The 45,248-nt window shown below is 59.2% G+C and carries 33 protein-coding genes and 1 riboswitch; of the genes, 22 read left to right on the top strand and 11 right to left on the bottom strand.

Annotated elements, in window-relative coordinates:
• Positions 1–136 precede the first annotated feature (136 nt).
• The 3 genes from KB449_RS36030 to KB449_RS36040 all read left to right on the top strand — a co-directional run bounded on the left by KB449_RS36030 (position 137) and on the right by KB449_RS36040 (position 2,615).
• Positions 137–1,651, top strand: a complete 1,515-nt coding sequence (locus KB449_RS36030) for a PDZ domain-containing protein (RefSeq protein ID WP_282913244.1) — start codon at positions 137–139, stop codon at positions 1,649–1,651.
• Positions 1,652–1,728: 77 nt separating this feature from the next.
• A riboswitch (guanidine-I (ykkC/yxkD leader) is annotated at positions 1,729–1,838 on the top strand.
• Positions 1,839–1,944: 106 nt separating this feature from the next.
• Positions 1,945–2,298 (top strand): DMT family transporter, encoded by a 354-nt coding sequence (locus KB449_RS36035; protein ID WP_282913245.1) that lies wholly within the window; start codon positions 1,945–1,947, stop codon positions 2,296–2,298.
• Positions 2,298–2,615 carry a DMT family transporter gene (locus KB449_RS36040; RefSeq protein ID WP_282913246.1) on the top strand — a complete coding sequence of 106 codons (318 nt, stop codon included), beginning with the start codon at positions 2,298–2,300 and terminating at the stop codon, positions 2,613–2,615. The genes KB449_RS36035 and KB449_RS36040 overlap by 1 nt, the downstream gene beginning before the upstream one ends.
• A gap of 67 nt (positions 2,616–2,682) precedes the next feature.
• On the opposite strand, the gene KB449_RS36045 is transcribed toward KB449_RS36040, so the two are convergent.
• On the bottom strand, positions 2,683–3,804 hold the full coding sequence (locus KB449_RS36045; protein ID WP_282913247.1) for a TFIIB-type zinc ribbon-containing protein: 1,122 nt from the start codon (positions 3,802–3,804) through the stop codon (positions 2,683–2,685).
• Positions 3,805–3,810: 6 nt separating this feature from the next.
• On the bottom strand, positions 3,811–4,905 hold the full coding sequence (locus KB449_RS36050) for an SPFH domain-containing protein (protein ID WP_282913248.1): 1,095 nt from the start codon (positions 4,903–4,905) through the stop codon (positions 3,811–3,813).
• A 167-nt stretch (positions 4,906–5,072) separates the two neighbouring features.
• Between KB449_RS36050 and KB449_RS36055 the strand changes: the two genes are divergently transcribed.
• A complete protein-coding gene (locus KB449_RS36055) occupies positions 5,073–5,669 on the top strand; it encodes a YcxB family protein (protein ID WP_282913249.1) in 597 nt (198 codons plus the stop codon).
• A gap of 27 nt (positions 5,670–5,696) precedes the next feature.
• On the opposite strand, the gene KB449_RS36060 is transcribed toward KB449_RS36055, so the two are convergent.
• Together KB449_RS36060 and KB449_RS36065 are read right to left on the bottom strand one after the other, a co-directional pair.
• A complete protein-coding gene (locus KB449_RS36060; RefSeq protein ID WP_282913250.1) occupies positions 5,697–6,497 on the bottom strand; it encodes an OmpA/MotB family protein in 801 nt (266 codons plus the stop codon).
• Positions 6,457–7,278, bottom strand: a complete 822-nt coding sequence (locus KB449_RS36065; RefSeq protein ID WP_282913285.1) for a flagellar motor protein — start codon at positions 7,276–7,278, stop codon at positions 6,457–6,459. The genes KB449_RS36060 and KB449_RS36065 overlap by 41 nt, the downstream gene beginning before the upstream one ends.
• A 166-nt stretch (positions 7,279–7,444) precedes the next feature.
• Here KB449_RS36065 and uvrB point away from each other — a divergent pair, with 166 nt between their 5' ends.
• The 4 genes from uvrB (at position 7,445) to rpiA (ending at position 14,991) form a co-directional block, all read left to right on the top strand.
• Entirely contained in the window at positions 7,445–9,433 is a 1,989-nt protein-coding gene (gene uvrB / locus KB449_RS36070) for an excinuclease ABC subunit UvrB (RefSeq protein ID WP_282913251.1), read from the top strand.
• A 409-nt stretch (positions 9,434–9,842) separates the two neighbouring features.
• A complete protein-coding gene (locus tag KB449_RS36075; RefSeq protein ID WP_282913252.1) occupies positions 9,843–10,781 on the top strand; it encodes an IS1595 family transposase in 939 nt (312 codons plus the stop codon).
• 465 nt (positions 10,782–11,246) lie between these two features.
• Entirely contained in the window at positions 11,247–14,111 is a 2,865-nt protein-coding gene (gene uvrA, locus KB449_RS36080) for an excinuclease ABC subunit UvrA (RefSeq protein ID WP_282913253.1), read from the top strand.
• Between the two features lie 190 nt (positions 14,112–14,301).
• Positions 14,302–14,991, top strand: coding sequence for a ribose-5-phosphate isomerase RpiA (gene rpiA / locus KB449_RS36085; RefSeq protein WP_282913286.1), 690 nt, complete (start codon positions 14,302–14,304; stop codon positions 14,989–14,991).
• Between the two features lie 75 nt (positions 14,992–15,066).
• Here rpiA and KB449_RS36090 read toward each other — a convergent pair whose 3' ends face one another.
• From KB449_RS36090 to KB449_RS36110, 5 genes are all read right to left on the bottom strand, one after another.
• Positions 15,067–18,606, bottom strand: coding sequence for a GH36 C-terminal domain-containing protein (locus KB449_RS36090; protein WP_282913254.1), 3,540 nt, complete (start codon positions 18,604–18,606; stop codon positions 15,067–15,069).
• A 127-nt stretch (positions 18,607–18,733) separates the two neighbouring features.
• On the bottom strand, positions 18,734–20,359 hold the full coding sequence (locus tag KB449_RS36095) for an extracellular solute-binding protein (protein ID WP_282913255.1): 1,626 nt from the start codon (positions 20,357–20,359) through the stop codon (positions 18,734–18,736).
• Positions 20,360–20,430: 71 nt separating this feature from the next.
• The gene (locus KB449_RS36100; RefSeq protein WP_282913256.1) at positions 20,431–21,303 is read right to left on the bottom strand and encodes a carbohydrate ABC transporter permease; all 873 of its coding nucleotides are present in this window, start codon (positions 21,301–21,303) and stop codon (positions 20,431–20,433) included.
• Between the two features lie 30 nt (positions 21,304–21,333).
• Positions 21,334–22,251 (bottom strand): ABC transporter permease, encoded by a 918-nt coding sequence (locus KB449_RS36105; RefSeq protein WP_282913257.1) that lies wholly within the window; start codon positions 22,249–22,251, stop codon positions 21,334–21,336.
• Positions 22,252–22,295: 44 nt separating this feature from the next.
• Entirely contained in the window at positions 22,296–23,297 is a 1,002-nt protein-coding gene (locus tag KB449_RS36110; RefSeq protein ID WP_282913258.1) for a glycoside hydrolase family 130 protein, read from the bottom strand.
• 128 nt (positions 23,298–23,425) lie between these two features.
• Between KB449_RS36110 and KB449_RS36115 the strand changes: the two genes are divergently transcribed.
• The 5 genes from KB449_RS36115 to KB449_RS36135 all read left to right on the top strand — a co-directional run bounded on the left by KB449_RS36115 (position 23,426) and on the right by KB449_RS36135 (position 28,870).
• The gene (locus tag KB449_RS36115) at positions 23,426–24,301 is read left to right on the top strand and encodes an AraC family transcriptional regulator (protein WP_282913259.1); all 876 of its coding nucleotides are present in this window, start codon (positions 23,426–23,428) and stop codon (positions 24,299–24,301) included.
• Between the two features lie 31 nt (positions 24,302–24,332).
• Entirely contained in the window at positions 24,333–25,760 is a 1,428-nt protein-coding gene (locus tag KB449_RS36120; RefSeq protein WP_282913260.1) for a sensor histidine kinase, read from the top strand.
• Positions 25,747–26,472 (top strand): response regulator transcription factor, encoded by a 726-nt coding sequence (locus KB449_RS36125; RefSeq protein WP_282913261.1) that lies wholly within the window; start codon positions 25,747–25,749, stop codon positions 26,470–26,472. Before KB449_RS36120 ends, KB449_RS36125 begins: the two co-directional genes overlap by 14 nt.
• 98 nt (positions 26,473–26,570) lie before the next feature.
• Entirely contained in the window at positions 26,571–27,281 is a 711-nt protein-coding gene (locus tag KB449_RS36130) for a YwaF family protein (protein ID WP_282913262.1), read from the top strand.
• Positions 27,278–28,870, top strand: coding sequence for a DUF2339 domain-containing protein (locus KB449_RS36135; RefSeq protein WP_282913263.1), 1,593 nt, complete (start codon positions 27,278–27,280; stop codon positions 28,868–28,870). Before KB449_RS36130 ends, KB449_RS36135 begins: the two co-directional genes overlap by 4 nt.
• Positions 28,871–28,932: 62 nt before the next feature.
• On the opposite strand, the gene KB449_RS36140 is transcribed toward KB449_RS36135, so the two are convergent.
• On the bottom strand, positions 28,933–29,448 hold the full coding sequence (locus KB449_RS36140; protein ID WP_282913264.1) for a DinB family protein: 516 nt from the start codon (positions 29,446–29,448) through the stop codon (positions 28,933–28,935).
• 289 nt (positions 29,449–29,737) lie between these two features.
• Here KB449_RS36140 and KB449_RS36145 point away from each other — a divergent pair, with 289 nt between their 5' ends.
• The 8 genes from KB449_RS36145 (at position 29,738) to pcrA (ending at position 42,064) form a co-directional block, all read left to right on the top strand.
• Entirely contained in the window at positions 29,738–29,944 is a 207-nt protein-coding gene (locus KB449_RS36145) for a hypothetical protein (RefSeq protein WP_282913265.1), read from the top strand.
• Positions 29,945–30,119: 175 nt separating this feature from the next.
• Positions 30,120–31,241 carry a S1C family serine protease gene (locus KB449_RS36150; protein ID WP_282913266.1) on the top strand — a complete coding sequence of 374 codons (1,122 nt, stop codon included), beginning with the start codon at positions 30,120–30,122 and terminating at the stop codon, positions 31,239–31,241.
• Between the two features lie 20 nt (positions 31,242–31,261).
• The gene (locus tag KB449_RS36155) at positions 31,262–33,175 is read left to right on the top strand and encodes a stalk domain-containing protein (RefSeq protein ID WP_282913267.1); all 1,914 of its coding nucleotides are present in this window, start codon (positions 31,262–31,264) and stop codon (positions 33,173–33,175) included.
• Positions 33,176–33,324: 149 nt separating this feature from the next.
• Positions 33,325–35,844 carry a U32 family peptidase gene (locus KB449_RS36160; protein ID WP_282913268.1) on the top strand — a complete coding sequence of 840 codons (2,520 nt, stop codon included), beginning with the start codon at positions 33,325–33,327 and terminating at the stop codon, positions 35,842–35,844.
• Positions 35,845–36,083: 239 nt separating this feature from the next.
• A complete protein-coding gene (locus tag KB449_RS36165) occupies positions 36,084–37,433 on the top strand; it encodes a UDP-glucose dehydrogenase family protein (RefSeq protein ID WP_282913269.1) in 1,350 nt (449 codons plus the stop codon).
• 21 nt (positions 37,434–37,454) lie between these two features.
• The gene (gene galU / locus KB449_RS36170) at positions 37,455–38,330 is read left to right on the top strand and encodes a UTP--glucose-1-phosphate uridylyltransferase GalU (protein WP_282913270.1); all 876 of its coding nucleotides are present in this window, start codon (positions 37,455–37,457) and stop codon (positions 38,328–38,330) included.
• Positions 38,331–38,792: 462 nt separating this feature from the next.
• The gene (gene pcrB, locus KB449_RS36175; protein ID WP_282913271.1) at positions 38,793–39,554 is read left to right on the top strand and encodes a heptaprenylglyceryl phosphate synthase; all 762 of its coding nucleotides are present in this window, start codon (positions 38,793–38,795) and stop codon (positions 39,552–39,554) included.
• 26 nt (positions 39,555–39,580) lie between these two features.
• On the top strand, positions 39,581–42,064 hold the full coding sequence (pcrA, locus tag KB449_RS36180; RefSeq protein ID WP_282913272.1) for a DNA helicase PcrA: 2,484 nt from the start codon (positions 39,581–39,583) through the stop codon (positions 42,062–42,064).
• Between the two features lie 69 nt (positions 42,065–42,133).
• Here pcrA and KB449_RS36185 read toward each other — a convergent pair whose 3' ends face one another.
• Positions 42,134–42,529: a hypothetical protein gene (locus KB449_RS36185; RefSeq protein ID WP_282913273.1), complete on the bottom strand. Its 396-nt coding sequence runs from the start codon at positions 42,527–42,529 to the stop codon at positions 42,134–42,136.
• 120 nt (positions 42,530–42,649) lie between these two features.
• On the opposite strand from KB449_RS36185, the gene ligA reads away from it, so the two are divergent.
• Positions 42,650–44,686, top strand: a complete 2,037-nt coding sequence (gene ligA, locus KB449_RS36190; protein WP_282913274.1) for an NAD-dependent DNA ligase LigA — start codon at positions 42,650–42,652, stop codon at positions 44,684–44,686.
• The last annotated feature ends 562 nt before the right edge of the window (positions 44,687–45,248 follow it).

Below are 45,248 nucleotides of genomic sequence, written 5' to 3' on the forward strand. Positions count from 1 at the left end.
ACGGAGTATTTCAGCAACCGAATTCCACTATTTGTAAGTTGAGGACGGATCATCCGGCAGGATTTAAACTTCCGTCTGTCGAATACCTATGGTCGGCGTACATATCGGATTACGGAAATGAAAGGCGGGATTCGTCTTGGATCTGACGATCGATTGGTTGCGGTTGGCGGGCGAGAGTATCGGCGTCCTGTTCCTGTCGCCTTTTTTATATATCGCGCTCGCTATGGTCTGGTGGCATTCCCGCCAGAGCAATGTGCTGCAGCGCAGACTGTTCCACATCAGGCTGCGGGGTACGCTGCCGATGACGGCTGCTCGCATCGTCGCGGGTTTTGTTGCGGGCATCGCGTTGTCGGCGCTCGGGTTTGCCGCAGGGGCGCAGCTGACTGCCTCTACGCTCGTATGCGTCTGGATCGCGACGTTCATGCTCGCGTTGTTCAAGCTGCGATATGTTTGTCTCGCTTACGCGGCGGGCGTACTTACTGTCATACAGACGATCCTTTCATGGACGGGCGTGCCTGATGGAGACGAGACGGTAAACCGGATTTGGCAGGCGTTAAAAGATATCGATGGTCCGTCCTTGCTGTTCTTGGCCGGCCTGCTGCATATTGCGGAAGCGCTTCTCGTCCGGCTGCAGGGCTCGCGATATGCGACGCCGTTGTTTCTGGAGGGGAAGCGAGGCAAGCCGATCGGCGCCTATTCGCTGTCCGGCCTTTGGCCGGTGCCGCTGCTCTGGCTTGTGCCCGCGGCAAGCAATAATGGGCTAGCGCTGCCATGGACGCCGCTGTTCGGCATGGATGGAGGACCGGCGGTTACGGTCGCCGGATGGACGCTGGCAGCTTTTCCGGTGCTGATCGGATTTACGGATCGCACGGCGACACGGTGGCCTGAAGTTAAGGCGAAGGAAATGGCAACCGGCCTGCTTGTTTACGGGCTGGCGATTGCGGCGCTTGCAGCCGGCGCCGCGTTCTGGGGACCGCTTACGATCTTGGCCGGGCTCGCGGCCTTCATTTTGCACGAGGGTCTGCTGTTCTGGGGAAGGATGCGCGAGCGGGGGCATCATCCTGTTTATGTGCAGGATGGCAGAGGCGTCGTCATTCTCGCCGTGCTTCCCGGAACGCCGGCGTATGAGATGGGCTTGACCGCCGGCGAGACCGTGAGCAAGGCGAATGGCGTCAGCGTGCGCAGCAAGGAGGAGCTTCATGCGGCGTTGCAGCTTCAGCCGGCGTTTACGAAGCTCGAGGTGCTGAACCGCGACGGCAACGTAAAATTTGCGCAACGGGCCCGGTATGCCGGAGAGCATCATCAGCTTGGGCTGATCCTTGCGCCGGACGAGGATGCCGAATACGTGGCGGCGCCGGGATCGTCCTCGTTGCGCCAAGGAATGCGTTTGGCAGGTGCGAGGCTGCGCGGAAGAGGCGCCCGGAGGCGATTCGGCGGTTCGGAGGAGGCCGCGGCGCAAGAGAGCGGGCCGCCACCGGAGAAGTCCGGCAAGTCCGGGAACGATGTGCTTGCTTTGACAGCGGGGACGCATGCGGAGGCGACAGGTCAAGTAGACGCGACCACCGCAGAGCGGACTTTCGGCGTTACTCCAACGGCTGTTCAAGAGCGTGTGCCTGAAGGTCTTCCTCCGCGCAGCGGAAGGCATAAGTAGAAAGCCGGCCAGTCGATCGTTCGGCATCTTTTTTGCAATCGCATTGACAGTTCATCTGTTGTTCGTTACTATGGATTGGATTCGTCCTCTAGGGTTCCGAGGCGGCTTCGGCCGGCTGTCTGGTCCAAGGGAGGGCGCGCGCTGCCGATAGCGGCAGGCGTCACGGAGGGACAAAAGCCCGGGAGTATCAGAATGCATGGTAGTGCGCCACGATCGCGCCGCTCACCGTGCATGCCGATGCTTTCGGGCTTTTTTGCATCCGATTATCCGATTATAGGGAAAGGGGTATCGTTATGACAAAGTACTGGACACTGCTGATCGCGGCCGGCGTGACGGAAGTGGGGTGGGTATCGGGCCTGAAGCATGCTTCAACCTGGTGGGAGTGGCTGCTGACGGTCGTCGCATTAGCGTTTTCCTTTTGGAGCCTGATGGAAGTGACGCGCGTGCTGCCGATCGGAACGGCCTATGCCGCGTTCACGGGCATCGGCGCGGCAGGGACGGTAATCGGGGAAGCCGTTTTTTACGAGGGAGAACTGAATGCGGCTAAGTTAGCGCTGGTCGCCCTCATGATCGTCGGCATCGTAGGCCTAAAAGCGACATCAGGGCCAAAATCAAGCACGGGCGTTGAGAAAGGCGGGAACGGCTGATGGCATGGATTTACCTGGTTTGTGCGGGCCTGTTTGAAGTCGTGGGGACAGTCGGCTTGAACCGTTGGAGCAGCCGCAGGGATGCTTGGGGATTGATTATTATATGCGTCAGCTTCTTGTTCAGCTTCAGCCTGCTGACAGCTGCGATGCAAGACATCTCGATGGGGACGGCTTATGCGGTCTGGACGGGCATCGGCTCGGTTGGCGCTACCGTTCTCGGCATGATTTTTTACGGTGAGTCGCGCCAGGCCGCAAGACTCTTTTTCCTCGCGCTTGTTATCGCCGCCGCGGTAGGCTTGAAGTTAATCGGGGAATAAAGATCGCCCTGCTCGTGAGCAGGGCGATTGTTTTTTGATTGTTTTTCTGATTGCTTTTTCTATTGTTCTATTGAGGCGGTGTTTGTTGGCTGCTCGCATACCACAGTACGATGACACCGACGACTGCCAGACAAGCCAGCACGAAAAAGGTAATCTTCCAGGCGCTGCGAGGTGCAGTGCCTGAGACGAGGCCGGTCTGTCCGTTGACCATGAAGCGGTAGGACTTGGATTTATAGTTGTAGTTAGCATTCCAGACGGGCAGTAAAAGATGCTTGAACGTGCGATCGTAGTAATCGGTATTGATGTTAAGCGAGCGTACCTCGTCGCCGCCGATCTTGGAACGGATGTCGCCGCGGAGCTCGCCGTCGATCCGCTCCCGTGCTTCCTCCCAGCCTCGCGTTCGGTTGACTGAATAGCGTTCGGCGATGTAGCCGCTCAAATAATCAGGCTTGTAGCCGATCAGTCCGCCCAGCTCGAAGTTGCCCAGGCGATCCAGCAGCTTGGCATCGTATTGGCCGGAGGCCGGGATCAAAACGTCGTTGAAGAAGCGTTCGTAATCGCCGCTAACCCAATGCCAGACCGTATAGCGTTCCTGCTCGGTGTATGTCTCGGTTTTTCCGTTGACGACGCGCGTCCTGGTCACGGTCCGATAGTGATAATCGCCGCGTTCGGCGGTGTAGTCGGATGCGGTATTCGCATCGTACGTCCAATAGGGGATATAGATGCCGGCTAATCGCGCGCTCGTGTTTTCCCGCTTGAACGCGCCGGGAAGAAACCAGCGTTTCTTTTTCCACGCCCGGAAGGCGTTCTTTGCGTCGTCGCTGTCGACTTGAAACGGGATCAGCGATTCGGGCTTTATCGTTGCCGCCGCGGGCTGAGGCAGCACCTTCGGCGAGCCGCAAAACGGACATAGCGTAGCCGTCTGCAAGGCCGGAATCAGGCTCTCGCCGCCGCAGGACTCGCATTTGATCGTCTGCTGCGCCACGCCCCAGTCCGTGTCCGCTTCTTCTCGCATACCGTCGTCGAGCGCATGCTCCTGCGGAAGCGCGGTGTCGGACTCGATCGCTTGCAGTCTGCCGCAATATTGGCACTTCAGCTGCTGACTGTCCGCGTCGAACAGCATCGCGCCGCCGCAGCTCGCGCAGGGAAATTGAATGGTTTCCATTGCAGCATTCGCGTCTTTCGCCATGCAGTCCTACACCTTCGTCCCGCAATTGGAGCAAAACTTCGCGGTCGGCGCTAGCGGCTGCCCGCACTCCGAACAGAACTTTTTCGCAGGCGCCGCGCTGCCGCCATCGGGGGAGACCCCGCCGACTTGCGCGGCACGTTCACTTGCGGCTGCACCGCTGCCGGGAGCTGCAGCGCCCGCGACGGAAGCAGCGCCGGGACCTGCGCTATAGCTTCCCCCGGCGTTCGCCGAATTCTGCTGCTCGTTTTGCCGCATCATTTGGCTCATGGCCTGGCCCATCGCCATGCCTGCGCCCAGCCCGATGCCCGTTCCCGCCGAGCCGTCCGCCGGGTTGTTCGCCGCCTCGCGCAACGCCTCTGCCGTCTGATACTTCATGTATTGATCGAGATTGCCCGCGATATTCATGGACGATCTGCGGTCGATCGTCTTCTCGACTTCCTCGGGCAACGAGATATTCTCGATCGTGAGGGCCGTCAGCCAAAGCCCCATCGGCATGAAGTGCGCCTGGAGCTTGTCGGTCGCGGCACGGCTCAGCTCGTCGTACGAAGCCGCCAGGTCGATGACCGGAATTTTTGACTCGCCCAGCAGATCGCTTACGCCGGAGACGATGACCGACTTCAGGTAGCCGGCCACGTTTTCCGCCGAAAAGTCCTGCTGTGTCCCAAAAATCTCCTTCAGGAACAGTGCAGGATCGTTCACCTTAAGCGCATAGTTGCCAAAGCCCCGCAAGCGGACCATCCCAAATTCCGCGTCGCGCATGATGACCGGATTTGTCGTGCCCCACTTCAACTGTGTAAAATTGCGCGTACTCACAAAATAAACATCGGCTTTAAAAGGAGAGTTGAAGCCGTATTTCCAGGACTTAAGCGCGGTAAGCACCGGCATGTTCTGCGTGCTTAACGTGTAGGTTCCCGGACCGAAAACGTCGGCGATCTGGCCTTCGTTGACGAATATAGCAGCTTGAGACTCGCGCACGACGAGCTTCGCGCCCATCTTAATCGCGTTGTCGTAGACAGGAAAACGGTAAACCATCGAACCGGTGTCGTCCAGCCATTCGATAACCTCGATGAACTGGCCCTTGATGAAGTCGAACAATCCCATATACAGCCTCCGTTCGATCTTGTTTGCATCCATTATAAGCTTTAACCCGCGCATGTTCGATAAAATGTTGCTAAAACGCAAGATTAGCGGCATCGCCGACACCGAATAATGTCTTATAATGAAGAGCAACAAGAGACGTTATGCGAAAAGCGTCACAGGGGGTTATCATGGCAGCAACCGTAAAGGCAGAGTTCGAAACGACGGAAAAAGAGATCGTCGCTCTGAACATGAGACATTTCTATGCGAGTCCGGGGTTTGTGTTCTTCATGCTCGTCTGCGGTTCTAATTTGCTGTATATGCTGTTGGCGGCGTTAAAGGAGGGCGGTGAGGCTGCGGATCACTTCCACTTCATACAATGGCTGCTGCTGGCGTTCGGACTGTTCATTCCCGGATCGAGCTATTTGCGAGCGGTACAGGCCGTGAAGAGACGTTTTTCGGCTGAAAAACGGGCGTATGTATTCGACGAAAAAGGCTTTAGCTTTGTCACGCCTTCCGCGAAGGGACAGGTCGACTGGCCGGATGTACGGCGGTTCGCGATCACACGCCGTATGATCATCCTGTACGTCGGCCAGAAAGGTGTCAGCCTGATTCCCTTGCGGAGCTTGTCAGGCCCCGATGATCTGGCACAGCTTAAACAATGGATTTGGCAAAAGGTCGATCCTCAAGCTGTACGGCGCGCCGCGAGAAACCGCATGCTGCTGTATACTGGCATCGCGGCCGCCGCGATCGTCGCCGTTGTTCTCGTATGGAAGGGACCTTCATAAACGACGGACGCTAGGGATGAACCCGCTTCAGCTTCGATGGGCGGATTCTGCCTGCCGCACGACCAGTATTTCCACGCGGCGGTTTTTCTGACGATTGGCTTCCGTGTCGTTGGCCGCAACGGGACGCGTGTCCGCGTAGCCCGTGATTTCAAATATTTTTTCCGGCAGCTTGCGCGTATCGACGAAATACCGGAGCACGGACAAGGCGCGTCCGGAAGACAAGCCCCAGTTGTCCCGGAACGCAGAGCCCGGCTGTATGGGCAGGTTGTCGGTGTGACCCTGGATCGAGATGGTCGTGTCCAGCTTCGCAAACAAACTGGATAACTTGTCCAGCGCCGGTCTTGCATCCGGTTTAAGATCCGCCTTGCCGAGGTCGAACAAGAATCTGTCAGACAGCCGGATAGCGATTCCCTGAGGCATGTCTCCGACGAAAACGTCTTGCTGCAATTTGTTTTCTTTGACATACGACTCGATGACCTTCAACAGATCCTGGAGCGCCTGCTCGCGACGTCTGGCAATCTCCGCATCCAAGTCGACCGAGGCGCTGGCGCTGGGAGACGGATTGGCGGAAGGGGGCGGGCTCGCATATTTAGCGACGTCCGTGCCGCCCTCAAGCCCGCTTCCCATCTCGATGATGCTGTCCGCCCGATGGAACTCCAATTGGAGCGACTTGGCCAGCGTGTCGTATTTTTTGATATCGATCTGACTCATCGCATACATAATAATGAAGAATATGAGCAGAAGGGTAATCAGGTCCGCGTATGTAATCAGCCACCGGTCATGGTTCTCATGCGCGCTTCGGCTGCGCCGGCTGCGTCTCCGCGCCATCTTCGCTCTCCTCCTTTTTACGGACGAACGACAGTTTCTCCGTTTGCATGAAGGCGGTCAGCTTTTTGCGAATAAGCGCCGGATTTTCGCCGGCTTGGATCGCGAGAATGCCTTCCAGCATCATCTCCGTAAACTGTACGGTCTCGGCCGCGCGAATCCGGATCTTGGACGCGATGGGCAGATAAAGGATGTTTGCGGAGGCAACTCCGTAAAGGGTGGCGGTAAACGCCACTGCGATCGCGGACCCTAGCGAGCCGGGATCCGCAAGATTGCTTAGCACGTGGATCAGTCCCATGACAGTGCCGATGATGCCCATCGTAGGCGCATACCCGCCTGCAGACTCGAAGACTTTCGCTTGGTTTTCCATTCGTTGCTCGATCGCATCAATCTCGAATTCGAGGATTTGCCTGCTGAGCTCGTGATCGGTACCGTCAACGACGATTTGCAGACCGCTTTGGATAAAAGGGTCCGGGTGGTCTACAAGTTTATCTTCCAGGGAGAGCACGCCTTCGCGCCGGGCGATCGTAGCCAGTTCGACGAGCTCGTCAATTCGGGTCGTCGTCTCCAAAGCGGCGGGTCGGAAGGCAGTCTTCAACGATTCGGGAATCTGGCGCAGCCGCGATGCCGGGAAGCTGATCGCGACGGCCGCGAACGTTCCTCCGAATACGATCAGCAGCGCCGTTTTCTCCACCAGCCCTTCCCAATGCCCTCCTTCCCACAAAAATCCGCCTATTAACGCGGCAAGAGCCGCCAGAATGCCCCACGAAGTGGTCTGGTCCATGCGCTGCTTCATGCAGCTTCACTCCTTTGACTGGTTTCCGGGAACCCGATATAATGAATGAGAACACATATTCGGACTCGCTGGAAGGGATATCCTGTTTATCGGTCGGATGAAGCAGGGTACGATATAGGACTTTGGTCTACAAGACACGGAGGTGGGCTTAAACATGGCAGTGCCGTCCGGATTCAAGCTGCAATCGGAATACGAACCGCAGGGGGACCAGCCGAGAGCGATCCGGGAGTTGGTCGCCGGCATTCATGAGGGCAAGCGGCATCAGACGCTCCTCGGCGCGACGGGGACGGGCAAGACGTTTACGATCGCCCAGACGATCGCCAAGGTGAACAAGCCCACGCTCGTCATCGCGCACAACAAGACGCTGGCTGCGCAGCTGTGCAGCGAGTTCAAGGAATTTTTCCCGGAGAACGCCGTCGAGTATTTCGTCAGCTACTACGACTACTATCAGCCGGAGGCGTATATCCCGTCCTCGGATACTTATATCGAGAAGGACTCCAGCATCAACGACGAGATCGACAAGCTGCGACACTCCGCTACCTCGGCGCTGTTCGAACGCAAGGACGTCATCATCGTCGCCAGCGTTTCTTGCATTTACGGTCTCGGCTCTCCGGAGGAGTACCGAGACCTTCGCTTGAGCCTGCGCGTGGGAATGGAAAAATCGCGCAACGCGATTCTGCACAAGCTGGTCGACATCCAATATCAGCGCAACGATATGAATTTCACGCGGGGGACGTTTCGCGTGCGCGGCGACGTCGTCGAGATCTTTCCGGTATCGGTCGGCGACCGCGCGATCCGGGTGGAGATGTTCGGCGACGAGATCGAGCGGATCACCGAGATCGACGTCCTGACGGGCGAGATCATCGGCTCGCGCGATCATGTCGCGATCTTCCCGGCGTCTCACTTCGTTACCGCCGAGGAGAAAATGAAGGTCGCGCTGGTTAACATCGAGCGCGAGCTCGAGGAGCGCCTTGCCGAGCTGCGCGAGCAAGGCAAGCTGCTTGAGGCGCAGCGGCTGGAGCAGCGCACGCGCTACGACCTCGAGATGATGGCGGAGATGGGCTTTTGCTCCGGCATTGAGAACTACTCAGGCCCGCTGACGTTCCGCGAGCGCGGTGCGACGCCTTATACGCTCATGGACTTTTTTCCTGACGATTACCTCATCGTCATCGACGAGTCCCACGTCACGCTACCGCAAGTGCGGGCGATGTACAACGGCGACCAGGCGCGCAAGACGGTGCTTGTCGACCACGGCTTCCGTCTCCCTTCGGCCAAGGACAACCGACCGCTGCGCTTCGAGGAGTTCGAGGGCAAGGCTAAGCAGCTCGTGTATGTGTCGGCAACGCCCGGCCCTTATGAGCTCGAGAATTGCCCGACGATGGTACAGCAGATCATCCGTCCCACGGGACTCGTCGATCCGATCATCGAGGTGCGCCCGACCAAGGGTCAGATCGACGACCTGCTCGGCGAGATCCGTGCCCGCATCGACCGCGACGAGCGCGTGCTCGTGACCACGCTCACCAAGAAGATGTCGGAGGATCTGACCGACTACATGAAGGAAGTCGGCATCAAGGTGCGTTATTTGCACTCGGACATCAAGACGCTGGAGCGGATGGCGATCCTGCGCGATCTGCGGATCGGCACGTTCGACGTGCTGGTCGGCATCAACCTCTTGCGGGAGGGGTTGGATTTGCCGGAAGTCACGTTGGTGGCGATCCTCGACGCCGACAAGGAAGGCTTCCTGCGCGCAGAGCGTTCGCTCATCCAGACGATCGGCCGCGCGGCGCGGAATGCCGAGGGCCGCGTCATCATGTATGGCGACAAGATCACCGACTCCATGGCGAAGGCGATCGGCGAGACAGAACGCCGCCGCGCGATCCAGACCGCCTACAACGAAGAGCACGGCATCACGCCGCAGACCATCCGCAAAAAAGTCCGCGACGTCATCGAGGCGACAAAAGTTGCCGAGCAGAAGAGTTCTTATCTGACAGGCCTCGAGGACGTCGACAAGCTGTCCAAGAAGGACCGTCAGTCCGTCATCAACCGTCTAGAGGCCGAGATGAAGGACGCCGCCAAGAACCTCCAGTTCGAACGGGCCGCCGAGCTTCGCGACGCACTGCTTGAACTGAAGGCAAGTCTTTAGGAATGCTTCGCACGCCTTGCCGGGATTGCATGTCCTGGCAAGGCTTTTTGTTGCAAGGTTGGGTACAAAATTTAACGCGTTTAGGGCAGTGCTGCAATGCTCCTTTTACCCGTTTCAACGCTATCCCCTTCAGGCAGGAGAGGAGTTGGCTAGCATACGTTTTAACGTTATCCCCTTCAGGCAGGAGAGGAGCTGGCTAGCATACGTTTTAACGTTATCCCCTTCAGGCAGGAGAGGAGCTGGCTAGCACACGTTTTAACGTTATCCCGTTCACTCAGGACGCTATCCCTAACAATCCATTTTTAATCTAAATCTCCCCATCATCAAGGATACAAAATGGCGCTTTAGCTCGGTGGAACATTGTGTTATAATGAGAACAAATGTTCCTGTTTGTTATCGGATGGGGAGGATGATTGGTTTGCATTCGCTTCGCGAGAAGATGCCGGTATTCCAGGAGGAAGCCTGCGAGTTTGCTTTGTTCAAGGCCAAGTGGCCGAACGGGTACCGCTGTCCTCGCTGCGACGGAGCTGCATTTTACCTAGTCGCTTCCCGACGCAAAAGTCTGTATGAATGCCGTGTCTGCCATCACCAAACCTCTCTGACTGCGGGAACCATAATGGAGGGGACGCGCACACCGCTCGTAAAGTGGTTCAGCGCCTTATATTTGATGCAAACGGGGATCTCCGCCACGCTGCTGGCAGAGGTTATTCAAGTGACCTACAAGACGGCTTGGCTGATCAACCATAAGCTTCGGCATGCCATCCAAGTATGCGACGAATCTAGGCCTCTAAAAGGAGACCTGCAATTATACGGCGATTTTTACGCGCGGCCAGTCATGAGCGGGGTTTTCGATCCGCCCGATCAGCGAGATCAGCCGGCAGTCGTAGGGGCCTCAATCGATCCGGAATCGGGCGAAGTGGCCGAAGTTAAAATTAAGCGAGTGCCGCCAAATGAATTTAGACGGCGTTTATTTGGCGTTGATTCTTTTGGCACTTTCCTGTGGCGCCATGTGACAGATGCAAAATCCGAGATTCAAAGCATTGAGATTGTCAAGCAAAGCGATAGCGAAGGTGTGACGGAGCTCGGATTAATCTGGCGGGGAGTCATCGGCTGGCTTGCCAGAACGTTCGGAGGAATTGGTCCGAAGCATCTGCAGGCTTACCTGGACGAATATTGTTTCCGAATCAACGCACGTCCGAATTCTTTTGAAATGCTTTTATCTCTATGCGGTCTTACTCAGACTGTGACGCTTGGCGATCTGGTCAACAAAAAGAAAGCTGTTCGTTCCGTAAGGTGGTCGGGATTGGCTAACTACAGACAGCATAAGAATGCATTTCAGGTTTCTTAACAATTGTTTGTTTGCAACAATTTCTTGACGAAATTCTTTTTTGAGAAACGCGCTAAGGAAGCTTGGTTAATCATTTCGTTGTACAGACTTTGTAAAATTCCGCCATTAGCCTGTTCGAAAGGGATACTCTTTAAAGGACGGAATAGGGCTGAATTACATATTACATAGGCGCGAAGGCTGTTAAATTGCGGATGTATTCATTTAGAACGGTGCCCACCTGATCGAAGGGGATAACGTTGAAACTGCGCGAAAAGCAGGCAGTATGGGTCGGGGGCGGCCGAATCGTGTAAGGACCAAATGAGCGGAGCTCTCCAAAGAACGCCGCGCCTTGGTGGGATTTCCATTTGCGAACCAGTTCATCGGCAAGTATAATGAGATGAGAACACATATTCTTATGTGATGGGAACGTGAACGGAGGCGGCGCGGAGAGCGAGCCCAAGCCGTTAACGACAGGAGGCTGTACTTTTGGGAAGCGATCAGATCGTCATAAAGGGCGCTCGCGCCCACAATTTGAAAAATATCGACGTGACCATTCCGCGCGACAAGTTTGTCGTGCTGACCGGTCTTAGCGGTTCGGGCAAGTCCTCGCTCGCGTTCGATACGATATATGCCGAGGGGCAGCGCCGGTACGTGGAGTCGCTCTCCGCGTACGCTCGCCAGTTCCTCGGGCAAATGGACAAGCCGGACGTGGACTCGATCGAAGGGCTGTCCCCGGCCATCTCGATCGACCAGAAGACGACCAGCCGCAATCCGCGGTCGACCGTTGGCACCGTGACGGAGATTTACGATTATCTGCGTCTTTTGTATGCGCGCATCGGGAAGCCGCACTGCCCGGAGCACGGAATCGAGATTACATCGCAGACGGTGGAGCAGATGGTCGACAGGATCATGGAGTATCCGGAACGCACCCGTTTGCAGATTCTGGCGCCGGTCGTGTCCGGACGCAAGGGCGAGCATACGAAGCTGCTGGCCGATATTCAGAAGCAAGGCTTTGTGCGCGTACGCGTGAACGGGGAGATCATGGATCTGTCCGAGCCGATCGAGCTGGAGAAGAACAAGAAGCATTCGATCGAGGTGGTCATCGACCGGATCGTCGTGAAGGAAGACGTCGCGACGCGTTTGGCCGATTCTCTCGAGACGGGGCTCAAGCTATCGGGCGGACAAATTATCGTAGACATCATCGACAAGGAAGAGTTGATGTTTAATTCTCATCTGGCCTGCCCCGTGTGCGGGTTTTCAATGGGCGAGCTTGAACCGCGGCTGTTCTCCTTCAACTCGCCGTTCGGCGCTTGTCCGGATTGCGACGGGCTTGGCGTGAAGATGGTGGTCGACCCCGACCTGCTGCTGCACGACAAGAGCAAGAGCATCGATCAGGGGGCTTTTTCCGCTTGGGCGGGCAGCACCTCGACTTATTATCCGCAGTTCCTCGCGGCCGTGTGCAGCCACTACAAGATCCCGACCAAGGTACCGGTATCCGAGCTCACGGACAAGCAGATGAAGCTGCTGATGTACGGTACCGGCCCGGAAAAGATTCGATTTAAATATCAAAATGAGTTCGGTTATACGCGCGACGCCATGGTCCAGTTTGAAGGCGTCGTACCTAACCTGGAGCGGCGCTACCGGGAGACGGCATCGGATGGCATCCGCGAGTTTATCGAGGAATATATGGGTGCCAAGCCGTGCGAGGGCTGTAAAGGAAAGCGGCTGAAAAAGGAAGCGCTGGCCGTTACGGTCGGCAGCCAGAACGTGGCCCATGTCACGGCGTTGTCGATCGGAGATGCGATGAATTTCTTTGACGCGCTCGAGCTGAACGCCAAGGACACGCAGATTTCCAACCTGATCCTGAAGGAGATCAGCAGCCGTTTGGGCTTCTTGGTCAATGTCGGGCTGGATTACCTGACGCTCTCCCGGGCGGCAGGTACGCTGTCAGGCGGCGAGGCCCAGCGCATTCGGCTGGCTACGCAGATCGGCTCCAGCTTGATGGGCGTCCTGTATATCCTGGACGAGCCGAGCATAGGCTTGCACCAGCGGGACAACGACCGGCTGATCAAGACGCTGGAGCATATGCGCGATCTCGGCAATACGCTGATCGTCGTCGAGCATGACGAGGACACGATGATGGCGGCCGATTACCTGATCGATATCGGGCCGGGCGCAGGCATTCACGGCGGCACGGTCGTCGCGCAAGGCACGCCTGAAGAGGTCATGCGCGACGATAATTCGCTGACGGGGGCTTATCTGAGCGGCCGCCAGTTCATCCCTGTACCGCTCAAAAGGCGAAAACCCGACGGCCGCTGGATCGAAGTGAAGGGCGCAACGGAAAACAACCTGAAGAATCTGAGCGCCAAGTTTCCGCTCGGCGTTTTCACGGCTGTAACTGGTGTGTCGGGCTCAGGCAAGTCGACGCTGGTCAACGAGATCCTCTACAAGACGCTGGCCCGCGATCTGAACAAGGCGAAGGTGCGTCCAGGCCAGTACAAGGAGTTTCTCGGACTGGAGCATCTGGAGAAGGTCATCGACATCGACCAATCGCCGATCGGACGTACGCCGCGCTCCAACCCGGCGACGTATACCGGGGTGTTCGACGACATTCGCGACGTATTCGCGATCACGAACGAAGCCAAGGTGCGGGGCTACAAGAAGGGACGCTTCAGCTTTAACGTCAAGGGCGGCCGCTGCGAGGCGTGCAAAGGCGACGGCATCATCAAGATCGAGATGCACTTCCTTCCGGACGTATACGTGCCCTGCGAAATATGCAAGGGCAAGCGCTATAACCGCGAGACGCTAGAGGTCAAGTACAAAGGCAAGAACATCGCGGAAGTGCTGGAGATGACGATCGAGCATGCGACGGAATTCTTCCAGAACATTCCGCGCATTCATCGCAAGCTTCAGACGCTGCTCGACGTCGGACTCGGGTACATGACGATCGGTCAGCCATCGACGACGATGTCGGGGGGCGAGGCGCAGCGCGTCAAGCTTGCGGCTGAGCTGCATCGCCGCAGCACGGGCAAGACGCTGTACATTCTCGACGAGCCGACGACAGGGCTCCACGCCCACGACATCGACCGGTTGCTCCAGGTACTGCAGCGACTAGTCGATTCGGGCGAGAGCGTGCTTGTCATCGAGCACAACCTGGACGTCATTAAGACTGCGGACTATCTCGTCGATCTCGGACCCGAAGGCGGCAGCGGCGGCGGCACGATCGTCGGCGTGGGTACGCCGGAGCAGCTATCGAACAATGCGAAGTCCTACACGGGCAAGTATCTTGGTCCCGTGCTGGAACGGGATCGGGCACGCACCGAAGCGGCGCTGGCTACGGTCGAAGTTTAACCTTAGAGCTTGCAAACGGGAAGAGAAGGACAAAAGTTACGTTGCCCAAGAGCAGCGGTTGCAATGGTGTCTTACGAGACACTCGTTGCGCTGCTGCTCTTTTTTTGAGAAAAGTGCAAGGTTAATTGCTATAATGCGTATATCCGAAGCAATAAGTAAAACGAATGCGGGAAAGGTGAGGCGCATGACTATAGATCCGAAACGCCGGGCGGGCGAAGAGGCGGTCAAGCTTGTTGAGGACGGTATGCTCGTAGGGCTTGGAACGGGTTCTACCGCATACTGGGTCATTATGGAGATTGGCAACTGTGTGAAGGCTGGGCTGAATATTACCGCGGTGCCGACGTCGATCCGATCCGAGGAGCTGGCGCGCTCGCTAGGGATTCCGTTGATTCCGCTGGACGATATCCCAACTGGCGGCATCGATCTGACGATTGACGGCGCGGACGAAGCGGATGGGGACCTTAACCTGATTAAAGGCGGTGGCGGGGCGCTACTGCGGGAGAAAATCATCGCGTCTAATAGCAAGCGGCTCGTCATTGTCGCCGACGCTTCTAAGGAAGTGAAGACGTTGGGACAGTTTCCGCTGCCGGTGGAGATCGTACCGTTCGGCTTCAAGCTGACGATGGGACGCCTCGAGGCGATAGGCGGTCATCCTGCGCTTCGCCTGACTGAAGGGGACGAGCCGTTCGTAACTGATAACGGCAACTATATCGCCGACTGCCGCTTCGGCGTCATCGAGGACGCAGCGGCGCTCGAAAAGACGCTGAACCTCATCCCGGGCGTCGTGGAGAACGGCCTGTTCGTCGGCATGGCGGAGCGCATCGTCGTCGGCCGCGAAGACGGAAACGTAAGCGTCCGGGAGCGCGTCAGGCGAGGATGATGAGAATCGCGAAAAAAGGGTTGCTCTTCTCCGGAAATGCCGGAAAGGAGCAACCCTTCTATATTTGCCGGCGGCCTACTGGCGCGTCAGCATGAGCTTGTCGATCGCGAGCGTGTAGGCATTGCTGCCGGGATCCTTGCCGGTGATCTGGAACTTGAACGTCTTGTTGCCCGAGGCGCCGATCGTGACCGTCCCGAGGCCGACGGTGTCGTAAAAGGCGTTGGCGTCATACCAGTCGATCGGATTGCCCACCGCCGCCCCGTACACGTACAGCTGAGCCGTACCTCGGTCCGGATGCTTCTTTACCCGCGCGCTGATCGCGTACGTGCCGGCCGCGGGCACGTTCACGGTATACTGCAGCCAGTCGCCGACGGCGTTGAAGTTGCTGTAACTCAGCGAGCCGCCGCTAGCCGCGGCATCCGTTCCGCTTGTATACGTGTCGCCGGAAGTGACGGTCGCGGCGAGGCTCTCGGCCTCGTACGTAATCGGCTGCGGCGTCAGCGATATATAATCAGTGGCGAGCGTATAGGAGGAGCTGGCCGCGTTTTTACCCGTGGACTGGAAGCGGAACGCTTTGCTTCCCGCGGAAGCGAACGTCATGCTGCCCAGGTCGACCGCGACGTAGCCTTGGGCGCTCTGATATTCGTCGATGGGCGCACCTTGGGCGTTGCCGTCGATATATAGCTGCGCGATGCCGCGGTCCGGATGCTTCTTCACCTGCACCTTCACGTTATAGGTGCCGGCCGCGGGCACGTTGACCGCGTATTGGATCCAGCCGCCGACGGATACCGGATTGCCGTAGCTAAGCGAGCCGTTGCTGGCCGCGGAGTCGCTGCCGACTGTGGTCGTGCCTCCGGCGGACGTCGTAGCCGTGGCGTTCTCGGTCTCGTACTTGACGGCTTCCGGTACGGGTGGCGGAAGCGTGCGGTCCGGGGACTTGTACGTAAGCCGGATCGCGTCCGTCGCGAGCGTGTACTGGCCGCTGGCCGCGTTTTTGCCCGTCACCTGGAACTTGAATGCTTTGTCGCCCGCGGATGTGAAGGCGATATTGCCCAAGTTCACTTCGACGTAGCCTTGCGTCGCGGCGTACTCGTCGATCGGCGCGCCTTGCGCCGTGCCGTCGACGTACAGCTGCGCAGTCCCGCGGTCCGGATGCTTCTTCACCCGGACCTTGACGTTGTACGTGCCCGCGCTCGGCACGTTCACCGTGTACTGCACCCAGCCGCCGACGCCGCCGGCGTTGGCGTAGTTCAACGCGCCGCCGCTGGCCGCAGAGTCGGTGCCGTTCTCCTGCGTGCCGCCCGCGGATATCGCGACCGGCAGGCTCTCCGCTTCGCTCGCGATTCCCGAGGACACGGTGACGCTGCCCGTGCCGCCCGCACCGATCGCCACATCCGCCGCGATCGTCTTATTTGCCGAGCGGTCGAACACGATGACCTTGCCCGTCGTGCCGGCCGTTCCCGTCGCGTTCACCGTGATCGTCGAGCTGCCGGCGCTTGCCGTGTACGACGCGATCTTCTCGTCCGCGTACAGCACCTGCAAATCGGCCGAAGCGATGTCCTCTTGAATCCAGAAGGCCTTGCCCTTGGACGTGTTCTCGGCGAGATTGACGGGCAGGCCCGGCGACTTCAGCTGCGCGCCGGTGTAACGTCCCTTGTAGCGGTAGTTGATATTGCCGCTGTCGTCCATCGTCACGTCCTCGACGAGGTACGTCTTGTTGCTGTCGAGCCACCGCAGGTTCAGCGTCAGCTCCGTGGCTGCCGCGGTCTCGCCGGCCGTGGTTGCGATGACGAGCGCCTTGCTCTTGTCGTCCGAGGCATACATCCAGGCGTACGGTCCGGACGTATCGAAGTTCGGACCGGCGTACAGCGGCCGGGTCATGCCGTCCGTCAGCGCGACGATGCGCGGATTTTTACGCCATTCGTTGAACTTCTTGAGCGTCGAAACGCTCGCCGCGCTCCAGGTGCTGGGATCCTTAGCGAACTTAATGACGCGCGCCAGCATGTAGGAGTAGTAGTCTTCGGTCTTGCCGGTCGTCAGGCCGCCGTAATACACCGAGTTCATCGGCAGATAGCCGAAGCTGTTAAAGCCGATCAGCATGCTCTTGTCGACGTTGCCCTTGGCGGAGACGAAGCCGTTGTCCCCGATATGCAGCAGCCCGACGTTGCGGTCGCCTTGGGTCGGATAATAGTCGACCTCGCTCGTTTCCTTCATGAGAAAGTCCGGATGGCGCGAGACGACGTCGTTCATGTAATTGCGCACGTTCACGTTTTTCCGGTAAACGCTGTCGCTTGGATGCGAGGTCGAGGTGACCGTCGTGTTCGGCCAAAACTCGGTCAGGTCGATCATCTGATGCGAGAGGTGATAGTTCGAAATCATGAAGTCCTCGACCTGGCTGCGCTTGAACTCGATGTTCGCGGGATCTGCCAGATCGCGCCCCGCGTTATGATTGTCGCCGGTCATGCTGAACCACAGGCCGAACTTCATGCCCTGGGCGACGATCGTGTCCGTCAGCGCGGCGAGGTTAGAGGTGAACGCGCTCGCCGGCGTCGTCGTGTCGCGCGTCGTATTCCACAGGTCGTCCAGCATCACCATGTCCATGCCCGCCTGCACGGCCTTCGGAATAACCGTATTGCGATAATAGGACTCCGTACGGTTGTTTAGCCATTCCCAGTCGTTAGTCGTGAAGACGGCCGTTGTATTGTGATATTTAAAGCGCTTACGAAAATGCTCTTCAACAGCCATGCGTCCGTCCAGCATATCGCCCTTAAATACGGTCATGTCCACGGCGATATATTCGTAGGTCTCTCCGGGAAACAGCACGAGCTGCAGCGACCCCGGGTTCGTCGATACTTTGACGTTGTCGATGCCGCTCCAGGCGTTAATGTTGGCGAAAGGGAGATTGTTCGTCCCGCCCTGCGTCTTCCAGTTCATCTCCGGCTGGATCGTCCAGCCATCGCCCGTGTTGTATTGGGTAATGGCGTTCTTGCCCGCATTCGGGGCGAGCGCGCCGGAGGTGCTGCTCCAGGTCATGTTGGGCACATAGTAGAGGGTATGGGCATCGTTCGGAAAATTGAGCGCGATGATGTCCGATGCCGTGATCGTTTTCTCCGAGGTGCTGTTGTTCTTGAGGACGTTCGAATACTTGAGTCCCGCCCGATCGTTGTACAGCTCGAACTTGAGCTGGACGGTCACGTTTTGCGGCGAGGTGCGGCTGATCGGTATGGTCAGCTGTTTGCCCCAGGTCGTGCCGAACTTCGAGATGTCGCCGATCGTATCGGTCCCGAGCGTCCAACCGCCGTCGTCCGCGTACAGATCGCTGCCGCCGTAGTTATAATAGAACAAATAACTGCTGCCGCTGCCCGTTAGATACTCCCTTCCCGCTTCTTTATTATAGAAGCTGGTCATTTCAATACTGCCGCCGCTGAACGTAATGACTGCCCGCAGCACATCGTTTTCCAGCGTCCACGTATTGCCGCTTTTGACGATCGTCGAGCTCGCCGCGGCCGCCTTGGGTACCTGCGCCTCCTTTACGTACGGAATGCCTGTCAGCAGGAGGCTTACGACCATCGCGATACACAATCCAAGACGCATTCCCGCTTTCCAAATCATCATCCAAATCCCCTTTCGGCGCATATTGAAATAGACCCGCAAGCCGCCTGCCCAGGCGGCGCACGCAAGCGATGGCGGCTTGCGGGCCCGGCGAAACCATCCTCGGTAACTTAACGACTAGCTTAACGACTTATTTGCCGAGCGAATTCATGAAGTCGACGTATTCCTTCTCGGCGTCCGCTGTGGCCGGATACCATTCCTTCTCGAGGAAGTCCTTGAACTGCTGCTCGTTAATGCTGCCCGTGATATATGCGATCTCCTTGTCGTCCTTCTTCTTGACGAGGTCGGGAATGGTGCCGTTCAGGTTCAGAATCTTCGGCGAGCGCACTGCAGGGACGTTGACGACAGTCATTTGCTTCAGCGCTTCGTCCAGCTGCGTCTGATAAACGGCGAGCCGCTCCGGCGTATCCGCGTTGACGATCGAGGCGCCGTCGCCGTTAATCGCATTGGCCGGCGTCATATAAGGGCTCGTCAGCGTCGCGAGCTTGGCCGTCTGATCCGCGGACCGTACGACCGCCTTGGTGGCGGGATCGTAGCTGTCGTAGGTGAGGCCCTTCACGCCAAGCTGGAACAGCGTGTTGGCTTCGGCCGTGTTGCCCCAGTCGAGGAACTTCAGGACGTCGTCGACCTTCTTGGAACCCTTCGGAATCATCCAGCCGCCCCACATCGCCGGCGTGACCCAATCCGACGCCACGCCTTTGTCGTCCTTCAGTACGCCGTGGTAGGAGAAGATCTTCTCAGAATCCGGCAGCTTGCTGATGTTGCCGAGCACGGCCGCTTGGTGGCCATAAACGATGCCGACCTTGTATTGGTTCAGCTTTTCCGTATCGACGTAAATTTTGTTGATCAGAAATTCAGGATCGATCAGCTTCTCGTCGTTGAGCTGCTTGAGATAAGTGAGGTAAGGGATGTAGCCGGACATTTTCTCCCGGATCTTGTACTGCCCGTCCGTGTCCTTAACGCCGTCGACGACCGGCAGATCGAACGCCGCCGTCAGAAAGTTCGTGGCGTTCCAGATCGTATTGCGTCCGAGATCCGGGCCGGAGAGGGACAGCCCGTACGTGTCCGCCTTGCCGTTGCCGTCGGGATCGTTCTTGGCGAACGCCCGCACGACGTTCGTGAACTCCTCGAGGTTCGTCGGCGCCTTGAGGCCCAGCTTGTCCAGCCACTGCTGGTTAATCATGTAGCCCCAGTGGTTGACGACGTTCGTTCTCGGGATAATGTACGTTTTGCCGTCGCCCACCGACTTGACCGCGTCCCACATTTCGGGCGTGATGTTTTTCATCAGGTTCGGGTAACCCGCGATCTTGTCGTCGAGCGGCTCGAGCAGCCCGTTTTGCGCCCACTTTTCCATGTTCGCGTCCGCGCCGTTGCCTGCCGTACCCCAGTTGTAGATCACGTCCGGCAGATCGCCCGAGGCCATCACGACCTGAAGCTTGTCTACGTAGTTGTTGATCGGCGGCGCTTCGATCTCGAGCTTTACGTTGGCCAGCTTGTCGGCCTCCGCGACGACGGGGTTGTTGTCCAGGACGACGTCCGCGTTCACCCGGTTGAACATCTTGATCGTCACCGGATCCTTCTGGGCGGCCGTTGCGGAAGAGGAGGCCGACGAGGAAGCGGATGCGGACCCGGAGGGGGCCGCGTCGCTCGAGCTGCCGGCATCATTGTTGTTGCCCGAGGAGCAGGCGGCGAGCGCGGAAGACATGAGCATTGCGGATACTAGCAGGCTTGTCCGTTTAATGCGTTTGTTTTTCATGTTCATATCCCCTTCAAAGTTTGTTTTTATAGTTAAGCCGCATTGAATCGCGGCCTTCACCCGAGCGGGGCCTAGCCCTTGATGGAGCCGATGAGCATGCCCTTCATGAAGTACTTTTGCATGAACGGGAAGATGAGGATGATGGGCAGCGTCGAGAAGATGATGATCGCCATCTTGATCGTGAATTCCGTCACGCCGGAATTGCTGGCGTCCAGCACGTCCCGCGCGACCCCGCCGCTGTCGACGACGAGGTCCCGGACAATAAGCATGAGCGGCCACAGGTCCCGTTTCGACGTATAGATAATGGCGTTAAAGAACGTGTTCCACTGGGTGACCGCGTGGAAAATGACGAACGTGGCGATCGCGGGCTTCGAGAGCGGCACGATGATGCGGGCCAAAATCGTCAGCTCGTTGGCGCCGTCGAGCGAGGCCGATTCCTCAAGACTTGCGGGAATGCTGCCGATGAAGCTTTTCATCAGGATCAGGTTGTATGCGCCGAGCGCGCCGGGCAGGATCAAAGCCCATAGCGTGTTGTACATGTCGAGCGAGCGGATGAGGTAGAAGTTCGGAATGAGCCCGCCGTTGAAAAACATCGTGAAGGTGATGAGCAGCAGGATGACGTTGCGTCCCTTCAGATCGGTTTTTGAAAGCGGATACGCGGTAATCAGCATTAAAAAGATGTTAAGGGCGACGCCCGCGACCGTAATGACGATCGTGTTGCGGTAGCCGGTCCAGAGCACCGACATCTTGAAGATCTGCCGGTAGGCGCCGAACTCGACGTGGGTCGGGATCATGCGGAGCGGATGCGCCAGGTAGTCCGTGTAGGGCGTGACCGAGTAAGCGGCCACGTAGACGAACGGGAACAGGCACAGGAGCGCGAACAGCGTGATGACGAAGTAGTTGACGGTGTCGAAAATTTTATCGCTGCGAGAGCGGATATTCACGGGAGCAGCCTCCTTTCTGGGCGCGTGGCCTTACCAAATGCCGTCTTCCTTCATCCACTTGGCGATCCGGTTGCTCGCGATCAGGAAGATCAGGCCGATTGCCGAGGTGAACAGCCCGACCGTCGCGCCAAAGGAGAAGCGGCCGCCCAGAATGCCGACGCGGTAGGCGTACGTCTCGAACACTTCGGATACGTGGAGATTCATCGGATTTTGAAGGACGAAAATCTGCTCGAAGCCGTTGTTCATGATGTGGCCCAGACGCAGGATGATGAGGACGACGATCGTCGACTTGATGCCGGGCACCGTGATATGCCACAGCCGCTTCAGACGGCTCGCGCCGTCGATGCTCGCGGCCTCGTACAGCTCGGTGTTGATGGAAGCCATCGCGGCGAGATAGATGATGCTCTCCCAGCCGGAATCCTTCCAGATGCTGCTGAGCACGACGAGCGGCCTGAAGTAGGCGTTGTCCGCCAGGAAGAAGACGGGCTCGATGCCGAGCTGCTGCAGGAAGAGGTTGAACACGCCCCAGGTCGGCGACAGGAAGTTGACCAGGATGCCTCCGATGACGACCCAGGAGATGAAGTGGGGCAGGTAGATCAATGTCTGGCTGAACTTCTGGTAGGTCCGGTTGCGCATCTCGTTCAGGAACAGCGCGAGCAGGATCGGGAACGGGAAGCCGAACAGCAGCTTCAGGAAGCTCAGGTACAACGAGTTGAGGAATACCGTGTAGAAATCGTCCAGACCGAACATGTACTTGAAGTTTTCAAATCCGATCCAGGGACTGTGCAGGATGCCTCTGGCGAAGTTGAAGTCTTTGAACGCGATGACGACGCCGTACATAGGGATGTAGTTAAAAATCAGGAAGTAGGCGACGCCGGGCACGAGCATGAGGTAGAGGTACTTTTTCTTGTTGAGGTAACGAAACGTCGATCTGAGACCGTTCGTCATGGAGGTTCACTTCCCCGTAATTCAGAGTGAGAGGGTGGCAGTGCTTAACCCTTGAGGCAAAGGGAGATCAAGTCGCTCACGTCCGCAGTGGCCAGGCATTCGTACGTGTCTCCCGCGCCGTAGTAAATTTTCACCTCGCCCGTGTCCTCCAGGATCATGCCGCCGGGAAAAATAACGTGGTTGCGGAAGCCGCCGTCCTTCTCGTAATCCGCGTCCGGCGCGAGCAGCGGCTCCTTGTACATGCCGACGACGCGTCTTGGATCGTCCAGATCGAGCAGCATGATGCCGGCGGTATACCGCTTTTTCCAGGTCGGCTCCCAGCCGTTTTTGCCGCGGGACGGATCGATGTCCACCGCGTGGAATGTCGTCAGCCACCCCTTGGGCGTCTTGATCGGCGGCGCAGCCGGACCGAGCTTGGCGTTGGCGAAGGGAACCTGCTCGACCGCCAGCAGCAGATCGGAGTTGCCCCAATACTTCAGGTCGGCGGAGTCGGAGATCCAGATGTCGAAGCGCTCCTCGCCGCCGCGGCTGTAGATCGTGAAGGGCCGCTCGAGCCGGAGGTAGCGTCCGTTTCTTTTCTCTGGAAACAGCACCATGTTCCGGTTGTCCGGCACGCTCAGGCTGATGACCTCGAACTTCTCGAAGTCGTCCGTCACCGCGATGCCGCCGCGGATGCCGTGGCCGGTGTCCACCGCGAAGCACATATAACAGCGTCCGTCGATGACGGTGAGCCTTGGATCGTACGTCCGGATGATGTCCTCGCCATCGAGGCTGAAGCACGGCTCGGGACGAACCTCCCAATGGATGCCGTCGTCGCTATACGCGAGGCCCAGATTGGTCGTATCGCTCGGTGACAGCGTTTGCAAATCTTCCTGACCGTAGTCGTTGCGGAAGATCATCACGTACTTGCCCTGGAATTTCGTCACGCCGGCGTTGAATACCAGTGCGGGATTATAAGGGACTTGCTTGCTGGTCAGAATGGGGTTGTTCGGATGACGGACGATCAAGGAACTGGACTTCAGGGCACCGATTGTCGGCAAACTCATGCAATAAATCCTCCCGGAAAAAATTAAATTCTTGATGAAGACACCCCTAGTGTATGGTATATTCTAGCTGCGAATGGCCCGGATTTTTATGGGAATATCCCGTTTTTTTATCTTTTGGGAGGGTTTTTATGACCGTTTTTCCCGTCAATAAAAATTTGAGCGACTATGAGATGATCGAACGCGACTTCCCGTTCTACGTCTCTATCAACGAGATTCGGCGTTTCTTTCCCGCGCATCGCCACGACTTTTTGGAATGCTCCCTTGTCATCGAAGGGGAAGGCTACGAGAAGATTAACGGCGTCAATCACCCGATGAGCCGCGGCACGTTCACGCTGCTGCTGCCCTTCCAGATCCACGAGATCGTCACGACCTCCCAGCAGCCGCTGCGGCTGTTCAACTGCATGTTCGCGATGGAGCTGCTGATCGCATCGTCGAAGGTCGAATCGTCGCACCTGCGGTCGCTGCTTATGGAGAACCAGCAGCCGTACATCCAGTTCGGCCCCGAGGAGCTTGGGCCGCAGGAGCAGCTGTTCGCCGAGCTGCTGCGCGAATATGCGGGCGAACAGCCGTACCGCAAGGAGATGCTGCCGCTCCGCTTGCACGAGCTGCTCATCCGCTTTCAGCGCAAGCGCCTTGCGCTGGCGAAGGAAGGGAACGCGGCCGACCAGGCGGGACGGGGCGGCTTCGTCTGGCCGATCCTCGAGTACATCCACTACAACTACCGGGAGGACCTGTCGCTGTCGGAGCTGTCCGGCCGCTTCGACATTCATCCGACGCGGCTCAGCGTAGAGATCAAGAAGCACGCCGGCATCAACTTCCTGCACCTGCTGCATCACATCCGGATCCGACATGCCTGCAGCCTGCTCGTGGCGACGGACATGAGCATCCTCGACATCGCGATGGAGGTCGGGTTCAGGTCGTACAAGGTGTTCGCCAGAACCTTCAGGGAGAACAAAGGAAAGACTCCCGGCGAATACCGCCGGGAGCATATGCAAGCGTATTGATCAAACGTTTTAGAGAAAGGAGGACGCAAGCATGCTGTTCGTATGGCCGGTGCTGTGGGCGGTAGCGCTTTTTTTGCTGGCCGCGGGCTCAGGCTCCTCCGCTTCCCGTCGGCTGGCCGCTGTGTCTTTCTTTGCCGGAACCGGCGCGCTGGCTGCCGTCCTCGATCTTAATATTATACCGTCGCTGGCGGACGGCGCGGTCCGCGACCGTTGGGAGCAGCCGCTTTACCACATGCAGGCGATAGCCTCCGTCGCTTCCTACTATGGCGTGCCGTACGCGTTCTTGATGTTCGCGCTGGCGTTCCGTCCCGTTCGGATGCATCCCGCGCTCAGGCGCGCGCTGCCGGCCGCGCTGCTCGCGCCGATCGCGCTTTGTCTGCTGCTGACGCCGTGGTATACCGAGCGCTATCCGATATCCTTTGGCATCGTCGTCTGGTGGGCGGCGCCGTACATGCTGTACGGAGCGGCGCATATTTTGCTGCTGCGGCCCCGGCGCTCGCCGCTTTCTCCCACCTACTGGATCGTTTGCCTCGCCGTGGTGCCGCCCATGCTGTTTCTTCTGGCCATGAGCTACATCCTGCCGAGCCTCGGCATGCTGCGCATGTGGGTATACAATGCTTGGGTGGCGTCGCTAGCGGTCGCCGTATTTCTGATCGGGTTGTTCAGCTACGGGTTCATGGGTATCCGGCTGCTGGTCGACCGCAGGCGATTGGACACGACATGGAGAGCCGTCAACGCGGGCACGGCCATTCTGAATCACGCCATCAAAAACGACGCGGGAAAGCTGCGGCTGTTCGGAGAGAAGACGAAGCGATACGCGGAAAAGACCGGGCAGCCGGAGCTGCTGCGCGATATCGAGACGATGCTGTCCGCATCGCTGCACATGCAGGAAATGATCGCCCGCGTCCACAGTCGCACCGGCGACCTGGATCTGAAGCGGTCGAATGTGAGCCTTGACTCGCTCGTGCGCGATACGCTCGCGGCGCTTGAACCGCAGCTCGGCGGGATTCGGACGCGGCTCGTCCTGCCTGCGAGAGAATGGAAGGCGGATATCGATGCAGCGCAGCTTGGCGAGGCTTTGAACAATATCGTCGCCAACGCGGCGGAAGCGATGAAGGGAAGCGGCGGGACGCTGACGATGAAGCTGTCGGAGGGACGGCGCGAGCTTGTCCTCGAGGTCGCGGATACCGGACCCGGCATGAGCCGGAGCCAGCGCGCGCATGCGCTTGAGCCCTTTTATACGACGAAGGGCGGCGGCACCAACTTCGGTCTGGGTTTGCCTTACGCCTACCAGGTCATGCGCAAGCATGGGGGAACGCTTGCCATCCGGAGCAAGATCGGACAGGGCACGAGCGTCTACATGACATTGCCGATTCGGAGCGTGCGGGCGCGGCCGGACCATGCGGCGCCTTCGCCGGCGCCGAACGCAAAGGAGGCGGGGCTGGATGCAAGCCATTAACATATGGATCGTGGAAGACGACGAGGATTGGCGCAGAGGGCTCGTTTCGTATCTGAACGAGGAGCCGGATCTTCAGGTGAAGCTGGCGAGCGGCGACCCGAATCAGGTGCGCGCCGCGTTACGGACGGAGGGGACGGATGCTGCAGCGCCGCCGGACGTCGTCCTTATGGACATTATGCTGCACGGCGTGCCGGAGGGCATCGCGCTGGCCGAGGAGGCCGCCGTCGTCTCCGGGGCGCGGGTGATCATGCTGACCTCGATGGAGGAGAAGGATCTGATTCTGCGCTCCTTCCAGGCAGGGGCCATCGACTACCAGCTGAAGACGGACTTCGAGGGTCTGCCCGACGCGGTCCGCGCCGCCGCCCGTCGCGAGGCGGCGATCAGTCCGGCCGCGGCGGAGCGGATGCGGGAGGAGTTCAGGCGTCTCAAGGCGCTGGAGCGGGAGTTCGAGGTCAAGAAGCTGCAGGACCTGATCACGCCCGCGGAGCTGCAACTGCTCGAGATGGTAGATCGCGGCTATTCGCAGTCGCAGATCGCGGACAGGCAGTTCATCTCCATTCGCACGGTCAAAAACCATATCAATCACATTCTCCGCAAGCTCGGCGTTCCCGGCTCCAAGGAGGCGGCCAGGCAGGCACGGGACATGGGGCTGTTCAAGCCCAGGGAACAATCGGAACCGGGACCTGGACATCCCCTCGACCCCCGGGAATAAAAGGCTCGCGGAAGCGCCAAGATGGTACCACGTAAAGTTGGTACTATTTTTTTTGCCCCGATTTTCTAAAATGAGGGTGTAGAGAGGGGGGAACAAGCATGACGTTTGAACCGTACGGGACTTCGCATTGGGCGGCGCTCGGCCTGCTGGCGCTGCTGGTCGCGATCGTGTGCGCGTGGAGGCGAAGACTGCGGGGCTCGAAGCGGGTCCGGATCGGCCTGGCCGCAGCGTCCGTCGCCGTCGAGCTGGCGATGCTGGCCGATCGAGCGGTCACGCGGGACTGGGACGTCTATGCGCTGCCGTTCGAGCTGTGCAGCCTCATGATCTGGCTGACGGCGATTATGGTGCTGACCGGCAGCCGCCGCCTGTACGAGGTGACGTTCTTCCTCGGCATCCTCGGCGCGGTTCAGGCGCTGGCGACGCCCGACCTGACGGCTCCGTTTCCGACGTTCGGCTTCGCGCACTTTTTCCTCGGCCACATTCTTATCGTCATCTCGAATCTGTACATGACGATCGTAGAGGGATATCGCCCGACGCTGCGATCCGCCCTGCGCGCTTTCGGCTGGCTTCAGGCGCTTGCGGTGCCCGCAGCGATCGCAGACCTCCTGGCCGGGACCAACTTCATGTTCCTCGCCCGCAAGCCGCCTTCGGCTTCTCTGCTTGACCTGCTCGGTCCGTGGCCGTGGTACTTGCTTGAGCTGGAAGGCGTCGCTCTTGCGCTTTGCCTGCTGCTGCTCGGCCTCGTCAAGCTGGCCGATCGCCTTTTTCCGAAGCGTATTCAATCCCCCAAGGAGGGTTCACCGTCATGATCGACCATCTGCGCAAGCATTGGACATCCCTGCTCGGCGTCGCGCTCGTATTGACCGCCTTTATCACGCTGTTTCGTTATACGGTCGACCGCGGCTGGATCACCGATCCGATGAAAATCGGCGTCGGGCTGCTGGCCGGCATCGGCTTTGCCTTGGCGGGCGCGCGTCTTGCGACGAAGCCCAGAGGGGCTATAGCGGGCGAAATCGGGATTGGCCTCGGGGCCTGCATCCTGTACGCCACGTTCGCTTTTGCCGGCATCGCCTACGCGCTGTGGGCGCCGATGACCGTACTTCTCGGCATGATCGCCGTCACCGCATTAGCCGTGGCTTACGCCTGGCGGTTCAACTCCCGCCTGCTCATGCATATCGCGCTAGCCGGCGGCCTGCTGTCGCCGATGCTGATGCTGCCAGAGACCGACCAAGTCTTCGCGCTGTTCCTTTACCTGCTTGTCTTGAACGCGGCCTTTTTCTCGATCAGCATCGCGAAGGGCTGGAGCGAGCTTAGGCCGGTCGCCTTTGCCGGCACCTGGGCGCTCTACGCCATCTACTTCTTCTGGTTCGACCCGTCGTTGGACGGCTGGCAGAACATGCCGATCCGGTATGCGCTGGCGGCGTTCCTGTTCTATCATCTGGGGTGCCTGATCGCGAGCGTTCGTCTTGGCCGGTGCTTCGACGGGTTAAACATGTATCTGAGTCTTGCAAACGGGATCCTGTTCGGCGTATGGGCGCTCATCATCTTGAAGGGCGAGCTGGACAGCGGCTATACGTTGATTTTTATCGGCCTGCTATTCCTCTCGGCCGCCGCCTTCGTGCTTCGGCAATCGGGACGCACGCTCGCCTACGCGCTGAGTCACGGCCTGATCGGCGCCTTGCTGACGCTGATCGCCCTCAACCAGCTTGGCAGCGGACTTGAAGTGAAGCCATTGCTGAACGTTTACCTGTGGGCGGGCGTTGCGATCGTTCTCGCCGCTGTCGGACGCATGCGCAAGCGGAAGCATTGGCTGCCGGAGATGCTGTCCATGACGATCTGGTTCATCGTCGACGTATACTGGTTCTCTACGACCTGGGAAACGCCGCGCGGCGACTGGTTCGACGTCTATGTCCCCTTTCTGAACTGGGGAGCGATTTCCTGGATGTTGCTGGCTGCGCTAGGCTTCTATTTCGCGACGAGCAGGCAGGCTGTGGGATTGGACGGCTCGGACCGCAAGCTGGTATCGAACGCCTTCGCGCTTGGCGCCCACCTTGTCATCGGCGGCCTGTTGACCGTTCAAATTTCGGGACTGTTCGAAGCATACGACTGGGGAAGCGGAGAAACGACGCTGCTGCGGCTTGCCTTGTCGCTCGCATGGGGGGCCTACGCGCTGCTGCTGTTCCTGTGGGGGGCATACCGCCGCGAGCCGCTGTTCCGCTGGTTCGGCTCCGCTGTCCTCGTTGTGGTGGCGCTCAAAGCGATGATTCTTGATCTTCAGGGAGAGGAGACCTTGCTCAAGGTCGTCGTGCTGCTCGGGCTGGGCGGCATCTCTTTCCTGATCACTTGGGTGAACGGAAGATGGGCGCCGCAAGCGGAAAAGGCTGTAAACGGTAGATAATCGGGCCATTCTTTTATAAAACGGGCGTTCTCTCCGCAAGAAGAGACGCCCGTTTTTCATTCTCAACGCAAGTACTGTTCTTCGATAATCCGCAGATGGTGCAGCTCGTGCCCGCTATTGATACAGGCCAGCGCCCGCACGCTGACGGGATTGTCGTTCGCGTTGCCGATCCGCGTCCAGTCCTCGGCACGCAGCCCGCGCAGCAGCGCCAGCGTCGCCTCCCGGACCGTCTTATAATCTTCGGAGAGTTGCGACAAGCTCCAGCTCTCGAACGGTCCGTTCGGCACGAGCTCGTCCTGCTCGTAACCGGGCAGATTCGTCTTGTCGCCGCGGGCGATGCGGAGCAGCCGGTAGCTCTGTATGCGCTCGTTGTCGCTGATGTGGCCGAAAACCTGCTTAAGCGACCACTTGCCCGGCGCGTACCGATAATCGGCTTGTTCCTCCGTCAATCCCGCGATCATGCGGAGCGTGCGCGCTTTTTGCGCCTCAAGGATGTCGATCAGATCGCCATCGGGGACAAGCGACACGTACTGCCCTTGGTAGGGCGTGTATTCGTTTGAATCCGGACGTTCTCGCATGTACGTAACGCCTCCTCGGATATGGGATGAGTTGATCGTAGTACCGGCAGGCGGGCATGTCAACCTGGTATAGCGGTAACGATTTGCCGTGCTTGTTATAAAAACTGGCGCGGTTGGACATTTTATATTTGCCCGGAACGCACTGGCTTTCAAGCGCGGCTTGAGAGTTAGCGCTTTCCCGCCGATTGTGACAAAGTTGTTACGGCGGCAAATTCGGACTTGCAACAAGGGTGCCTTATGGCTAACATAGAGGATACTGGGAAAGTTATGAGATAAGGGAGGACAACCCATGTTTCTCGCGGAAAATGCGGCTGAATCCGCAAGTACGTTCGCGGTATTCGACATTTTCATGGTTATCATCACGGTTCTGATCGTAGCAGGGCTCGTTCGCCTGGTGAGGCAGCGCCCGAACAAGAACATTTTTGCCATCGGATTCACGGCGGTTTCCTTGATCATTTTCCTGATCGCGGACGTGAAGATGGTCAGCGGCTGGTAAGCGAACCCGGCTGCAATCCAACCCATAACTAAGACAAGAGAGCCGGCGTGCGCGTCCGGTTCTCTTTTTTTGCATATTCGACACTGTTCGACATAATCTCCGATATCGTATCCATACGGATTCTGATATGGTAAAAAGGGCTTAATTTACTAACGAGAGGCAGTTGGGGTGCGGGTTGTTTAAAAAGATAAACGGCAAAGCGGCGATCGGTGCCGCATTTTTTTCGTTCGGGCTGCTGATGGCCGGTTCGGCGACGGCGGCAGCGCCAACGTCCGGCGCTGTCAGCCTGCCGGTCAAGGTCATCAACGGCGAGGCCTATGTCAAGGCAACGTCCTTAACCGCCGCGCTAGGCGGCACCGGGACTTACGACAAGGCGAGCCAGACTTACAAGTACGCGCCTGCGGACGTGCCGTCCGTCATCAAGCAGGTGGCGCCGAGCGTCGTCGCGATCATCGGCAAGCCCGACGCGAATGGCGGACGCTTCGCGCTTGCGCATGGGACGGGCGTCATCATCAAGGCGGACGGGCTGATCGTGACCAACGCGCACGTCGTGCAGGACATGACGCGGATCGTCGTCGTAACTGCGGACGGCAAGGAGTATGAAGGCACGCGCAAGCAGATCGACGCGACCAGCGATCTGGCGCTCGTGCAGATCAAGGCCAGCGGTCTGAAGCCTGCGAAGTTCGCGGCTTCTCCGCTTAAGGTTACGGTCGGCGAGCCGGCGATCGCGATCGGCACCCCGGTGTCGTTCTCGCTTCGCAACACGGCCACGGTCGGCGTCATCAGCGGGCTGAACCGGTCCATCTCCGACGACTACAACCTGCTGCAGACGGATGCGGCCATCAATCCGGGCAACAGCGGCGGTCCGCTCGTGAACATGAAGGGCGAGGTCGTCGGGATCAACTCCATGAAGTTCGTCGACGTCGACATCGACAGCATGGGCTTCGCCATTCCGGCGGATACGGTGCAGTACGTACTGAACCAGTTCGCCAAGTACGGCAAAGTCATGCGTCCTTCGCTCGGCCTGGAGCTCGAAGAGAGCTGGTCCGCCGTCGTCGGCCTGCCGACCGAGGAGCCGATGACCGTCACGGCGGTCGTATCCGCCGAGGCGCAGGCCGCAGGATTCAAGGTCGGCGACCAGATCTACGCGGTCGGGGGCAAACAGATCGCCACGCTCGTCGAACTGAGCGAGCTGCTCAAGTCTTATTTGCCGGGCGGCAAGATCGCCGTCACGGTACTGGCGGACGGAGACCTCGTGTCTCGCCAAGTCGTGTTATCCAAGAGCTTGTCTCAATAAAAAGGAGCTTAGATTAACCCATGTCTAATTCGAGAATCATGTTTCATCCTAAAATGTTGTTGTCATTCCTGCTCGTCCTGGCGCTTGCCATCTCCTCCGGAACGGCAGCTTTCGCAGCTACTAGCGCTGCAGCGACTACGACGCAAGTGGTCATCAAGCTGAAGCTCGGCAGCGGGCAGATGACGGTGGACGGCGTCGCTTCGACCGTGCAGCCGCCGTTCCAGCAAAAAGGCGTCACCTTCATTCCGCTGAGCGTGCTCACCAAAGGAATCGGCGTGCAGCTGCAGCTGACCGACAATAAAAAGATGACGCTGACGCACAGCGCCAGCCTGAAGGTCGTCATGGCGACGGGCAGCAAGACCGCATACGTCAACGGCGTTCAGAAGACGCTGCCGGCAGCGCCGGTTGCCGTCAAGGGCGTCATGATGGTGCCGTTGCGCGCAGCCGAGCTGCTCGGCGCCAAGATTACGTTCACGGCGTCGACCAAGGAGATCGCAATCAAGGGACCGCGCGCCGCCGCCGCGGGCGGCAAGGGAACGATCGACACCGACGCAGGCAAGTCCAAGATCGGCGACAGCTACTTCAAGTGGTCGATGAACTACCCGACGGGGCTGGCGCAGAACTATCAGTCGGGCACCGGCGATTTCATTTCCTTCCAGGACGTGAAGAAAAACTATTATTTGTCCATCTCCGTCGAAGAAGCGAAGGATCCGCTTACCGCGAAGGAGCAACGGGACTACCTCGAAGGTTACGTCGACGACGAGACGGTGCTGAACGTCAAGGAAATCGCGCTGCCGTCGGGCAAATTCCAGACGATGGTGACCAAAAGTTCGGACGGCTTTTACTACGAATACAGAGCCATTCAAGCGAACGACCGATTCTACGTCCTCATGTTCGGCAAGTCGGCGAAGGCCGCTTCCGAGCTGACGGCCAACAAGCCGCTGCTGGACAGCTTTGCGCCGCAGTTCGATGCCAAAAACGCAGCGCTGAAGGATCTGAGCAAGGTCAAAGACGGTGTCGTCACTTACAAGGACGCAGACTATGGGCTCACGATCCAGCTTCCGCCGGAGTGGGAAGAAGGCTACGAGGACGGGATCAGCTACTATAACGGCGACGCTTCGATTACGTTCGATATTACGTCGCTTAAGGCCGGAGATACGCTGGAGGCTTGGGTGGAACGGCAAAAAGCGGCGGCGGACGAAGTGATCGCGGACGCGTACAAAGAGCCTATGGTCGCGACGGATATCGTATGGAACGGACTGCCCGCCAAGCTGGTGAAGCTCGCCTTTACCGACGACGGGACGACCTGGTACGAGAGCTACAGGATCTTTGCGGTCAAGGGTTCGTATAAATACGATACGCAGTTGGACTTTGAACGAGGCGCTACGGAGCTCGACGCTGCCGACATATTAAGCAAGCTGCAGAACAACATGAAGGTCGACTTCGCGAAGGTTGAGAAAACATTCGGCCAGGTGCCGGACAGCGAAGACGACATCGACCAGCATAAGACCGTCGTCAAGACGAGCAAGAAATACGGCTACAGCATTACCGTACCCGAAGACTGGACCGTTAGCGGCATCGATATGGACCGGGACTCGGTCATATTCACCGGCGTCGGCGTCGGCTTCACGGTTGCCGTCGAAAAGGGAACGTCGCTCGAAGGGTACCCGGAAATGCTGGAGAAATCGGTAACCGGCACCGGCTTCTGGAAGTTGGATAGCCGTACGAACGAAACGCTTGCAGGCGAATCTGCCGTCAAGTTGGCTTTTGTGCCTAACGTAACCACCAAGGCAGGGGGCAAGTTCGTCCTGTATGTGATGGAAAAGAACGATACGATTTATGTCGTTCAGACCGTCATCAGCGATTCCAACGCTACGACGTTCAACTTGAAGCAAATTGATGATGCATTGAAGTCTTTCAAGTTCAACGGCTGATATCGCGATACGAGAGAGGCGGCCGCTCCTTTTGGGGAGCGGGCCGCCTTTTTGCGCGCCAGCCGCCATTTTCCTTTGGTCCCCGCGTCTTGCTTTGCTATACTAATAGAGAGATCGCCGCCTCGAGGCGGCATGGAGGTTAAGCATACATGAGCAATCAAGCCGCAGTGCGGCGTGAAGATATAGAGCTGTTGGCTCCCGCCGGAGACTGGGAATGCATGCGGGCGGCCGTCGCGAACGGCGCGGACGCGATTTTTTTCGGCGTGGAAAAATTCAATGCGCGGGCGCGCGCGAACAACTTCAAGATGGACGAGCTGCCGGAGATCATGGCGTTCCTTCACAGATACGGCGTCAAAGGCTTCCTCACCTTTAACATCCTCGTGTTCGAGGACGAGCTGCGCAATGCGCAGGAGCTCGTTGAGGCTTGCATCAACGCGGGCGTGGACGCGGTTATCGTGCAGGATCTCGGCCTCGTGAAGCTGATCCGCGAGATCTCGCCCGACTTTCCGATTCACGGCTCGACGCAGATGACGATCACCTCGCCGGAGGCGGTCGAGTTCACGAAGCCGTTCGGCATGGAGCGGGTCGTTCTCGGACGCGAGAACAACCTCAAGCAGATCGCCAAGATCGGCGAGCAGGCGAAGCTGCCGATGGAGGTGTTCGTGCACGGCGCGTTGTGCGTTTCATATTCGGGACAATGTCTGACGAGCGAGATGTGGGGCGGACGCTCCGCGAATCGCGGCGAATGCGCGCAGGCCTGCCGCTTGCCTTACGACCTGATGGTCGACGGCGAGCACAAGCCGATGGGCAACATCGCTTATTTGCTGTCGCCCAAGGACCTGGCGGCGATCGATATTATGCCCGAGCTGATCGAGGCTGGCGTCACGTCGTTCAAGATCGAGGGACGGCTCAAGAGTCCGGAATATGTGGCCAACGTCGTGAGCAAGTACCGCAGCGCCATCGACAAATACTTCGCCGGGCAGGACGCGAGGCCTTCCGCGGAGGAGGTCCGCGAGCTGCAGCAGAGCTTCTCGCGCGGCTTTACGCATGGTTTCCTCGATGGTACGAACAACAAGCAGCTAGTCGAGGGCACATTCCCGAAAAGCCGGGGCGTGTATCTCGGCCGCGTGGAGCGGCTCACACGCGACAGCGTCGTCTGCCTGATCGAAGCGCCGCTCAAGCGCGGCGACGGTCTGGTGTTCGACGCCGGCGACCCGACCAAGAAGGAAGAGGGCGGACGCGTGTATGATCTGCGCCGCGGCAAGGTCAAGATCGAAGGCGAGGTGGCGCAGGGCGGCGAGATCGAGATCGTCATGGGCCGCAACGACGTCGACCTGACCAAGCTCCATGTCGGCGACCGCATCTGGAAGACGAGCGACCCGGCGCTCGACCGCCGTCTGCGCACGACCTTCGAGACGGACAAGCCGTATCGCACGTTCCCGGTGTCCGTCACCGTGTCCGGTCGCGAAGGCGAGCCGCTCCGCACGATCTGGACCGACGCGCAGAAAAATACGACCGTCGTCGTGCAGTCCGACATGCCGCTCGAGCGCGCGATGAACCGGCCGCTCGGCCGTGAAGTGCTCGAGGAGCAGCTCGGCCGTCTCGGGGGCTCGCTGTATCATCTCGGCGAGCTGACCGTGTCGCTCGAGGGCGACGTCATCGTGCCCAAGAGCGAGCTGAACCGCATCCGCCGCGAAGCGGTGCTGCAGCTCGAGCCGCTGCGCGACCGTCCGCCGGTCTACGTCAAGCGCGACGTCGACGCCTACGGAGATGCGCCGCATCCGGCGCCGTCCGTGCTCGAGACCGGCGGCGGCCGGCTGACCGTCCTCTGCCGGACGCTTGAGCAGGTGCAAGCGTCCGTGGAGACGGATGCCGCGATGATTTACGCGGACTTCGAGTTTATCAAGCAATTCCCTGACGCCATCGCGGTCTGCCGCGCGGCGGGCAAGCCGATCGCTCTTGCGACGCCGCGCATCCACATGCCCGGAGAGAACGGTTATCACCGCAACATCCTGAAGCTTGCGCCGGACGCGGTGCTCGTGCGCAATACGGGGGCGCTCTATTTTTACCTGAAGGAACGGATGGAAAATCCGGGCGCCAAGCACCCGACGCTTATCGGGGACTTCTCGCTTAACGTGGCGAACCACAAGACGGTCGAGCTGTTCCGCGAGGCGGGCCTCGATTGGGTGACGCCTTCGTACGACCTGAACGTCCAGCAGATGGTGGACATGCTGCGCTTGTCGGATACGTCGCGGCTCGAGCTCGTCATTCATCAGCATTTGCCGATGTTCCACACGGAGCACTGCGTCTATTGCACGTTTATGAGCGAAGGCACGAACTTCACCAACTGCGGACGTCCCTGCGAGGAGTCCCGCGCTTCGCTGCGCGACCGGATCGGATTTTCGCACCCGGTGCGGGTCGACGAGGGCTGCCGCAACACGGTTTACAACGCGATCGAGCAGTCGGGCGCGGAGTACTTGACGACCTTCCAGGAGCTGGGCGTGCCGTCGTACCGGGTCGAATTCCTCGAGGAGGACGCGGCCAAAGTACGCGAGGTGCTGTCGCTGTACCGCGCGGCCATGCAGGGCCGGATCGGCGGCACCGAGGTGTGGAAGAAGTTGAAGGCGATCAACCAGCTCGGCGTAACGCGCGGACAGCTGGTCAAGTAAGCAGTCAGGCGTCTGCCGGCGAAATAGGGCAAGCCGCTTTATCCTTCGGGATGAAGCGGCTTTTTTGCGATGTGGCGGCTATGGAGCGGTAAGATGAGAATCATCGAGCACGCCGGTTTGGAAGTTCGAACTGTTAGCGCAGGATGAATTTTACATTCTGTTAACCTTAAGCGCATTCTGACTTGCGGTCCCGTTGATACAATGAACGGACGACAACGGAATCCTAGGAGGGAACGTTCATGAAAATCGCGGTTGTGGGAGCAGGTATTGTCGGATTGACGACGGCGGCCGGATTTGCGGATTTGGGACACCAGGTATATTGCAGCGATACGGACGGCGATAAAATAGAGCGAATTGAAAACGGCGTGCTGCCTTATTTGGAGCCGGGGCTCGCGGAATTGGTGAAGCGGGGACAGGAAGGAGGGCGGCTCGCATTCGGTGTCGGCGCGTCGACGGCGATCGGCGAAGCCGAGATCGTAATCCTTGCCGTCGGAACGCCCGCGACGGACGACGGGGAGATTCTGCTGGCCCAGCTGTGGGAAGCTGCGGATATGCTCTGGCCTCGGGCGGACGGCATGCGCAGGTTGATCGCCGTGAAAAGCACGGTGCCCGTCGGCACCGCCGAGCGGCTGGAGGCGCGAATTCGCGCGCGGCTGCCTGCGGAGGGCGGCGTCGATGTCGTGTCCGTGCCTGAATTTTTGCGGGAGGGCTTCGCCGTGCGGGATTTCTTCGAGCCTTCGCGCGTCGTCATCGGTTCGGCTACGCATGAAGCCGCCGAGTTGATGGACCGGTTGTACAGAAGATTGTCCGCGACCGTCGTTCACACGGACAGGCGGAGCGCGGAGCTTGCCAAGCTCGCCTCCAATGCGGCGCTGGCGATCAAGATTTCCTACGCCAACGAGATGGCGGCCCTGTCGGAGCAGACCGGCGCCGATTACCCGGATATCGCTCGCATTCTCGGGCTGGATCCGCGCATCGGTCCGCACTTCCTGGGCGCGGGCCTTGGCTTCGGCGGCTCCTGCCTGCCCAAGGACACGCGAGCGCTCGTGCGGCTTGCGAGCGAGGCCGGCGCGCCGCAGACGGTCGCTTCCGCCGCCATCCGCGCCAACGCCGTACTGCCGCAGCGTATGGCGCGCAAGCTGGAAGCGGCGCTCAGCGGCTTGTCGCGTCGTCGCGTCGCGCTGCTCGGGCTGGCCTTCAAGCCAGGCACGGCAGATCTGCGCGAAGCCCCTTCGCTGCGCCTGATCGCAGAGCTTAAGAAGCGATATCCGGGGATCTCCCTGGCCGCTTATGATCCGGCGGTCGACATCGCGATGAAGCGGCAGCTGCCTGCGGGCGTCGGGCTGTACGGCTCCGCCGAAGAGGCGCTGCGCGGCGCGGACGCCGCGATCGTCGTGACGGAATGGCCCGAGATCCGCAAAATATCGGCAGAAGACTACAAAAGCTGGATGAGCAGGCCTATAATATTAGATGGACGCAACTGCCTGGACGCACACGCGCTGAACGCGCAAGGCATGGTGTGCATCGGGGTCGGGCGTCTGCCGGCCGCGCCGCAGGGAATACCGGCGTATCAAGGACGGCACGCATAATATAGAGAGGATGCCTGTCTCATGAAAGTCCGCAAGGCCATTATCCCCGCAGCGGGACTCGGCACACGCTTTCTCCCCGCGACGAAGGCGATGCCCAAAGAGATGCTGCCGATTATCGACAAGCCCGGTATTCAATATATTGTCGAAGAGGCCGTCGCCTCGGGAATCGAGGATATTATCATCGTGACCGGCAAGGGCAAGCGGGCCATCGAGGACCACTTTGACAGCTACTACGAGCTCGAGGAGAACCTGCGTCAGAAGGGCAAGCTGGAATTGCTCTCCGAGGTTCAGCACGCTTCCGAGCTGATCGATATTCACTACATTCGGCAAAAAGAAGCCAAGGGTCTCGGCCATGCGATCTGGTGCGCCCGCAACTTCATCGGCGACGAGCCGTTCGCCGTGCTGCTCGGGGACGATATCGTCCGCTCCGAGACGCCGTGCTTGAAGCAGATGATGGACGTGTACGATAAGGTGCAGAGCAGCGTGCTGGCCGTTAAGCGCGTGCCGGACGAGGAAATCTCCCGCTACGGGGTCGTGGATCCGGCGGAAGGCGCCGACCTGAGCCAGGATATCGTTCCTGTGCGGGGCGTGGTCGAAAAGCCGGCTGCGGATCGCGCGCCTTCCAATATCGCGATTATGGGCCGTTATATATTGACGCCGGCTATCTTTGGCCTGCTTGAGACGCAGGACACCGGCGCGGGCGGCGAGATCCAGCTGACGGACGCCATCTTCCGCCTGCTGCAGCAGGAAGAGGTTTACGCCTACGCCTTCGAAGGCGATCGCTACGACACAGGCGAGAAGCTGGGGTATTTAAAGACGATCGTCGACTTCGCGCTCCAGCGTCCGGATCTGGGCGATGCGTTCAAGGCTTATCTGGAGAGCAAGCTGCGTGGATAATTAAATGAATAGAGTTAATCCGCGTGAAGCACACGCCGCTGTTCCTTCGGGAATCGCGGCTTTTTGATTTCGTTTTAACCTTTTTCGGAAGGGGAATCCGCATGGCAAGGAATAACAATTGCACAGCTGCGAAGATCGTCGGAGCCCGACATTTTGCTGCCGGTTTTCGGCTCGCTCGACGACTTTCATTTGGAATACGAGCTCATCGGAGTAAACGGGGGTAAGCTCTAGGCCGACGTCTACAGCCGCTAGGCTTGGTTTTCGAATGCGAGGGATATTGCGGCGCCAAAGGCGCGAGTTGTGCGGCGGCATCGCATAACTTCAGTGGCCTGGGGCGTCGGAATCGCGGTTGCAGCTGCGGCTGGAGCGACTCCAGTATTTTGCGTGTTGAAATCCCCGCCGTTCGCCTTCCCCCGTGACTCGATTTCCTGTAGACTAGGGGTAAACGCCGTGGAGGAACGCATGATCGCATTTTCGGATATGTATGCCGCGTGGCGGCACGTATTCAAGCTAGACCCGGACCGCGAGATTTCCGAAGAGGCGCTGGAGCGGGTCTGCTTGTCCGGCACGGACGGCATCCTGGTCGGCGGCTCGAGCGGCATTACCTATGACAATACGGTGGAACTCTTGGCTCGGATTCGCCGCTTCGAGGTGCCATGCGCGCTGGAGCTGACCGGCGCCGATAGCGCGGTGCCGGGCTTCGACGGTTATTTCGTGCCGATGGTACTCAACGCGAAGCGCACGGAATGGCTGGTCGGCAGGCAGGTCAAGGCGCTGGCCGAGTACGGCGCGTTCATGCCTTGGGAACTCACGGCAGCGCAGGCTTACCTGATCCTGAACGGCGAGTGCACTGCGGCGAAAGTGACCGAGGCGCGGACGGAACTTTCGACAGACGAGGTGCTGGCGTACAGTCAGCTGGCCGACCGACTCTGGCGCGTCCCCGTGCTGTACCTGGAGTACAGCGGCGCGTTCGGGGATATGGAGCTGGTCCGCAAAGTTCGGGAGCATCTGACGCAAGCCAGGCTGTTCTACGGTGGCGGCATTGCCACGCCGGAGCAGGCCAGGGCCGCCGCGGAGTCGGCGCATACGGTTGTCGTGGGCAATGTCATTTACAGCGATCTGCATGCCGCGCTTGAAACGGTCGACGCCGCGAAGCGCGCGATCGGCGCGGAGGGCACGGCCCGAGACGGCGTGCGCAGCGAGGCGAATAGACGCCTCCCATAAGCTACAAGCAAAGGAGCGTTATCATCATGTTTTTTGAACCGGCACAACCGTCGTCCTCGTCCGGAACGGCGTTTAATATCGACGAAGCCGTGAACCGGCTGAATCCCAAGCAACGCGAGGCGGCAGTCGCCACAGACGGACCGCTGCTCATCATGGCCGGCGCGGGGAGCGGCAAGACGCGCGTGCTCACGCACCGCATCGCTTACCTGATCGCCAAGCGCATCGCGGCGCCGTGGAGCATTCTCGCAATTACCTTTACCAACAAGGCGGCGCGCGAGATGCAGGACCGCGTCTCCAAGCTTATCGGCGCAAGCGGACGCGACGTTTGGGTGAGCACGTTTCACTCGATGAGCGTGCGGATTTTGCGGCGGGACATCGAGCGGATCGGCTTCGGCTCCAACTTCAGCATTCTGGACTCGGCGGATCAATTGTCCGTCATCCGGGGCGTCATGAAGGAGCAGAATATCGACACCAAGAAGTTCGAGCCCAAAGCGGTGCAGGCGATGATCAGCGGCGCAAAAAACGAACTGCTGTCGCCGGAGCAATACGAAGCGCGTGCGGGCGATTATTTCCAGACGATCGCCGCCAAGGTGTACACGCAGTATCAGCGCCGCCTGAAGGCGAACAATTCGCTCGACTTCGACGATCTCATTTTGCTCACCATCCAGCTGTTCCGCGAAGTGCCTGAAGTGCTTGAGTTTTACCAGAACAAATTCCGTTATATCCATGTAGACGAGTACCAGGATACGAACAAGGCCCAGTATATGATCTGTAAAATGCTCGCGGCCAAGCACCACAACATTTGCGTCGTCGGCGACAGCGACCAGTCGATCTATCGCTGGCGCGGCGCGGATATCACGAACATTCTCAACTTCGAGGCGGACTACCCCGAAGCGCGCACGATTTTGCTGGAGCAGAACTATCGCTCGACGTCCAACATTCTGGAGGCGGCCAACCAGGTCATCAAGAACAACATGGGCCGCAAGCCCAAGAACCTGTGGACCGATAGCCCCGGCGGGGACAAGATCACCGTTTACCAGGGCGATTCGGAGCATGGGGAAGGATACTTCGTCGCCGGAGAGATCCGCAAGAACAGGCAGAACGGCCGTCGTTACGATCATCACGCCATTTTGTACCGTACGAACGCCATGTCCCGGGTGATGGAAGAAATTCTGATCAAATCCGAGATTCCGTATCAGATCGTGGGCGGCACCAAGTTCTACGACCGTAAGGAAATCAAGGATATTCTGGCATATCTGCGCCTGATCTCCAATCCGGACGACGATATCAGCCTTAACCGCATCATTAACGTCCCGAAGCGCGCGCTTGGCGATACGACGATGGGGAAGGTGCAGGAGGAGGCGCAGCGCCAGGGCATCTCCATTTACAAGCTGATCAGCCAGGGCGAGGGCTTGCTGGGCGACGGCCTGTACCATCTCGACATACAGGCGCGCGCGAAGGCGGCGCTCTCCGAATTCAGCGGGCTGATCGCGAATCTGACCGCCATGGTCGAGTATTTGTCCGTGACCGAATTGACGGAGAAAATGCTTGAGATGTCAGGCTACCGCATGGAGCTGCAGCGGGAGAATACGATCGAGTCGCAGGCGCGCCTGGAGAACATCGAGGAATTTCTGTCTGTTACCCAGGAGTTCGAGAACCGCAACGAGGACAAGTCGCTCGTCGCCTTCCTGACCGATCTGGCGCTGATCGCAGACATCGATTCGATGGGCGACGACGAAGACGACAAGGAGAAGGGCGACGCCGTCGTGCTCATGACGATGCACAGCGCCAAGGGGCTGGAGTTCCCCGTTGTGTTCATCGTCGGCATGGAGGAAGGAATCTTCCCCGGAAGCCGTGCGTTCATGGACAACGACGAGATGGAGGAGGAGCGGCGGCTCGCTTATGTCGGTATCACGCGTGCGGAGAAGAAGCTGTATCTCACCTGCGCGCAAAGCCGCCTGCTCTACGGGCGCACGGCGGCCAACGCGCCGTCGCGTTTTCTGGAAGAGATTCCGGACAGCCTCAAGGAAGCGGTGGAAATGAGGGGCGGGCGTATCGGCGGCTCGTTCGGCGGGTTCGGTTCGCGGCTCGGAGGCGGACGGGGGCCAGGCGCAGGCGGCAGCTTTGGCGGCGGAGGCTACGGCGGCGGCAGCGCGCAGTCAGGCTTTGGCGCGCGGCCGCAGGCCGGCGGGTTCGGCGGAGCGGCAGCCGGCGGGTTCGGCAGCCGTCCGCAGGCCGGAGGCGCTCCGGGGGGAGCGCGGCCCGCAGGGCAGGCGCCGGCGAGCTTCGGCATAGGCGCCCGTCCGGCAGCGGCTCCGCAGCCGGCGGCGGGCGGCGGCCAAGGCCTCTCCGTCGCCGCCGGCGACAAGGTGCAGCATGCCAAGTGGGGCGTGGGCACGGTGGTCGCTGTGAAGGGGAGCGGCAGCGACACGGAGCTTAACATCGCTTTTCCCGCACCGGTAGGACTTAAGCGTCTCCTTGCAGCCTTCGCTCCGGTCACCAAGATCTGATTTTGCAAGCCGGCAGCACAAAAAAAGCCGCCGCGCCTCAAGGCGCGGCGGCCGTGCCGTACATAAAACTCAGTGGTAACCCGGCAGATGGGTATCGGGATCCTTCAAAACGTTGAGAATGTCCATATGGATGAGATGCTTGCGCGTCTCCTCCGTGCCGATCCTGAAGATCGCGCGGTAAACGTCCAGCATCTGCTCATTGTACTTGTCCGTGGCCGGGTCGTGATCCGCGGACTTGTACGGAATGACGCCCCGCAGTGACGTCAGGTCGTCGGTCTGCGACCGCTTGGCGAGCAGAGCCATCAGCTGGTCGATCTCTCTGTCCGTCGCGAACACGCTCAACTGATCGGTCGTATGGTTTTCTTCCTTCGTGATCGTCCCGGCCGATACCGAGACGTAATAAGTCTCGCGGACCGAAGAATGTCTCTCCTGGGTATCGTAATATTTATCCGTTTGATTATCCATGTTTGAACCCTCCCGTTTTTGCCTCGGTTGTACCTTTTTACACGATAATCGGGGCGCTTGAATCAAATTCGCATCACCATCAACCCGGCGCGCCGGGATCGCGAGAGAGGCCGAATAGCCATGACGGAGCCGCTGCAGCGGATGAGACAGCTGGTCGACGAACTGAATGTCCACGTCCGGCGTTACTATACCGAAGACAATCCTTCCATCAGCGATCGGGAGTACGACCTGCTGTACGACGAGCTGGTTGCCCTCGAAAAGGAGACGGGAACCGTGCTCCCCGATTCGCCGACCCATCGCGTGGGCGGAGAGATTTTGAAGGGTTTCGAGCCTCATCGCCATATGGCGCGGCTGTGGAGCCTGGACAAGGCGCAGAACTTTGATGATCTCCAAGCGTGGGCGCAGCGTGTCAACAAGCTGGTGACGGATTACAACACGCGCAATCCGGACACGCCTCTGCCGGCGCCCGAATACGTCATCGAGCAGAAGTTCGACGGCCTGACGCTGAATTTGACTTACTCGAACGGCGAGCTAGTACAAGCCGCTACCCGCGGCAACGGTACGGTTGGCGAGGGCATTTTGGCGCAGGTTAAAACGATTCGCTCGATCCCGCTGTCGATTCCTTATAAAGGCGGTCCCATCGAGGTTCAAGGCGAAGGCATCATGCGGCTGTCCGTGCTTGAAGCTTACAATCGTACCGCGGCGGAGCCGCTCAAGAACGCCCGCAACGGCGCCGCCGGCGCGCTCCGCAACTTGAATCCGGCCGTCACCGCCTCGCGCAAGCTGGACGCTTTCTTTTATAATGTCGGCTTCTCGGACGCCGCCGGCATTACGTTCGCGAACCATCGCGAAATATTGGCCTTCCTCCGGGACAACGGACTGCCGGTCAATAACTTCGAGCGCTATTACGATAATATCGAAGAGGTCGCCGAGGAGCTGAATGCCATCGTCGTGTTCCGGCACGAGCTCGACTACCTCATCGATGGAGCGGTCGTCAAGGTGACGGATCTTCGCACGCGCGAGGCGCTTGGCTATACGGACAAGTTTCCGCGCTGGGCGGTGGCGTTCAAGTTCGAGGCGGAGGAGACGACGACCGTGCTGGAGTCCGTCTCCTGGGAGGTTGGCCGCACGGGCAAGGTGACGCCGCTTGCGCGCGTCGAAGCCGTCGAGCTTGCCGGCGTGACGGTGCAGAACTGCACGCTGAACAATATCGGCGACATCGCGCGGAAGAACCTGACGCATGCGCTCGGGACGCGCGTGTTTATCCGCCGCTCCAACGATGTCATCCCCGAAATTCTCGGCAAGGCCGACGAGGAGCCGGGGCTCGAGATCGCAGTGCCGGAAGTCTGCCCGGCTTGCGGGACGCCGCTGGAGCTGCGCGGGGCCCATCTGTTCTGCCCGAACCGTCTGGGCTGCCGGCCGCAGATCGTGGGGCGTATTACGCATTTCGCTTCCCGCGACTGCATGGACATCGAGACTTTCAGCGGCAAGACCGCCGGGCAGCTCCTTGCGGCGCTCGATGTTCGCGATCCTGCGGACCTGTACGAGCTGCAGTTCGACGATTTGGTCAAGCTGGAGCGCTTCGGCGAAAAGAAAGCGAACAACCTGCTGGCCTCCGTAGAACAGTCCAAGTCCCGCGAACTTGCGGCATTCCTGAACGCGCTCGGCATCCCGAACACGGGCAAGGCGACCGCGCGCACGCTCGCCGACCACTACGGAGACCTCGATCGCCTGATGGCAGCCGAGGCCGAGGAGCTCGTCACGCTGCCCGACATCGGCGGGATCGTGGCCGAGAGCATCGCGGGTTTCTTCCGCGACCCGCTGATGCAGCAGAGCATCGCCCGCATGCGAGCGGCAGGCGTCAAGGCCGAGGCCGACCGACCGGCGGCTCAGGCAGCGGATACGAGTCATCCGCTGTTCGGCAAGACGGTCGTCCTCACCGGCACGCTTAGCCTGCTCACGCGCGACGACGCCTCCAGGCGTCTGGAGGCGCTTGGTGCCAAGGTGTCCGGTAGCGTCTCCAAGAAGACCGATCTCGTCATCGCGGGCGAGAGCGCCGGCAGCAAGCTGACCAAGGCGCGCGATCTGGGCGTACCCGTATTGGAAGATGAGCGGGAGCTGCTTGCGCTGCTGGGCATGGAAGCTCCGAACGAGTAAACTTCAATTAGTGGTTCGATATTCGCCGGTTACGCGAGAAAAAGGCCGACGCCTTCCGAATGTTCGGAGTGTGTCGGCCTTTGCGGTTTACGTATGCTGCATACGTCGTTTCTCGCGCGATTACTCATGTTGACCGTACTACGAGAAGCCAACCCAATAACGGAGCAGGGCGGCACAGACGATTGCCGGAAGTATGACGGAGCGTGCATGCGTTTGGCGGTCCAGCCCGGCGAAAAAGACGTGGGCGGTAAACCTGAGTATAATGACCGCGAGCGAAGTTAGACCCTGGAGCAGGGGAAAGCTGATGCACAATTCTAAATACAAGTATTTACAGTTGCTTTTCTCGTTCCAGCTTGGTATATTAGTACTCGCCCCTTCGAGGGGACAGGCCAAGGCGAGCTTGAGCAAAACGGCTTCGAAAAAAAGAAGTTGACAAGCCCGGACGAACCTGATAAAGTTAACTGCTGTCGGCTCGGAGAACTTACGAGTAGAAAGGCCGGCGAACAGTAACAAGATTGCTCCTTGAAAACTGAACATCGAGCGTTAAAACAAACGGACGCTG

Source organism: Cohnella hashimotonis, from assembly GCF_030014955.1.
Classification (GTDB): Bacteria; Bacillota; Bacilli; order Paenibacillales; family Paenibacillaceae; genus Cohnella; species Cohnella hashimotonis.

Excerpts from the sequence above, each read along its gene's own strand:
- KB449_RS36135 (WP_282913263.1), top strand. The coding sequence starts at position 27,278 with ATGATCGACCATCTGCGCAAGCATTGGACATCCCTGCTCGGCGTCGCG.
- KB449_RS36065 (WP_282913285.1), bottom strand. The coding sequence starts at position 7,278 with ATGGACCAGACCACTTCGTGGGGCATTCTGGCGGCTCTTGCCGCGTTA.
- KB449_RS36040 (WP_282913246.1), top strand. The coding sequence starts at position 2,298 with ATGGCATGGATTTACCTGGTTTGTGCGGGCCTGTTTGAAGTCGTGGGG.
- KB449_RS36055 (WP_282913249.1), top strand. The coding sequence starts at position 5,073 with ATGGCAGCAACCGTAAAGGCAGAGTTCGAAACGACGGAAAAAGAGATC.
- KB449_RS36165 (WP_282913269.1), top strand. The coding sequence starts at position 36,084 with ATGAAAATCGCGGTTGTGGGAGCAGGTATTGTCGGATTGACGACGGCG.
- KB449_RS36075 (WP_282913252.1), top strand. The coding sequence starts at position 9,843 with ATGATTGGTTTGCATTCGCTTCGCGAGAAGATGCCGGTATTCCAGGAG.
- KB449_RS36115 (WP_282913259.1), top strand. The coding sequence starts at position 23,426 with ATGACCGTTTTTCCCGTCAATAAAAATTTGAGCGACTATGAGATGATC.
- KB449_RS36105 (WP_282913257.1), bottom strand. The coding sequence starts at position 22,251 with ATGACGAACGGTCTCAGATCGACGTTTCGTTACCTCAACAAGAAAAAG.
- galU (WP_282913270.1), top strand. The coding sequence starts at position 37,455 with ATGAAAGTCCGCAAGGCCATTATCCCCGCAGCGGGACTCGGCACACGC.
- KB449_RS36110 (WP_282913258.1), bottom strand. The coding sequence starts at position 23,297 with ATGAGTTTGCCGACAATCGGTGCCCTGAAGTCCAGTTCCTTGATCGTC.
- KB449_RS36160 (WP_282913268.1), top strand. The coding sequence starts at position 33,325 with ATGAGCAATCAAGCCGCAGTGCGGCGTGAAGATATAGAGCTGTTGGCT.
- KB449_RS36050 (WP_282913248.1), bottom strand. The coding sequence starts at position 4,905 with ATGGGATTGTTCGACTTCATCAAGGGCCAGTTCATCGAGGTTATCGAA.
- KB449_RS36125 (WP_282913261.1), top strand. The coding sequence starts at position 25,747 with ATGCAAGCCATTAACATATGGATCGTGGAAGACGACGAGGATTGGCGC.
- KB449_RS36120 (WP_282913260.1), top strand. The coding sequence starts at position 24,333 with ATGCTGTTCGTATGGCCGGTGCTGTGGGCGGTAGCGCTTTTTTTGCTG.
- KB449_RS36095 (WP_282913255.1), bottom strand. The coding sequence starts at position 20,359 with ATGAAAAACAAACGCATTAAACGGACAAGCCTGCTAGTATCCGCAATG.
- KB449_RS36130 (WP_282913262.1), top strand. The coding sequence starts at position 26,571 with ATGACGTTTGAACCGTACGGGACTTCGCATTGGGCGGCGCTCGGCCTG.
- KB449_RS36060 (WP_282913250.1), bottom strand. The coding sequence starts at position 6,497 with ATGGCGCGGAGACGCAGCCGGCGCAGCCGAAGCGCGCATGAGAACCAT.
- KB449_RS36140 (WP_282913264.1), bottom strand. The coding sequence starts at position 29,448 with ATGCGAGAACGTCCGGATTCAAACGAATACACGCCCTACCAAGGGCAG.
- KB449_RS36145 (WP_282913265.1), top strand. The coding sequence starts at position 29,738 with ATGTTTCTCGCGGAAAATGCGGCTGAATCCGCAAGTACGTTCGCGGTA.
- pcrA (WP_282913272.1), top strand. The coding sequence starts at position 39,581 with ATGTTTTTTGAACCGGCACAACCGTCGTCCTCGTCCGGAACGGCGTTT.
- KB449_RS36035 (WP_282913245.1), top strand. The coding sequence starts at position 1,945 with ATGACAAAGTACTGGACACTGCTGATCGCGGCCGGCGTGACGGAAGTG.
- KB449_RS36090 (WP_282913254.1), bottom strand. The coding sequence starts at position 18,606 with ATGATGATTTGGAAAGCGGGAATGCGTCTTGGATTGTGTATCGCGATG.
- uvrB (WP_282913251.1), top strand. The coding sequence starts at position 7,445 with ATGGCAGTGCCGTCCGGATTCAAGCTGCAATCGGAATACGAACCGCAG.
- ligA (WP_282913274.1), top strand. The coding sequence starts at position 42,650 with ATGACGGAGCCGCTGCAGCGGATGAGACAGCTGGTCGACGAACTGAAT.
- pcrB (WP_282913271.1), top strand. The coding sequence starts at position 38,793 with ATGATCGCATTTTCGGATATGTATGCCGCGTGGCGGCACGTATTCAAG.
- KB449_RS36045 (WP_282913247.1), bottom strand. The coding sequence starts at position 3,804 with ATGGCGAAAGACGCGAATGCTGCAATGGAAACCATTCAATTTCCCTGC.
- KB449_RS36185 (WP_282913273.1), bottom strand. The coding sequence starts at position 42,529 with ATGGATAATCAAACGGATAAATATTACGATACCCAGGAGAGACATTCT.
- KB449_RS36155 (WP_282913267.1), top strand. The coding sequence starts at position 31,262 with ATGTCTAATTCGAGAATCATGTTTCATCCTAAAATGTTGTTGTCATTC.